This is a genomic window from Streptococcus sp. LMAG:39, assembly GCF_008680485.1.
Lineage (GTDB): Bacteria > Bacillota > Bacilli > Lactobacillales > Streptococcaceae > Streptococcus > Streptococcus pasteurianus.
In genome coordinates this window covers 1-57,671 of sequence record NZ_NALE01000001.1, presented here as the reverse complement: position 1 = coordinate 57,671, position 57,671 = coordinate 1, and the positions used below count along the sequence as shown (strand labels likewise).

The following is a 57,671-nucleotide window of genomic DNA, read 5'->3' as shown; positions in this document are numbered from 1 at the left end:
ATAATTTGGCAGAGCGACCAATCAAATCAGACCGTACATTGTTAAAACAACTGATGACTATCTTATTTGATAATGCCATAAAATACACCGACGATGATGGTGTCATTGAATTTACTGTTAAAACAACAGATAAACAAACAATTCTGACAGTTGCTGATAACGGCCCAGGGATTAGCGACGCTGATAAAGTTAAGATTTTTGACCGTTTTTATCGTGTGGATAAAGCACGGACACGTCAAAAAGGCGGTTTTGGTCTAGGATTGTCACTTGCTAAGCAAATTGTTGATGTTTTAAAAGGCGATATTCAAGTCAAAGATAACCAACCAAAAGGAACTATTTTTGAAGTTCGTTTTAATCGTCATTAATAAAAAATATAAAGGAAGCTGATAAATTCTCAGCTTCCTTTTTGTTATCTCTAATTTACCAGAAAAAACTATTTTCGAAAAAGAAAAAAACTCCATTTGGAGTTTTCATTGGATATTAGTTAGCCAATTTAGCAGCAAGACGTGCTTTATCGCGGCTAGCTTTGTTTTTGTGAATCAACCCTTTTGATTCAGCTTTATCGATGCTAGAAGAAGCAGCGCGGAAAAGCTCTTCAGATGGGTTAGCTTCGAATGCTTTGATAGCAGAACGCATAGCTGATTTTTGTGCTGAGTTCTTTTCGTTTTGTTTAACGTTAAGTTCAGCGCGTTTGATAGCTGATTTAATATTTGCCAATGTTTTCACCTCCAAATTAATCTAACTACATTATTATATAGAAATTATTGACTTTTGGCAAGTATTAATCACTCTTTCAAAAAAATTACTTATTTTTTCAAATAAATACTATCGATTTTATGATCCACAGTCTTGTGTAAAATTAATTCAGCACGGTTTCGCGTTGGTTCAATGTATTTTTCAAGATTGACTAAATTGATTGTTTTCCAAGTGTTCTTAGCTAAAGCTAAGGCTTCGCTTTTCGACATGTCAACAAAACGGTGATAATAGTTGTTTTTGTCTGCTTTTGCCAATTCTAATAAACTTTCAAAACGTTCCAAATACCATTTTTCGATATTATCATTTTCTGCGTCAATATAAATTGAAAAATCAAAATACCCTGTCATGTACAATCGTTTATTCTTCTGGTTTTGAAAAACGTTGATTCCTTCGACAATCAGAAAATCAGGGGTATCAATCGTTTGTTTTTGGTCAGGAATGATGTCATAAATTTCATGCGAATAAATAGGAATCTCAGCCATCATGCCGTTTTTGACGGTATCAAGGAAATTTAGCAGAAGTTCCATGTTATAACTTTCGGGAAAACCTTTGCGGTCAAGTATATTTCGCTCAATTAAAACATCATTTGGATAAATGAATCCGTCAGTTGTTACCATTTCAACTTTGCTGTCTTTGAAAGTCCGTGATAGGAGAAGCTGCAAAAGGCGGCTAGTCGTTGATTTTCCAACAGCAACTGACCCGGAAATACCAATGATAAACGGGCGTTTACTTACTTCTTTTTTCAGAAAAATACTTTTTGAAAACGAAAGATTCTCTTGAGCATTTTTGTAAATCTGAATCAAGCTAATCAAAGGAAGATAAACCTCAACCACATCTTGAATGCTGATATTGTCGTTCAAACTTTTAATTGATTCCAATTCTTCGGCAGTTAGAAGCGGTTGTATCTTACGATGCAATTCTTGCCAAGTTTTTCGAGAAATATTATCAAAATTAATAAATTCGTTCGTCATACGAAGCTCCTTACAGAGAGGGATATGTGGTCTATTATAGCATTTTAATCCTTAATTGAAAACCGTTACAATTTATGTTAAAATGGAAAAGCATTCTAGGAGGAAATGGTAGAAATGACAAAGATGTATTATGCAGAAAATCCTGATAGCGCTCATGATATTCGTGAGTTGAAGGTTACTCTTTTGGGGCAGCCGTTCACATTTTTAACTGATTCAGGTGTTTTCTCTAAAAAAATGATTGATTATGGCAGCCAAGTGCTTTTGAATACGTTAGATTTTGAAAAAAGCAAAACACTTTTGGATTTAGGCTGCGGTTATGGTCCACTAGGTATTTCTTTAGCAAAAGTTCAAGGTGTTCAAGCGACTATGGTTGATATTAACAACCGAGCTATTGATTTGGCGCAAAAAAACGCTGAAAAAAACGGTGTTACAGCAAATATTTTTCAATCTAATATCTATGAAAAAGTAACTGGTACTTTTGATTATATTATTAGCAATCCTCCGATTCGTGCAGGAAAACAAGTTGTTCATACGATTATTGCTGATAGTATTAATTATCTTAAGGATGGCGGTCACCTAACAATTGTTATTCAAAAGAAACAAGGAGCACCGAGTGCTAAAGCGAAGATGGAAGAAATTTTCGGCAATGTTGATATCCTAAAACGTGATAAAGGGTATTATATTTTACGAAGCACAAAAACTGAATAAGTGAATAAAAAATCTTTATTAAATTGAGATGATAAATCTTGTTTAATAAGGATTTTTTATAGATTCCCATAATATCAATACTTGTGACAGATGTCAGTTTCGGCGGTATAATTATGCTTTGAAAAACCGCGATATGAAGCGTTTACAAAATGTAAAAATATTATTTCAAATGTTGTAAATTCCTTCCGTTAGGAGCAATTTCATCTCAAAAAGTTCAGAAATGCCGAATGTGACACATGACACAAATGTCATATATAAATCAAAAAACTTGCTGTAATAAGGCTTTCTTTGAAGATAGTGAATTATAAAATCATTTTAATATTTTTTCGGTTTTTGCCATTTTTACTATTTATTAAAAAATCGGCAAAAAGTACTTACATATTTTAAAAAAAATGGTAGAATAAAGAAAGTGTGATTATTAATCAATTGAAAAATTTTTTCGGAAGGAAGTAAAAATGGCTATTAATAGGTATATTGATCATACTTTATTAAAACCTGAAAGCACTCAAACTCAAATTGATAAGCTGATTGCAGAAGCAGTAGAGTATCAGTTTGCTAGCGTTTGTGTTAATCCAACTTGGGTATCGTATGCTGCTAAGGCTTTAAAAGGTACTGAAGTTAATGTTTGTACGGTTATTGGTTTTCCTCTTGGGGCAAACACTAGTAGTGTGAAAGCTTTTGAGACGAAAGATGCTGTTGCTAATGGTGCCGATGAGATCGATATGGTTATCAATATCGGTCAATTAAAATCAGGACAATATGATGCTGTTGAAGCTGATATTCGCGCTGTTGTAGAAGCAAGCGGTGATAAGTTAGTAAAAGTTATCATTGAAACTTGTCTTTTGACAGACGGCGAAAAAGTAAAAGCTTGCCAATTAGCGGTTGCAGCAGGTGCAGATTACGTTAAAACTTCAACTGGTTTTTCAACTGCAGGTGCAAATATCGCCGACGTGACATTGATGCGTAAGACTGTTGGACCAAATATCGGAGTGAAAGCCGCAGGCGGTACACGCTCATATGCAGATGCTGAAGCTTTTATTAAAGCAGGTGCAACACGAATTGGAACTTCTGCAGGTGTAGCGATTGTCAACGGTGAAACTGCTAATAGTAGTTACTAACATTAATAATATTTTTTACGTTATGAGATGGAAGAGAAAAGGGTGGACGGTCGTGATGACGGTCAAGTGGCTTATTACCACAGTCTATAAGGCTTGAAAAAGTCTTATTAAAAGTGTCATTGAGCCACTTGGCTTGATATATATTTAGCAACTGTGTTGCTTAGCTTATAAGTTTTTTAGGAGGTTTCATTTTCATGAACAAGAAAATTGTTGGTCTTGGACTTGCTGCAGTAGCAACATTAGCACTTGGTGCTTGTAGCCGTTCAAATTCATCTAGCTCTAGCTCCGATTCTAGCGTAAAAGCTGCTATTATAACGGATACGGGTGGTGTTGATGATAAATCATTTAACCAATCAGCTTGGGAAGGTTTACAAGCTTGGGGTAAAGAAAATGATTTAACAAAAGATACTGACTACACTTACTTCCAATCAGATAGTGAGTCAGACTATGCAACTAACCTTGATTCAGCTGTTTCAAACGGTTATAACTTGATTTTTGCTATTGGTTACAACCTTCATGATGCAGTTGAAGAAGCTGCCCCAGAAAACAAAGATGTGAACTATGTTATCGTTGACGATACTGTTTCTGATCAAGATAACGTTGAAAGTGTCTTGTTTGCTGATAACGAAGGTGCTTATCTTGCAGGTATCGCAGCTGCTATGCAAACAAAAACAAAACACGTTGGTTTTGTAGGTGGTGTTGAATCAGATACAATCACACGTTTTGAAACTGGTTTCAAAGCTGGTGTAGCATCAGTTGATAGCTCAATCAAAGTTGATGTTCAATACGTTGGTTCTTATTCAGACTCTGCCAAAGGTAAAACAGTCGCCGCTACTATGTATGCAGGCGGTGCAGATGTTATCTACCATGCCGCAGGTGGTTCTGGTACAGGTGTCTTCTCACAAGCCAAAGAAATTAATGAAAAATTAACAGCTGATAGCGACCAAAAAGTTTGGGTAATTGGTGTCGATCGTGACCAATCAGAAGAAGGTGACTACACATCATCTGATAATGTTGATTCTAACTTTGTTTTGACTTCTACAATTAAAGAAGTAGGACAAGTCGTTCAAGATATTTCTAACAAACAACTTAAAGGTGAAAAATTCAACGGAAACACAACAAAAACATACGGTCTTGCAGACGGTGGTGTTGATGTTGTCACAGATAACCTTTCTGATAGCATTAAAGAAGCGCTTGAAACTGCCAAACAAAAAATTATCGATGGTGAAATCACTGTTGATGATGGTTTGAGTGATTAAAAATTATCATTCTTGAAGGAAGCGACCAAATAGGTCGCCTTTTTTCAGGGCTGAGGGAAATAGCAATTTTACCTCAGTTAAGTTCATTAAAAAACTCTTTTTAGAGAATTTAGTGGGCTTAGTTGACCTAAAATTATTAATTATTAGACTGAAAGGATCACATATGACACAAGAAAAAGTCATTGAAATGCGTAAAATTACTAAAAAATTTGGTGATTTTGTAGCTAATGACCATATCAATTTAGAAGTCAAAAAAGGTGAAATCCATGCCCTTCTTGGGGAAAACGGTGCCGGGAAATCGACTTTGATGAATATGCTTGCCGGTCTTTTACAACCAACAAGCGGTGAAATTTTAGTGAAGGGAGAAGTTGCTCGTTTAGATTCACCTTCAAAATCAGCTAAAATGGGAATCGGAATGGTTCACCAGCACTTTATGTTGGTTGAAGCTTTTACAGTGGCTGAAAATATTATTTTAGGTAACGAGGTAACCAAAAAAGGTGGGATTCTTAATCTAAAAAAAGCAACTGAAGAAATCAAAGAGCTATCTGAAAGATACGGTCTAGCAGTTGATCCGTCAGCTAAAATTTCAGATATTACTGTTGGAGCACAACAACGTGTTGAAATTTTAAAAACACTTTATCGTGGTGCCGATATCATTATCTTTGACGAACCAACAGCTGTTTTAACACCTTCTGAAATCGCTGAATTACTTGATATTATGCGTAACTTGGTTAAAGAAGGAAAATCTATCATCTTAATCACGCATAAATTGGATGAAATTCGTGCCGTTGCTGACAGGGTCACAGTTATTCGTCACGGAAAATCTATTCAAACAGTACCAGTTGCTGATTCAACAAGTGAAGAATTAGCAGAGATGATGGTTGGACGTGCTGTCTCGTTTAAAACCGAAAAAATTCCTGCTAATCCAAAAGATGTTGTTCTTTCCGTTAAGGATTTAGTTGTTAACGAAAATCGTGGTGTTCCTGCGGTCAAAGAACTTTCTCTGGATGTCCGTGCAGGTGAGATTGTTGGTATTGCTGGTATCGATGGTAATGGGCAAAGTGAACTTGTTGAAGCAATCACTGGTCTTCGTAAGGTCGAATCAGGTAACGTCATCATTAAAGGCGTGGACATGACAAATGAACGCCCTCGTAAGATTACGGAGTTAGGCGTTGGTCATGTTCCTGAAGATCGTCATCGTGATGGTATGGTTCTAGATATGACAATTGCTGAGAATATCGCTCTTCAAACATACTATAAAGAACCATTTAGTAAACACGGTTTCATGAACTATAATAAATTAAACGAACACGCCCGTGAGTTGATGGCAGAATTTGATGTCCGCGCTGCTAGTGAATTGGTAGCAGGCGGTGCGCTTTCTGGTGGTAACCAACAAAAAGCAGTTATCGCTCGTGAAATTGATCGTAACCCAGATTTATTGATTGTTAGCCAACCAACACGTGGACTAGATGTTGGTGCGATTGAATACATTCGCAAACGTCTTGTCGCTGAGCGTGATAAAGGAAAAGCTGTACTCGTTATTAGTTTTGAATTAGATGAAATCCTTGATGTTTCCGACCGTATTGCCGTTATTCATGATGGTAAAATTCAAGGTATCTTAGACGCTGCCCAAACCAATAAACAAGAACTTGGTATTTTAATGGCTGGCGGAAAAGTGAAAAAGGAGGATGCTAATGTCTAAGAAAACACAAAAATGGGCTGTTCCTTTAATTGCCGTTGTTCTCGGTATGTTATTAGGGGCAATCCTCATGCTTTGCTTTGGTTATAATCCTCTTTGGGGGTATAACGACCTACTTTATACTGCATTTGGTTCTATTAAAAATATTGGTGAAATCTTCCGTGCTATGGGTCCGCTTATCTTAATCGCTCTTGGTTTCTCGGTTGCTTCAAAAGCTGGTTTCTTCAACGTTGGACTTCCGGGTCAAGCTTTAATCGGTTGGGTAATGTCAGTGTGGTTCGCACTTTCTTTCCCTGATTTACCAAAACCAATTTCAGTGATTTGTACTATTGTTGTTGGACTTGTTGCTGGTGGTATTGCTGGTGCAATTCCTGGTATTTTACGTGCATTCCTTGGAACAAGTGAAGTTATTGTCACAATTATGATGAACTATATCATCTTGTATTCAACACAGTACCTTATCCAAAATGTTTTTCCTGACAATATCATGCGTACAACAGAAGCAACTATCAAAGTTTCTGAAAATGCCTCTTATCAGACAGAATGGCTCTCAGCACTAACAAACAATTCACGTATGAATATTGGTATTTTCATCGCTTTTATCGCTGTTATTATCATCTGGTTTATGATGAAGAAAACAACACTTGGCTACGAAATCATATCTGTTGGTATTAACCCACATGCAGCAGAATACGCTGGTATGTCTGCTAAACGCCTAATTATCATTTCAATGATTATCTCAGGAGCACTTGCTGGTCTTGGTGGAACAGTAGAAGGTCTAGGAACATTTGAAAATGTTTATTCTCAAACAAGTTCATTAAGCATTGGTTGGGATGGTATGGCGGTTTCGCTTCTTGCGGTTAATAATGCTATTGGTATTCCATTTGCTGCGTTCTTGTATGCTGTTCTTTCAATTGGTAAAACAGGTATGATTGGTATTCCGTCAGAAGTTATTGATGTTGTTTCTGCTTTCATTATTTTCTTCGTTGGAGCAGATTATATGATCCGTCATTTTCTTAAAACTAAAAAAATAGAAGGAGGAAAGTAAAATGAGTTTTACAACAATGTTAGCCCTATTAGTTTCTTCCATGTTAATCTATTCTGCACCTTTAATTTTTACTAGTATCGGCGGAACTTTCTCTGAACGTGCCGGTGTTGTAAATGTGGGACTTGAAGGTATTATGGTCATGGGGGCATTTTCTGGTGTTCTCTTTAACCTTAGCTTTTCAGAGGTTTTCGGCAATGCTACACCATGGGTTGCCTCAATCGTTGCTGGATTCGTCGGTTTGCTTTACTCACTAATCCACGCTGTCGCAACAATTAATTTTCGAGCAGACCACGTTGTTTCTGGGACTGTATTGAATTTGATTGCCCCTTCATTTGCAGTCTTTCTATGTCGTTACCTTTTTGGTAAAGGACAGACGGATACCATCTCAGAGACATTCGGACGTTTTTCATTCCCAATTTTGAAAGATATCCCAGTTATTGGACAAATTTTCTTTAACAATACATCATTAGTTGCCTACGTTGCAATTTTAGTATCGTTTATTTCATGGTTTATCATTTTCAAAACACGTTTTGGACTTCGCTTGCGTTCTGTTGGTGAACATCCACAAGCTGCTGATACGCTTGGAATCAATGTCTATCTTATGCGTTATGCTGGAGTTATGATTTCAGGTTTCTTTGGTGGTATCGGAGGTGCTGTTTACGCGCAAACAATCTCTAATAACTTTGCGGTCACAACAATTGCTGGTCCAGGTTTCATTGCTTTGGCTGCTATGATTTTTGGTCGTTGGAATCCAATCGGTGCAATGCTTTCGAGTTTGTTCTTTGGTTTGTCACAGTCACTTGCGATTATCGGTGCACAATTGCCACTCTTCTCAAGTATTCCATCTGTTTACCTAAAGGTAGCACCATACGTTTTGACAATTGTTGTTTTGGCTGCCTTCTTTGGTAAAGCAGTAGCACCTAAGGCTGATGGTGTTAACTATATTAAATCTAAATAAAGTAAAAATAAGCTGGTAAAACCAGCTTATTTCGGCTTCTTATCAATCGTAATGAGTGTCATAAGCTCTAGCGAGAACAGATATTGTTCTCGCTTTTTTGATGTTTAAAGCGAGGTAAATGCGTTTTTTAAAGTTATTAAAGTGCCTATAACCAAAAGCATTGCGTTTAATATCTTTGATGAGCTTGTGGGTTGCTTCAAGTTTGGCGTTAGTAATGTATTTCTTATGGTGAATGAAAGTTGTTAGTGCTGTTTTAAAAGAGTAGTTGTGTTGAGGTAAGGTTTCCTCAATTAATCCAAAGAATTGTTCGGTATTCTTTTCTTGTAAGTGGAAAAGAAGTAATTGATAAAGGATGTAGTAATTTTTTAGTTGTGGAACGTGTTGAATCAACACTCTACACTAGACAGAAATTATAAAGTGCTCTACATTAAAGAAAATAGGCAAATACCATGTCTAGAAAAATTCGCCGTCATTTCACAGATAACTTGAATTGCTTACACAATTCTTCACTGCGAGCAAGGGTGGTAATATCAGCACTAGTCTTTAGCATCCAAAGGGATTCGTCCAACTATGTCACGCAAGGGAAATAGCCCGGACAACGGCATGATGGAGTCCTTCTTTGACAGCTTAAAGTACAGTTATGAAAAGTCTTTTAAGTCGCTGGATAATCTGGAGGAACAAGCAACTCCAGATTATATTTTTATAACAACAATAAACGTATTAAGGCCAAACTCAACTTTGTACAATATAGAACTAAATCCTTATCAAAATTAATAGTCCGACTTTTGGGATGTAGTTCATTCAAAAGCCATCTTATTTTTTATAATCAAATTATTTGTAAGCGTTTTATAAATATGGTATATTAATCATGTTAAATTTAATTAGTTAGAGGTTATTTTCTATGAGTAAAATTGTTGTTATTGGAGCAAATCATGCTGGTACAGCTTGCATAAAGACAATGTTAACCAATTATGGTACTGAAAATGAAGTAGTTGTTTTTGACCAAAATTCAAATATTTCATTTCTCGGTTGTGGTATGGCATTATGGATTGGTGAACAAATCGCTGGACCTGAAGGATTATTCTATTCAGACAAGGATGAATTAGAACAACTTGGCGCTAAGGTTTATATGAATTCTCCTGTGGAATCGATTGATTATGATAAAAAAGAAATCACAGCACTTGTTGATGGGCAAAAACATTTTGAAACATATGATAAATTGATTTTTGCAACAGGCTCACAGCCAATCATCCCACCAATTAAGGGTGTTAGCATGAAAGAAGACTCGCTTGAATTTGAATCAAAACTCGAAAATGTTCAATTTGTTAAACTTTACCAAAATGCTGAAGATGTCATCGAGAAATTGAAAGAGAAAGATATTTCTCGTGTAGCTGTTGTAGGAGCAGGTTATATCGGTGTTGAGTTGGCAGAGGCTTTCCAACGCAAAGGAAAAGAAGTAACGCTTATTGACGTTGCAGAGACTTGTTTAGCTGGGTATTATGACCGCGATTTGAGTGATGCAATGGCAAATAATTTGCAAGAACATGGCATTCATTTAGCATTTGGAGAAGCTGTGCAGGAAATTGTTGGTAAAACAAAAGTGGAAAAAATCATTACTGATAAATCAGAATACGATGTCGATATGGTTATTCTAGCAGTTGGTTTCCGTCCTAATACAGCATTGGCTCAAGATAAAATTAAATTGTTCCCAAATGGAGCCTTTTTAGTTGATAAATACCAAGAAACAAGTATGTCTGGTGTCTATGCTATCGGGGATTGTGCTACGATTTATAACAATGCGACACAATCAACAGACTATATCGCCCTTGCTTCAAACGCTGTCCGTACAGGGATTGTTGCCGCACACAACGCTTGCGGTCATAAGTTAGAAGGAGCAGGTGTTCAAGGTTCAAATGGTATTTCAATTTATGGATTGAATATGGTTTCGACAGGATTGACTTTAGAAAAGGCAAAAGCCAAAGGTTTCGATGCTCTTGAAGTCGAGTATGTAGATAATCAAAAGCCGGAATTTATTCAAAAAGATAATTTTCAAGTTACTCTAAAAATTGTTTATGATAAAACATCACGTGTCATTCTTGGTGCACAAATAATGGCGAAAAAAGACATTTCAATGGGGATTCACTTGTTCTCACTTGCTATCCAAGAACAAGTGACGATTGATAAACTTGCTTTAACAGACTTATTCTTCCTACCGCATTTCAACAAACCATACAATTATATTACAATGGCAGCGTTAAATGCGAAATAAGTGGAGTACAAAAAAGCTATCCTGATTCAGGATAGCTTTTAGTGTGCTAAAAACTAAAATTAGTTTTTAGCTGCAGAAGCAAATTCTTCTTTAGAGAAAGCTTCGTCGATGATAGCTTTCAATTCTTTAGCAGAAGCTTCCATTTTTTGTTGTTCAGCGTCATTCAAAGGAATATTAACTGGACGAACGATACCATGAGCACCAACGATAGCTGGTTGACCGATGTAGCAGTCAGTTACGCCAGGGTATTGACCTTCTTGGAATACAGAAAGTGGAAGAACTGCATTTTCGTCATTAAGGATTGCTTTAGTGATACGAGCAAGCGCAACAGCGATACCATAGAATGTAGCACCTTTTTTGTTGATGATTGAGTAAGCAGCATCACGAACACCTTCGAAAAGTTCAACCAATTCAGCTTCGTTAACGTTTTGAACATCTTTTAGGTAGTTTTCAAGGTTTACACCTGCAACGTTAGCGTGTGACCAAACTGCAAACTCTGAGTCACCGTGTTCACCCATGATGTATGCGTGAACTGAACGTGCATCAACATCAAGTTTTTCAGCCAATGCTTGACGGAAACGAGCTGAGTCAAGTGAAGTACCTGAACCAATAACGCGTTCTTTAGGGAAGCCAGAGAATTTCCATGTAGAGTAAGTCAAAACGTCAACTGGGTTAGCAGCGACTAAGAAAATTCCGTTGAAACCAGATTTAACAACTTCAGTTACGATTGATTTGTTGATAGCAAGGTTTTTACCAACAAGGTCAAGACGAGTTTCACCTGGTTTTTGAGGTGCACCAGCAGTGATAACAACAAGGTCAGCATCTGCACAGTCTTCGTATTTAGCAGCATAGATTTTTTTAGGTGAAGTGAAAGCAAGAGCGTGGCTAAGGTCTTCAGCATCCCCAACAGCTTTGTCGAACAATTGTGGGATTTCGATGATACCAAGTTCTTGTGCGATTCCTTGGTTTACAAGTGCGAATGCGTAAGATGAACCTACGGCACCGTCACCAACAAGGATAACTTTTTTGTGTTGTTTAGTTGCAGTCATTTATCTAAACATCTCCTTAATTTTTTTAGGGACTCTCGCCCATACGATAATATTTTAACACGTTAAGTAAGATATGTCACGAACTAAATTGTAAAAACTTTGAAAAAAACAAGAAAGCAAGTGATTCTGGCGAAAAAGCGCTATTTTTGCCAAAAATGTGGTATAATGAAGTAGAGTTTTACACTAGAAAAGGAGTGTTTTTCCTTAATGCAGGATAAGAATTTAATTGACGTAAATCTGACTTCAGAAATGAAGACAAGCTTTATTGATTACGCCATGTCTGTTATTGTCGCTCGTGCGCTTCCGGATGTACGCGATGGATTAAAACCAGTTCATCGTCGTATTTTATATGGAATGAATGAGCTCGGTGTGACACCAGACAAACCTCATAAGAAATCTGCGCGTATCACTGGGGATGTTATGGGTAAATATCACCCACATGGCGATTCGTCTATTTATGAAGCCATGGTTCGTATGGCACAGTGGTGGAGCTATCGTCATATGCTTGTTGATGGGCACGGGAACTTCGGTTCTATGGATGGTGACGGTGCTGCTGCTCAGCGTTATACAGAAGCACGCATGAGCAAAATTGCTCTTGAAATGCTTCGTGATATTAACAAAAATACCGTTGACTTTCAAGATAACTACGATGGTAGTGAGCGCGAGCCGCTTGTTTTGCCGTCACGTTTTCCAAACTTGCTTGTTAATGGCGCTACAGGGATTGCTGTTGGTATGGCAACGAATATCCCACCGCACAACTTAGGAGAGTCTATTGATGCCGTCAAGCTGGTTATGGATAACCCTGACGTAACAACACGTGAACTAATGGAAGTCTTGCCTGGTCCTGACTTTCCAACAGGTGCACTTGTTATGGGAAAATCTGGTATTCGTAAAGCTTACGAAACAGGTAAAGGATCAATCGTTTTACGTTCTCGCACTGAAATTGAAACAACTAAGAGTGGACGCGAACGTATCGTTGTCACAGAATTCCCATACGGTGTTAACAAGACGAAAGTACATGAACACATTGTTCGCTTAGCGCAAGAAAAACGTATTGAAGGAATTACAGCTGTTCGTGATGAATCAAGCCGTGAAGGTATTCGTTTCGTCATCGAAGTACGCCGCGATGCTTCAGCAAATGTTATCTTAAATAACTTGTTTAAATTAACCAGTTTACAAACAAACTTTAGCTTTAATATGCTCGCTATTGAAAATGGTGTACCAAAGATTCTTTCTTTAAAACAAATCATTGTTGATTATATTGAACATCAAAAAGAAGTTATTGTTCGTCGTACAGAATTTGATAAAGCTAAGGCTGAAAAACGCGCTCACATCTTAGAAGGGTTGCTGGTTGCACTTGATCACCTTGATGAGGTTATCAGCATTATCCGAAACAGTGAAACAGATGTGATTGCCCAAGGTGAATTGATGAGCCGTTTTGATTTGTCTGAACGTCAAAGCCAAGCTATCCTTGATATGCGTCTTCGTCGTTTGACAGGTTTGGAACGTGAAAAAATCCAAGCTGAATATGATGATTTGCTTGCTTTAATTGCTGATTTAGCTGATATTTTAGCAAAACCAGAACGTGTTGTCGCGATCATCAAAGAAGAAATGGATGACATCAAGCGTAAGTATGCTGACCCACGTCGTACAGAATTGATGGTTGGGGAAGTTCTTTCTCTTGAAGACGAAGACTTGATTGAAGAAGAAGACGTTCTTATTACTCTTTCAAATAAAGGGTATATTAAACGTTTGGCGCAAGATGAATTCCGTGCCCAAAAACGTGGTGGACGTGGTGTTCAAGGTACTGGTGTTAATGATGATGATTTTGTTCGTGAATTGGTATCCACAAGTACCCACGACCATGTTTATTTTATGACAAACAAAGGTCGCGTTTATCGCTTGAAAGCTTATGAAATCCCAGAATATGGACGTACAGCCAAAGGATTGCCAATTGTTAACCTTTTGAAATTAGATGAAGGTGAAATCGTTCAGACAATCATTAGTCAGTCTGGGCATGATGACAAAGAAAGTTATCTTTTCTTCGTTACGCGTCAAGGTGTTGTTAAACGTACCCTAGAATCTGAATTTAGCAATATTCGCCAAAATGGACTAAAAGCCCTTAATCTTAAAGATGGTGATGAATTAATCAACGTTATCAGAACAAATGGTAACAACGATATTATTATCGGTACTAAAACTGGTTACAGCGTTCGTTTCAATGAGTCTGCCGTGCGTAGCATGAGCCGTTCTGCTACAGGTGTTCGTGGTGTCAATCTTCGTGAAGGTGATGAAGTGGTCGGAGCTTCACGTATTTCAGATGACCAAGAAGTACTTGTTATTACGGAAAAAGGTTACGGAAAACGTACATTAGCTTCAGAATACCCAACCAAAGGTCGTGGTGGTAAAGGTATTAAGACTGCAAATATTACTGAAAAGAATGGCCAGTTAGCAGGCTTAGCAACCGTGAATGGCGATGAAGATATTATGGTTATTACTGACACAGGGGTTATTATTCGTACAAATGTTGCTAGTATCTCACAAACAGGTCGTGCCACATTAGGTGTAAAAATCATGAAACTTGACCAAGACGCTAAACTTATGACGTTTGCACTTGTTGAGCCAGAAGAAGAGGAAGAAAAAACTGGAGAAGACCTAGAGTAATATGGTAAAAAAAGAGAAAAAAACATATCGGTTCTGGAACACTCTTAGATTGTTTTTATGTTTGCTTTTATTGGTTGTTGGCATAGCTTTGATTTTTCACAAATCTATTTGTAATTTTTTGATTGGTCAAGAGTCAAATCATTATCAAATCACTAAAGTTTCTAAAAAGAAAATCAAGGAAAATGAGAGTGCTGATGTTACTTATGATTTTTCATCAGTAGAACCCGTTTCCACTCAATCTGTTTTAAAAGCTCAGGCAAATAGTGCTAATCTGCCCGTTATTGGTGGCATAGCAGTGCCAGATGTTGGTATTAATTTGCCAATTTTTAAAGGACTAGGAAATACAGAATTATCCTATGGAGCTGGAACAATGAAAGAAAACCAAGTCATGGGTGGTGAAAATAATTACGCTCTAGCTAGTCATCACGTATTTGGCTTGGTTGGTTCTTCCAAAATGCTTTTTTCTCCTCTAGAAAACGCAAAAGTGGGAATGAAAATTTATTTAACAGATAAATCAACCATTTACACTTATGTGATTACAGAGGTTGAATCAGTTACCCCAGATCGTTCAGAGGTTATCAACGACGTTCCTGGACAATCTCAAGTGACACTTGTTACTTGCATGGACCAAGAAGCAACTGAACGTATTGTCGTTAAAGGAAACCTTGAATCTTCCGTGGCTTATAACGAGGCATCAGATGATATTCTTGAAGCATTTGAGTATTCCTATAATCAAATGACATTTTAAGGTAAAAGTTGGGACAACCCCAGCTTTTATTTCTTGTTAAGGAGAAAATAATGAAATTAAATGCAGTTCACCATGTCGCACTCATTGTCTCTGACTATGAAAAATCACGTGATTTTTACGTCAATAAACTAGGTTTTGAGATTATTCGTGAAAATCATAGACCAGAGCGCCACGATTACAAACTTGATTTAAAATGTGGAACGATTGAATTAGAGATTTTTGGAAATAAGCTTAGTGATCCATATTATGTTGCACCGCCAAAACGTGTTGGGCAACCTAAGTATCATATGGAGGCTTGTGGGCTACGTCATTTGGCTTTTTATGTTAATGATGTTGACGCTTACAAAGCTGAGTTGGAAAGCAAGGGAATTTATGTTCAACCTGTTCGCTATGATGATTATACAGGTAAGAAAATGACCTTCTTTTTCGACCCGGATGGTTTGCCACTAGAATTACATGAGTAGTTTAGCGTGAAATAAAACAGTTTTTTCAGACTGAATTCTCAATAAATGGTATAATAAGGTCTCTAAGAGAAAGGAAAATGATTAAGATGAAATTTAAAAAGACATTGATGACTTGTGCTTTAGCAGCTTTATCTATTATCACTGTTAACAGCGTTCAAGCATCAAGTAACTCTGTTCAGGATGTTATTGATGAAACTTATGTTCAACCCGACTATGTTTTAGGATACTCTTTGTCAGATGACCAACGCTCACAAACGCTAGCTTTGTTAGGGTATGACAGTTCAAAGGATACAAGTGTTAAGACCATTACAACAAGTGCCTATGCTAATATTATGAACGTTGCAGACGATTCTAGCTTGCAATTGTATTCATCTGTTAAAATTCAAAAATTAGGTTCTTCAGAAACATTGACGGTTAATATTGTCACACCAGAGAATATTACAAAAGTTACCGAAGATATGTATCGAAATGCAGCTGTTACATTAGGAATTGAGCATGCAGCTATTACAGTAGCTTCGCCAATCGCTGTTACAGGTGAGTCAGCGTTAGCTGGAATTTATTATTCTTTAGAAGAAAATGGTGTTGATGTTTCTGATGAAAGCAAAGAATTAGCTCAAGAAGAGTTAGAAGCTCTATCGACTATCAATTCTGAGAATCAAGGAACAGACGGTTATGATGCTGACAAGTTGAACGTTGCCTTAACCGACATTAAATCAGCCGTTGCAGATGCTGGTGATGGCGTTTCAAAAGAAGATGTTCGTAAAATCGTTGAAGAAACCCTTGATAATTATGAGCTAAAAGATGTTTTGTCAAGTGACCAAATTACCTTGATTGTTAACTTTGCTTTTAACCTTTCAAAATCAAGTATCATTGATAGCAGTAGTTTTAAATCGACACTTGCCTCTTTGAAAGATAGCATTGTTTCAAATGCAAGTTCAACATTTAAAGGAATTAATCTTAATTTTGATGCCACAAACGCTTTGGAATCAAGCAAAGGCTTCCTAGCGAACATTTGGCAAGCAATTGTTAATTTCTTTAAAAATCTATTTAACTAAGCTGTAAATTTATGATTTTCCTCGCTTTGAAAAGCGGGGATTTTTAATACTCATTTTTTTCAAACTTTTTCCTAAAATAAGGTTGACTTTCTGATAGGTAAGTTGTAAAATTGCGTTTACACAAGTCGGAATTATCTGAATATTTAAAAATATTTAGGAAGAGGTCTGTTTTATGACTGAAAATATAGAACAACAATCGAATTGGCGAACTAAGCAAAAAGCGCTTCAGCAGCTTACATTGCTCAATCTATCAATATGTACGATTCTGTTCTTGGCGAATGGTCTCGTTTCTTGATTACGCTTATTGCTTTCCTATGTATTTTCGGAACGGTTATCACAGTTATTGACGGATATTCACTTGCGAATAACGAAGCGCTCCGTTTACTTCTTGACAAAAAGGAAGCTTCTCAAAAAGTACTTTATGGTTGGATGACATTGACAGCAGTTATTGGATTGGTCATTGTTTATCTTTTTGCTGGTAATATTGCAACAATGCTTCGTTTTGCAATGATTGCATCATTCATCACAACGCCATTCTTTGCTTATCTTAATTATTCATTAGTAAATAACAAAGAACATCAAGTTAAACCTCGACTTAAAAGGTTATCAATCATCGGTCTTATTTATCTATTTGGTTTTGCTTTATTCTTTATCATCGCATGGCTAACTGGTAACATCTAACCTTGGTTCTATAGCTATTTATATATTTGACTACCTCATAATAATGGGGGACTTTTTATTTTAAAATCAATATAATTCTTTATTAAATAAGTAAAAAAACAACTCCTTCTATCATGAGGAGTTGTTTTGATATTAATCAATCAATCATTATTTAACGAAATTGTTGATTTCTTTTTCGATATTAGTAATTTTAGCTTCTGCATCAGCTAAGTCTGTACCAACTGTAGCGATATAGAATTTGATTTTTGGTTCAGTACCTGAAGGGCGAACGGCAATCCAAGAATCGTCTGCAAGTGTGTATTTCAATACATTGCTTGGTGGAGTTGTCAATTTTTCAACGCCGTTTGCGCTTGTGGCTGTTTGAGTCAAGAAGTCTTCAGTTTTTACAATATCAGTTGTGTTGAATTGTGCAGGGGCATTGTCACGGAATTTATCCATAATTTTCTTGATTTCAGCAGCTCCATCAACACCGCTAAGCGTAACTGAGATTGTTTTTTCCGCGAAGTACCCGTATTCTTTGTAGATTTCTTCAATACCGTCAGCCAATGTCAAACCACGTGAGCGATAGTAAGCTGCAATTTCAGCAACGGTAAGAACAGCTTGAACAGCATCTTTATCACGTACGAACGGTTTAATAAGGTAACCGAAGCTTTCTTCGAAACCAAACATGTAAGTGTGGTTATGTTTTTCTTCAAATTCTTGAATTTTTTCAGCGATAAATTTGAAACCAGTCAAGACATTAAACATTGTAGCGCCGTAGCTTTCAGCAATTTTTGTTACCAATTCAGTTGAAACGATTGATTTTGCCAAAGCTGCATTTTCTGGAAGAGTTCCAGCTGTTTTGTGAGCTTCAAGAATGTATTTAGCGATAATGGCACCGATTTGGTTACCAGAAAGGTTACGGTATGAACCGTCTGCTTGACGAATTTCAACGCCGAGACGGTCAGCATCTGGGTCAGTTGCGACAAGAACATCAGCGTCAACTTTACGACCAAGTTCTTCAGCAAGAGCAAAAGCTTCTTGGTTTTCTGGATTTGGAGATTTTACAGTAGAGAAATCTGGGTCTGGAACAGCTTGAGCTTCAACAACTTGAACTGAATCAAAACCAGCTTGAGCAAGTGCGCGACGAGCAAGCATTTCACCAGTACCATGAAGTGGTGTGTAAACAATCTTCATGTCTTTACCGTATTCATCAATCAATTTTTGGTTGATGTTAACATCTTTGACTTCTTTAAGGTATTCAGCATCGACAGCTTCACCGATAACTTCGATAAGACCAGAAGCCTTGCTTTCTTCAAGGTCAGCCAATTCGATAGCAAATGGATCTTCGATAGCACGGATAAAGTCAGTCAAAGCGTCAGCGTCAGCTGGTGGCATTTGTCCACCGTCTTCACCATAAACTTTATAACCGTTAAATGGAGCTGGGTTGTGACTAGCAGTTACCATGATACCTGCAAATGTGCCAAGATGACGAACTGCAAATGACAATTCTGGTGTTGGACGAAGTGATTCAAAGACATAAGTTTTAATACCATGTTTTGCTAAAACTTGAGCAGATTCAAATGCGAATTCTGGTGAGAAGTGGCGAGAATCGTAAGCAATCGCAACACCACGTTTTTTAACGTCTTCACCTTTAGTTTCGATGAGTTTTGCCAAACCTTCAGTTGCTTGGCGGACAACGTAGATGTTAATGCGGTTAGTACCAGCACCAATGATACCACGCATGCCTGCAGTACCAAACTCAAGATTTGTATAGAAGGCGTCTTCTTTGGTTTTCTCATCCATGGCTACCAATTCTTCGCGGAGATAGTCGGGTAGTTCCGCAAAGTCAAGCCATTTTTGATAGTTTTCAGTATAAGTCATAATGGAACTCCTTTTTCTGTTCTTCTAAACGCTTTCATTATACCACTTTGTAAAAGATTTTTCTAGTCCTAATTTGAGATAAGTGAATATATTGATATATAAGGGTTTTGAGGAATTTTTTGAAGATTACGCAAACGGTTGTTTAACTCTTGAAAACACTTGAAAATTTTACTAGCTTTAAGTAAAAAATCACGAGCTTTTTAGCCCATGATTTTCAACATTAATTTTTAATTTTTTGTAAACTTGGAACAAGTGCAAGTGTTAAAATGGCAGAAATAATCATTTCAGCGATAGCATTTGTTCCAAAAACAATAGCAAGCAGAGCTTGGATATTTCCGTTATAAACGTTTGAGAAGAGTAGGAAAATGCCTCCCAAAACGAAAATGGTATTTGTCATCGAACCAATCGCACCAGCGATAACAAGTCCAGTTCTATTATGTAGCCATTTATAAACAAAATAAGGTGTTATACCGATTAGAATACGTGGAACAAGAGCAATGATTAGCGAAGCAAAATTCCCGTTTTCAACGAATGGAGAAAAGAGATAACTTGTTGGTAACAATGTCAGAGTGTTTACGGTAACACTCATAATCCCCATTAATCCACCTAGGATAGCGCCAATTCGTGGTCCATAGACAATAGAAGCGATAATAACTGGAACATGCACGAGCGTAGGCTTGATTGGAACAGGCCAAAGGTTAAACACTAAGCTTGTTAGAAAATTTATCACAAGCATAATAGCAAAGAAGATAGCAATAATAGCAACATCGGTTGCTGCTTTATTTTTTTTCATAATTCCTCCTAAATGGACTGAAAAATGTAGCATTTGAAATTTTTAGTTTTCCAAATGCCCAATTCATTATACCAATTTACAGCTGTCTCGACAAGTGTCGATTTTGATTTTTAGTTCTCAATGGTGTCTTGAATTTTTTGAATGATAGCGTCTAATTCAGCAAGAGCACCACGTCCAACATCACCGCAGGCAAGCATGCTTGAACGCGGTTCAATTTCTTGATAACCGACTTCTTGCAAGATTTGTAAATTGCGTTGCGTTAGTGGATTGTCATACATCTTGGTATTCATAGCTGGCGCAATCAATTTGGGAGTATCTGTCGGCAAAGCTAGCGCAGTTGCTGTAACAATATTATCTGCGATACCATGAGCTAATTTAGCGATTGTATTAGCAGAAGCAGGAGCAACTACGAATAAGTCGGCTTGTTTTGCTAGTTCAATATGATTAACAACTTTTGGGTCGTCTTCTTTCATAACATCAAGATGAACAGGATTTTTTGATAAAACTTGCAATGTTAGTGGCGCTATAAATTGCGTTGCAGCCTCAGTCATTAAAATGTGCACTTGATACCCTAATTTGGTTAACTGATTGCTTAAATCAGCTGCTTTGTAGGCAGAAATGCTCCCTGAAACAGCCAGTACGATTGTTTTAGTCATGATTTGTCACCCTTTCAAAAATTAATTTAGCCAACTCAGCTTTTGTTTCGGCTTCGGTTACGTCGTTTTCACTGAGCAAATAAGCGTGGTGCTGTGTCCCATTGATTTCATTTAAATCATTGGCGACGATATAGTGTGCTTTATTTTTCTTCAAACTAGCACGCGCCACCGCAAACAATTCATCCTTGCTGACGTTAACCAACAATTTAAAGCCAATCAGCATGATATCAGGATTCCATGTTTTGACCAAGCTGATGACTTTAGGCGTTTTCTTTAAAAAGAGCACTTGATAGTCTGCTTTAGATGAAATTTTTGATTCGGTATTTTGCTGTGTCAGCAAATCGGAAATATGCTCGGCATTTTCAATCTCATCTAAATCAGTCATATAGAGAGGAGTGTAATCAGACACAGCCATGCTATGAATAAAAACATCATGTGTCTTAACAAGTGGCTCTAAAGTTTCAACCAAACTATCAACATTTGAGACGATATAGGTTGTCAAATATGGTTGTTTTTGAGGTTTGACAGCTTCTTTGGTCGTTACTAAAGTCACCTCGTGTCCATTTTGTAAAAATATTTCTGCAATGTATTTTCCTAAACTTCCTGTTGCGTGATTAGTAATACCACGAACAGAATCGATTTTTTCGGTTGTTCCACCAGATGTGATTAAGATTTTCATAGATTTATTGTACACAAAAACATTTTTTTCGTAAATTGATTAATACAAAAATCAAGAATTTGGTTTTCTTTTAGCTATTTTTCAGAAGATCTTTGGCCCAATTTGATAGGCTTAACTAAGTTTATGTTGGATGAACAGAGAAGGTGATGAGACTTCTAAAAAATATGCTTACACTTTGTTATATTATCTGCAAATGTTTATGTTCTTTTGAAAACATTTGTGATACCATCAGCGGTAACTAAAGTTGCAGTAGCACGACGGCATCGACAGAAATAGGCGAAGTGACGACAACAGATACTTCATATCAAGATGACAATATCTCTATCATCATTACGACAGGAAACACAAGCAATACAACGTATTATGTAGCAGATATTACACTTTCTAGTACAGATTATTTAAAAACAGCGTTAGCGCAGGACACTTTGGGAACGAATATTACAGAAACCACGTCTAGTATAGCTTCAAGTAAAAATGCATTTTTGCCATTAACGGTGACTATTACAGCGCTAATACGTCAGGTTATGTGATTAAAAACGGTGTGATATATCGTAGTACCAATCGACAATCTGATTATGATGATTTAGCTATCTATTCAGATGGTAGTTTTGGAACGTTACGACAGTAGTGTTGTCAATACCTTTACTGTTAGTCCACCCTTTATTTAAATGGTTTAATTGCTGTTTCTGAATCTGAAGAAGTTAGATAAGCTATGGCAGAAAATCCACGAATACTAAACGAACATACGGTGAATCTTCCATTTTCATGCGATTAATGTTTCTAGCGCCTTTAGCAGGAGTGGTGGCATCATTTTTATCAGGTCTTAATTTGACTTCTACCGAAGGTGCTATTCATTCCGATAATAATAACGAAGATACTTCTTTAAGAAATATCTACACTCAATATTGATGGTGGAATAATTAATATCACCAAACAATCAGCCTTATCAGTGCAACAATCCAAGGCTTACTAAATACAAATCTTGTTTTCAACCGAAGTAATCTACTTTTGACCTTGATTGTTCGGTATTTCTTATTAGTAACTGTCCTTTTGACTTGTAATTAGTTTATTAAAAGTTCTGATTAGTACTGGGATTGGTTTAATACTCTCAAAACTCTTTTACCGAGACAATCATATATTAGCCTAAGTTATCGTATTTAACGAAAAGTTGTTTTTAATTAATTTAAAACTATTGTTGTAAATTTCATAAACACAAAAAACGAACATTGATATTTACAAAAGGAAATAATGTGCGTTTTTGAAAAAGTATGTTATAATATTTTTATTAATCATTAACTAACCAGAGGAGAATCCCGTGAAATCTGATATCGAAATTGCACAAAGTGTCGCACTCAAACCAATCACAGAAGTTGTTGAAAAAGTCGGTATTACATTTGATGATATTGAACTTTATGGCAAATACAAAGCTAAATTGTCTTTCGATAAAATCAAATCTATCCAAGAAAACAAACCAGGTAAATTGGTTCTTGTAACAGCGATTAACCCAACACCGGCAGGTGAAGGAAAATCAACAATGTCAATCGGTCTTGCTGATGCTTTAAATAAAATCGGCAGAAAAACTATGCTTGCTTTGCGTGAACCATCTCTTGGTCCTGTCATGGGAATCAAAGGTGGAGCAGCAGGTGGTGGTTACGCCCAAGTTCTTCCAATGGAAGATATTAATCTCCACTTTACAGGTGATATGCATGCGATTACGACGGCAAACAATGCCCTTTCAGCAATTATCGATAATCACCTTCATCAAGGAAACGAGCTTGGCATTGACCAACGTCGTATTATTTGGAAACGTGTTGTTGACCTCAATGACCGCGCCCTTCGTCATGTCACAATTGGTCTTGGCAGCCCTGTTAATGGTATTCCACGTGAAGACGGTTTTGACATCACTGTTGCCTCAGAAATCATGGCAATCTTGTGCTTAGCAACTGATATCAACGATTTGAAAGAACGTTTGGCAAATATCGTGGTTGCTTACCGTTATGACCGTACACCAGTTTACGTTCGTGATCTTAAAGTCGAAGGTGCTTTGACACTTATCCTTAAAGACGCTATCAAACCAAACCTTGTTCAAACGATCTACGGAACACCAGCTTTTGTTCACGGCGGACCATTTGCTAACATTGCTCATGGTTGTAACTCAGTTCTTGCAACAGCAACAGCGCTTCGCTTAGCTGATTACACAATCACAGAAGCAGGGTTTGGTGCTGACCTTGGTGCTGAAAAATTCCTTGATATCAAAACACCAAATCTTCCAACAACACCAGATGCGGTTGTTATTGTTGCTACAATTCGTGCCCTTAAAATGCATGGTGGCGTAGCTAAAACAGACCTTGGTGAAGAAAATGTTGAAGCAGTTCGTGCTGGATTTGCTAACCTTAAACGTCACGTTGAAAATGTTCGTAAATTTGGCGTACCAGCAGTCGTAGCAATCAATGAATTTGTCGCAGATACTGAAGCTGAAATTGCTGTGCTTAAAGAACTTTGCGCTGAAATCGACGTTCCAGTAGAACTTACTAGCGTTTGGGCAAATGGTGCTGACGGTGGTATCGACCTTGCCAATGCTGTTGTTAATGCTGTTGAAAATGGTAATGCCGATTACAAACGTCTTTATTCAGATGAAGATTCTCTTGAAGAAAAAGTTACTAAGATTGTGACTGAAATCTATGGCGGTGACAAAGTTATCTTTGGAAAGAAAGCCAAAACACAATTGAAACAATTTGCCCAATTCGGCTGGGATAAATTGCCAGTTTGTATGGCTAAAACACAATACAGCTTCTCTGATAACCAAGCACTCCTCGGAGCACCAGAAGATTTTGATATCACAATCCGCGAATTTGTACCAAAAACTGGTGCAGGCTTCATCGTCGCTCTCACAGGTGATGTGATGACAATGCCTGGTTTACCTAAAAAACCAGCTGCACTTAACATGGACGTCGCTGAAGACGGCACAGCTATCGGATTGTTCTAAAATTGAAAACAAAAAAGATTGGTAGCGTTAGGCACCAATCTTTTTGTTTTCAGTAAACTATTCTAAAGGTAGTTTTTAACAAGAATACTTACTCCCAAAATAATTAGAACTAAAGGAACAAGAATCTGTTGATAGCATGTTATTTTTTTCTAACATAAGAAATATTTGCTATATGGTGTCCTATATAACACCACAAATAAATCATGCCAGCGAAGATAATTAAAGTAGTGAAAAAATCAACTAAGTCATATTGGCTAAATACAGGAATATATACTCCAATATTATCTGCTCCGTTTGCCTTCGTTTTTTCTTTGTTATGATAATCAAACCAAGCCTTTCTTCCAAGAATTATTGGAAGAAATCCTAACAATCCTACATATTGTGGTGGAAAAAGCTGTGTTCCTAATGCACCTAAAATGTTTATCGCAACCAAACACCCAATTCCAGCATACTGTCCGAGAACGACTTATTTTAATCCATGGCGCGTTGTTACCTCTGCATACAAAATTAATACAAAGATATCATCGATATTTGTACCAACAAAAGACAGAATAGCTGTTAAAATCGTTGTTAACATATTGCTCCTCCTATACCATTTATAAGTTCGGTACATTATATCACGACTCAGAAGCCTCTTCGATAGTTCAAAGTTATAAAAACATCTTTCAAAATATGATATAATGGTTAGCAAGAACAGACGAACATGGAGGTTATGATTATCGAAAATAAAAATAAAAACAAAGATAAAGCTATGCGCTTGTTGGATAAGAGCCGACGTAGTTTTCTTCGAGGGATTTTTAGTCGAACAACCGTTATTTCTGTTCTCTTGATACTGCAACTGTTTTTCTTGATAGCTTCATTTGCTTGGGTTGATCAATACCGCATTTGGATGGAAATTATCGAGCGCGCTTTGGCTATTACAGCTGTTTTGTATTTGGTAAATAGTGAGATGGATGCTCTCTCGCGTGTCACATGGCTGATTTTGGTTATGATCGCGCCATTATTGGGGTCGCTTTTTCTCATTTACACCAAACGTGATTGGGGGTATCGCGGACTCAAGCAACGAATGAACGAATTGGTTGATAGTAGTGCTAAATATTTGCCAGACAATCAAGAGATTTTGAAAGTTTTAAAAGGTAACACATCAACAACCTATCATTTGGTACAATATTTTGACCGCAGTCGTGGAAATTTCCCAGCTTATCAAAATACAGAGGTCACTTATTTTCCGATTGGTGAAGCTTTTTTTGAAGAATTAAAAAAACAGCTACTGAAAGCCGAAAAGTACATTTTTATGGAATTTTTCATCATCGCTGAAGGAATTATGTGGGGTGAAATTCTTAGTATTCTCGAGCAAAAAGTGAAAGAAGGTGTCGAAGTCCGTGTTCTTTATGACGGTATGATTGAATTTTCAACCTTGTCTTTTGACTATACACAACGTCTGAAAAAACTAGGAATTCAAGCTAAAGCATTTTCACCAATTTCACCATTTATCTCGACTTATTATAATTACCGTGACCACCGAAAAATCATTGTTATCGACGGTAAAGTCGGCTTCACAGGTGGTGTGAATTTGGCAGATGAATACATTAATAAATTAGAACGTTTTGGTCATTGGAAAGATACTGCAATCATGCTTGAGGGCGAAGCTGTTAACAGTTTTGTCGTGCTTTTCTTGCAAATGTGGTCTGTAACCGAAAAAGAATTGGTTGTTGAGCCTTATCTGGTTGAACATGAGAAATCAAGGCGTGCCAACGGCTATGTCATTCCTTACGGGGACTCTCCTTTAGATATCGACAAAATAGGAGAAAATGTTTATATTGATATCCTCAACCACGCCAGAGACTACGTTTATATCATGACACCTTATCTTATTTTGGATAGTGAAATGGAGCATGCTATCTGTTTTGCGGCTGAACGTGGTGTAGATGTCCGAATTATTATGCCAGGAATCCCTGACAAACCAATTCCATATGCTCTAGCCAAGACTTATTTCAGTAAACTCATGCGCTCTGGTGTTAAAATTTATCTTTATAAACCAGGTTTTGTTCATGCTAAAGTCTTTATTAGCGATGATAGCAAAGCTGTCGTTGGGACAATTAACCTTGATTACCGCAGTTTGTATCACCATTTTGAATGTGCTACCTATATGTACAAAGTCGATGCCATTCAGGATATTTATAAGGACTGTTTGCAAACCTTAAAAGACTGCAAACGCGTTACCCCTGAAATGGTTAATAATCGCCCAGCATACGAAAAAATCATTGGACTCCTTGTCAAAACCATCGCACCGTTGATGTGAGAGTAGCTCTTTGCAAATCTTACTATCTGTGATATACTAGTTGCATGCGATGAGCCGAATTAACTCAACTTGAGAGTTTATTTGCGCAGAGGAGGTCATTCTAGTTCGACTAGAAACGCAGGAGCGGACTTTGACAATTTGTGTGAACCTTTTTGTCACACTCATTTGAGTGCCTCGTTTCCCTACTTTTTGGTAGGGATTTTTTTGTTGTCAAAATATTTTTAAAATTAAGTAAAATTCAGTCTTTTCTTTTACCTCAAAAAATTGTATAATGTATCTACTATAATTTTTTAGAAAATTGAGAATAGTACACTATTTTCCAGGAAGAGGTATTGAAATGGGCTATACAGTCGCTGTCGTTGGTGCCACAGGCGCCGTTGGAACTCGCATGATTCAACAATTAGAACAATCAACACTCCCTATTGACAAAGTACGTCTTTTGTCATCTTCACGTTCTGCTGGAAAAGTATTGAAGTATAAGGGACAAGATGTTACTGTTGAATTGACAACCGAGGATTCATTTGAAGGCGTTGATATTGCTCTTTTCTCTGCAGGTGGTTCTGTGTCAGCAAAATTCGCTCCATATGCTGTTAAAGCAGGAGCAGTTGTTGTCGATAACACATCATATTTCCGTCAAAATCCAGATGTGCCACTTGTCGTACCTGAAGTCAATGCTCACGCCTTGGATGCTCACAACGGTATCATTGCTTGTCCAAACTGCTCAACTATCCAAATGATGGTTGCTTTGGAACCTGTCCGCCAAAAATGGGGCTTGAGCCGTATTATCGTCTCAACATACCAAGCCGTATCTGGTGCAGGTCAATCAGCTATTAACGAAACTATTCGTGAAATCAAAGAAGTAGTCAATGACGGTGCTGAACCAAAAGATGTTCACGCTGATATTTTGCCATGCGGTGGTGATAAGAAACACTTCCCAATCGCATTTAACGCTCTTGCGCAAATTGATGTCTTTACTGACAATGACTACACTTACGAAGAAATGAAAATGACAAACGAAACGAAGAAAATCATGGAAGAACCAGACCTTCCAGTTTCTGCAACTTGTGTTCGTGTGCCAGTTCTTTTCTCTCATTCCGAATCTGTTTATATCGAAACAAAAGAAGTAGCACCAATTGAAGAAGTTAAAGCGGCAATCGCTGCCTTCCCAGGAGCTGTCCTTGAAGATGATGTTGCTAACCAACTTTACCCACAAGCTGCTAATGCTGTTGGCAAACGCGAAACATTCGTTGGTCGTATCCGTAAAGACTTAGATGTTGAAAATGGTATCCATATGTGGGTTGTTTCAGATAACCTCCTTAAAGGTGCAGCATGGAATTCTGTTCAAATTGCTGAAACTCTCCATGAACGTGGTCTTGTACACCCAACTAAAGAACTTAAATTTGAACTCAAATAATCATAAATAACTCAAGCCAGTTTCCTAGGAGACTGGTCTTTGAGCATATTTACTGTAAACCAATTCCTAAATCTCACACAATTAACAGAATAGGAGATTACTATGACTATTGAAGATTTAAGAAATGTAAAAATCATCACTGCGATGATTACCCCATTTAATGCCGACGGCTCAATTAATTTTGATGCTCTGCCAAAACTTGTTGAACATTTGCTTGCTCACCACACTGATGGAATCTTGTTAGCAGGAACAACTGCTGAAAGTCCAACACTAACCCACGATGAAGAATTAGAGCTCTTTGCTGCTGTTCAAAAAATCGTTAATGGTCGCGTACCGTTAATTGCTGGTGTTGGTACAAATGACACACGCGATTCTATCGAATTTGCGCGCGAAGTAGCTGCATTTGGTGGCTTTGCTGCTGGTCTTGCTATTGTTCCCTATTATAACAAACCGTCTCAAGAAGGTATGTATCAACATTTTAAAGCAATTGCCGATGCGAGCGAGCTTCCAATTATCATTTATAATATTCCTGGTCGTGTTGTTGTTGAAATGACACCAGAAACCATGTTGCGTTTGGCTGAACACCCAAATATTATTGGTGTGAAAGAATGTACAAGCCTTGCTAATATGGCTTACCTTATCGAGCACAAGCCTGATGATTTCTTGATTTATACAGGTGAGGATGGCGACGCTTTCCATGCGATGAATCTTGGGGCTGACGGTGTTATTTCTGTTGCCTCTCACGTTAACGGTGACGAAATGCACGAAATGCTTACAGCGATTGAAAACAGCGATATTAAAAAAGCAGCAGCTATCCAACGTCAATTCATTCCGAAAGTCAATGCATTGTTCTCTTATCCTAGTCCTGCACCAGTCAAAGCGGTGTTGAATTACCTTGGATTTGAAACTGGTCCATTGCGTTTACCATTGGTATCATGCCCACCAGAAGATGCAAAACGCATTATTGACGTTGTCATTGACGGTGATGTTGAAGCTACCAAAGAAACAGTCACAGGTGTTTTACGTCCAGATTATTAATGTAAACATAAAAATCCTCAGAAAGCTAAATTTCTGGGGATTCTTTGCATTATCAGAACTCATAATATTAGATTATTTTGCAATAATATTTAGCGTTTCTGATAAATGAATATCATTTGGAATTTGGATAAAACGCTTTTGAGGAGTTGTCAGATAACTATTTTCTAAATAATTGATTTTATTGGTAAATTTGAGTTCTCCTAAATGTCTATCTTGTGGCAATTCAATCAGAAGGTGCTGGAGAGATGCGCTGTAATGCTGAATATTTGGAAATTGTGAGAGAAGCACGGTCGTTTTAGCAACTTGTTCATGAAATACCTGACTCAGATAATTCAGATTTTTTTCAAACATGCCACTATCCAAATAGAGAGACAAGGCTTTTTGCATAATGAGATTGGTGTCATAGTCAATCATTTTTTTGTATTCCAGAAAAGTCTGCATTAGTGGCTGAGGAAGCACAATTGTCCCAAGACGCAAAGCTGGAAAAATGGTCATTGAAAATGATTTTAGGTAGATAACATGACCTGACGTATCATAATAATGCAGGGGCAAATCCGTTGATTTCGTGAAATCTCCCATGTAATCATCTTCGATGATGTAAACGTCATATTTTTGAGCTAATTCTACAATTTTTTGCTTTTCAATTGCGGTATAAGATAGCCCGAGTGGGTTTGAAAAACGTGAAATCGTGTAGAAAAACTTGATGTCTTGCGTTTTAAACAATCGTTCTAATGTCGTCAAATCAATGCCGTTAAAGTCACGCTCAATCGTCTGGTAAGGAAGATTTTGTGAAGTCACTAAATCAATCATACGGTGATAAGTCGGCTGTTCTAAGAGAATCGTTGTCTTTTTATTTGGAAATGAAACTTGTGAAAGAATATAAAGCGCTTGTTGGGTTCCTGAAGTGACTAAAATATCGTTTTCCTTAGCGTAAATAGCCCCTTTTTCCAAGTAGTTTTTTAAGGATAGAATTAATTCTTGCAACCCTTGTTGTTGATAGTAATAGTTAAAAAGGTAATTTTCACGATTAACTAACGTTTCTGTCAAACACGTCGTGAAATCCTCGTACGCCATGTTATTATATTCTGTCAAACTCAAATTAAGTGGCTCTTCTTTTTGGCTTTTGCCTTCAAGAACATAATAACCACTTTTGTTAACAGCATAGATATAATTTTTAAATTTGAGTTCCAAAAGTGCCCGTTGTACCGTGTCTTTGCTGCAATGATAAGTTTGACTAAGGACACGAATTGAAGGGATTTTATCCCCTTTTTTTAAGATTCCAGATTCGATTTGTTCTACAATAGCCGTCATGATTTCTTGATATTTACTTGTCATAGACTGTCCCCGTACAGTTTTTAATTGTTTCTATTGTATTATAAATTGAATTTTCTTACAATATTTTTAATCTCTTAATCTAAAGATATCGCTATTTTAGAGAAAAGATTAGAAAGTTGCTTTTTATGAAGAATCCTACAAAGTCAGTTATCGTTGCCAATGATATTGTCGGTTTGGGCAAGGTCGCCTTGTCAACGGCCTTACCTGTTTTGTCAGCTTGTCAGATTGAGGTCATTCCGTTGCCAACAGTGCTTTTATCGTCGCATACAGGTGGTTTTGAAAATATTAGTATTACAAAATTGAATCAAGCGACAACAGGCTTCTTAACCCAGTGGAATACCATAAATTTTTTTGTTGATGGCTTGGTGACTGGTTATTTCAACTCTCAAGAACAATTGCATCAAATAGCAGAATTTGCTAAGCAAAGAAAACTGGCACGTTTTGTTGACCCTATCATGGCTGACAATGGGCGTTTGTATACAGGCTATCAGCAAGATTTTGTGACCGCCATGCAGCAATTTTGCCAAAATGCTGATGTCATTACGCCAAACATTACTGAAGCTTGTTTATTAGCAGATGTTCCTTATCTCGGTGAAGATTATACAAGAAAAGATATTGAAGAATTGCTTTTAAGGCTTAAAAAATTTCATAATAAGCACGTGATTTTAACGGGTGTTTCTTTCAAAGCAGGGCAAATCGGATTAGCACATTTCAATCAACAGAGCGGCAGCGTCACTTATCATATGTCTAAGGCCTATCCGCATCATTTTTTTGGAACAGGTGATTTATTATGTGCTGTTTTGGGAGCTGGTTATTTTCATGGCTTATCGTTGGATAAAACAGCAGAAGTAGCGCTTGATTTTATTGATAAAACCTTGCAATTGACTTTAGAGTTGAAACGAGATTTGAAATTAGGACTTTGTTATGAACCTTATTTGTTGGATTTAGCTATTCAAATGAAGCACTTGAAGGAGGAAAAAGAATGAAACATCTCACTACACGTCAACTTGTCGAATTAAGCTTATATGCAGCTTTAATTTTCATTAGTGTCCAATTTTTGCGTATTCCTCTTGGAGCTCAATTTGTCCATTTCGGAAATGCTTTAGTGGTTGTTGCAGTTTTACTTTACGGTTCACGATTAGGTGCGCTAGTAGCAGCTATCGGACTAGGTTTATTCGATGTGTTAAATGGATACGCTGCAGAAGTTTGGATTACCATATTAGAGTCTTTGATAGTTTGTCTGGTTCTTCATTTTGTGTTTGAAAAATTAATGCACTCTGATGATAAAAGGCGCAACGTTATTATTGTTGGGATTATTGCAGCGATAACAAAAATTATTAGTAATCTTGTCAAATACACGATTATCAATAGCGTTGTTGGTGGTCTCCAGTTTCAAGTTGCTTTCCTAGCAGCCTTGGTTAAAATCGGTGGTACATTTGGTTCAGCTCTGGTAACGATTATCTCTGTTCCAATTCTCTACCCAATTCTCAAACAAATCTTTTCACATCACGCACAACCCAAAACCATTTCTGAATGATTTTTCAAGCTCTTGAACAAGAGCTTTTTTACTTACTGAAAATCAACGTTTTCATAAAAGAAAACATTGATTTAGGCTTTAAACTCATGCTATAATTGAAAAGATTATTTGAAAATTAGGCTGCTAGCGCAGCTATTTTCAATAAAAAACGAATGAAAGTAATATAAATAATGAGTATTTTAGAAGTTAAACATTTAAGTCATGGTTTTGGTGAGCGCACGATTTTTGAGGATGTCTCATTTCGTCTGTTAAAAGGGGAGCATATCGGTCTTGTCGGAGCCAATGGTGAGGGAAAATCAACCTTTATGAGCATTGTTACTGGTCATTTGCAGCCAGATGAGGGAAAAGTAGAGTGGTCAAAATACGTAACGGCTGGTTATTTGGATCAACACACGGTTCTTGAGGCAGGAATGAGCGTGCGTGACGTTTTGCGAACAGCTTTTGATGAGCTTTTCAAGACAGAAGCACGTATCAACGAGATTTATATGTCTATGGCGGATGATGGCGCTGATATGGACGCTTTGATGGAAGAAGTAGGGGAACTACAAGACCGTCTGGAATCACGTGATTTTTACACCTTAGACGCTAAAATTGATGAAGTCGCGCGTGCCCTTGGTGTGATGGATTTTGGTATGGATTCTGATGTTACCGAACTTTCTGGTGGGCAACGTACCAAGGTGTTATTGGCAAAACTGTTGCTTGAAAAACCAGATATCTTACTTTTGGACGAACCGACTAACTACCTTGATGCCGAACACATCGAATGGTTGAAACGTTATTTACAGAATTACGAGAATGCCTTTGTCTTAATTTCACATGACATTCCATTCTTAAATGATGTTATCAATATCGTTTATCATGTGGAAAATCATGATTTGGTGCGTTATACTGGTGATTATGATAATTTCCAAGCTGTTTATGCCATGAAAAAAGCACAATTAGAAGCAGCTTATGAACGTCAACAGAAAGAAATCGCAGACTTACAAGATTTTGTTAATCGTAACAAGGCGCGTGTTGCCACACGTAATATGGCAATGTCACGTCAGAAAAAATTGGATAAGATGGAACGCATCGAGTTACAATCTGAAAAGCCGAAACCTTCTTTTGAATTTAAAGAGTCGCGTACACCAAGTCGTTTCATCTTCCAGACACAGAATTTAGAAATCGGTTATGACCACCCATTGACAAAACCACTCAATCTCACTTTTGAGCGCAATCAGAAAGTCGCTATCATTGGTGCCAATGGTATCGGTAAAACGACTTTGCTGAAAAGCTTGCTTGGTATTATTCCGCCAATTTCAGGTAGTGTTGAACGTGGCGATTACATTGAACTTGGTTATTTTGAACAAGAAGTCGTAGCAGGAAATCGTCAAACGCCGCTCGAAGCTGTTTGGGATGCCTTCCCAGCGCTCAATCAAGCAGAAGTCCGTGCAGCACTTGCACGTTGTGGATTGACTTCAAAACACATTGAAAGCCAAATTCAGGTGCTTTCAGGTGGTGAACAAGCCAAAGTTCGCTTCTGTTTATTAATGAATCGTGAAAATAACGTTCTTGTCCTTGACGAACCAACCAACCACTTGGACGTTGATGCCAAAGAAGAACTCAAACGTGCCCTAAAATCCTACAGAGGAAGCATTCTCATGGTTTGCCACGAGCCTGATTTCTACGAAGGCTGGACAGAAGTCTGGGACTTTAACAACATGATGTAAAATAAAAAAGAAATGTTGTGTCTTGAACTCTAAGAGTTAAGATAATAAATGACAATATTAAGTAAAAGATTTAGTTCTATACCACGTAGGACTAAATCTTTTTTATTAAGCTTGATAAAATATTCTACTGCTATTTTTGTTGATTCACCCCATGACTCTCTAAAAATATGGATGTTTTTAATTTCTAATAAGTTGCCCTTCTTAATTATCAGATGATTTATGCGCGTTTTTAATAAAAAAACATTATTTTTAAAGTTTTTCAAATTTTATATTGACAATTCATCTGATGAATAATAAAATATAACTAAATAAAAACGCTTTCATAAAAAGCGACAAGGAGGACTTCAGATGAGTCACAAAATGGAGAGAAGCGATACAGTCGCTTACAATCGAGCAAAATTATGGCAAATTGTATGTTTTGCGATGAACAATTCATCTAGTAACATGTACATTTTTACTTTTAGCTATATCACTTATTTTGCGACAGGAATACTTGGATTGGCAGCAATTGCTATCAGTCAAATTATGGGGTATATTCGTATCTTCGATGGTGTGATTGACCCTGCTATCGGAATCATTATAGATAAGACAGATACAAAATTTGGAAAGTATCGTCCAATTATTATTCTGGGAAATTTAATAACAGCGGCATCTTTTTGGTTCCTATTCAACATTGATATGTTTGGACAATCTTTACGATTCCCGATGTTTTTACTTGCTTTAATTGTGCACAAAATCGGTTATTCATTCCAACAGACTGTCACAAAGGCTGGTCAAACAGCTTTAACTAACGATCCAAAGCAACGTCCTATTTTTAACATGGTAGATGGCATTGTTACTACTGCATTATCAACAGCTGTTGCTTATGTGATTACAAATATCTTGGTTAAACAATACGGTGGTTTTACAGGTGAGATGTTTGATGTTCTTGTCTTTTGGGTAATTAGCATTTCAGCGGTTTTAGGTGTGATTGCTATTATTGGAATTTGGCAAAAAGATCGCAAAGAATACTTTGGCTTAGGTGAAAAAACTCAAAAAACAGATTTAAAAGATTATTGGAAGGTTCTTAAAGGGAATAAACCACTTCAAGTATTATCGTTATCTGCTGCTTTAGTAAAATTTGTGACACAATTATTTAGTGATGCTGTTATGACAGTAATGCTCTTTGCTATTTTATTTGGCAATTATGATTTAGCAGGAAACTTTAGTTTACTTGTGATTATTCCTGGAATGATTATTAATTTTGCTTTTTCTGCCTTTGCTCGTCGTCAAGGACTTAGAACAGCCTATGTTTTAGCCCTAAAAATCGGCATTATTGGTTTGTTATCTTTTGCAGCCGTTCTATTCTTTGGTGAACCTGGAAAATTAAGTTTAACACATGTGAATTTGTATACGATTCTATTCTGTATTACTTATATCGTTGGGCGTTATGTATCAAGTGTCCCTTCAGGACTAGTTTTAACAATGGGGGCTGATATCTCAGATTACGAAACTTCTGTTTCTGGGCGTTACGTTTCTGGTATGATTGGGACTATTTTTTCACTAACAGATTCTATTGCCTCTTCTTTTGCACCTATGGTTATTGGTTGGGGTGTAGCTGCAATCGGCTTTACAAAAGAATACCCTACTGTTGGAACACCACTGACACCTGAATTAAAGTGGGTTACTATCTTATTGATTGCTGTTATTCCAGCGGCTTTCCTTTGCATTTCTCTTTTCCTAATGCATTACTACAAGTTAGATGTTAAAGAAATGACTCGTATTCAAGAAAAAATACATGTTATGAAAGCCGCAAAAGATGAAGAACGTGTTAGAGACATTGCTAAGAATGTTCCACTTTCTGATATGGAATATGTGGATTTATCTAAATATCCGTTAGATTAAGGAAAAATAATTTTTTACAAATACTCGTTTATTATAAGGAGGGGTTGAAATGAAGGTTGTTGCTTTTGGAGAAATTATGTTAAGGTTATCACCTCCACAGCATCAAACGCTCACTCAGGCTACACAGTTAGACTGCCAATTTGGAGGTTCAGAACTTAATGTTCTTTCAACCTTAGGACAGTTGGGGCACAAAGTTTCTATAGTATCTGCTATACCAGATAATGACTTAGGTCACATGGCAGAGTCTTTCTTGTTTGCACATCAAATAGATCAAGAACATTTAGTTAAAACAGGAAATAGGCTTGGAATTTATTACTATCAAAAAGGTTTTTCTTTAAGAAGTAGTCGTGTTTTGTATGATCGTAAGTATTCATCATTTTATGAATCTCAATTATCAGATTACGATTTAGATGCTATTATAGAAGATATGGATTGGCTTCATATTAGCGGTATAACAGTAGCATTAAATCCTAGAATTTACGATATTGCACTTGCTTTAATGGCTAAAGCGAAAGACCAAAACATTCCTATTTCATTTGACTTGAATTACCGTGAGAGTCTTTGGAAATCATTTCAAGATGCACGGGAGCAGTTATCAAAACTAGTTTCTTTAGCAGACGTATGTATTGGAATTGAGCCTGTTTCGATAGTAAGTGAACGTGGAACTGACTTAAAAGATGATTTAGGCTTATCAAGACCTTATAAAGATCGCGATGCATTGTTAATGGTTTTAAAAGCAATGGTTGATCAGTATGATTTGAAGTATATTGCTTTTACAGAACGCGAAATCGGTGCGACTAATGAGTATCTTTTAAAAGCCTATTTATATGATGGACAAGATGAGAAATTATATGAAACAGACCGTGAGTCAATACAGGTGTTGGATCGTGTAGGAACTGGTGATGCATTTACAGCAGGTATTATTTATGGTCTTATTGAAAACGCTTCAGTTAAAGAAACTTTAGAACTTGGAATGGCTAGTTTTAAATTCAAGCACACTATCGAGGGTGATATTAATATAGTGACTAAAAAAGATATTACACAGTTTATGACAAAAGGTGATTTAGATATTAAACGATAGGAGAAATGATATGTTATATCCAATATTGACAAAAACACGGAGTATTTATGATTTAAACGGATTATGGAACTTTAAACTTGGTAGTCATGATCCAAAAAAACTTTTGAGCTCAAGTGAAGTTATGATGGTACCAACATCATTTAATGATGTTGTTGTAGATGAAGAAAAAAGGAATTATATTGGAGATTTCTGGTACGAGCGCTTTATAGAATTACCTCCAATTGGAGAAAATCAAGAGGCAGTCTTGCGTTTTGGATCAGTCACACACCACGCTAAAATTTATGTGAACGGAGAATTTTTAGGAGAACATAGTGGGGGATTTACTCCATTTGAAGTTATCATTCCAGAAAAACTTCTGTCAGAAGACAGAATAAAAGTTTCTATTTGTGCCAATAACGAACTTAATTATAAGACGCTTCCGGTCGGTAACTATAGCGAGGAAGTGAGAGAAGATGGAAGCGTTAAGAAGAAGGTTCAAGAGAATTTTGATTTCTTCAATTATGCAGGAATTCATCGACCAATCAAACTCATTGTTCGACCTAAGATTCACATTTCAGATCTAGTGATTACAAGTCAGTTATCTGATGATTTAAAGTCAGCGATTGTTAATGTTGATGTAACTTCTAGTCAAGAAGTAGATGATATCAATATTACGATATTTGATGAGGAGCATAAAGAAGTAGCTATTTTAGAAAATGGCTCAACTACACTTCATAATGTTAGGCTATGGGAAGTTTTGGATGCTTACTTATATACAGTCCATGTTGAATTAATAAAAGACGAGGAAGTTGTCGATACTTATGATGAGCCATTCGGTGTCCGAAGTATCCGTGTTGCAGATGGACAGTTTTTAATTAATGAAAAACCGTTTTATTTCAAGGGCTTTGGAAAACACGAAGACACCTTTATCAATGGAAGAGGCTTGAACGAAGCGGCTAACTTATTAGATTTGAATTTATTAAAAGAAATTGGAGCTAATTCATTCAGAACCTCTCATTATCCTTATTCAGAAGAAATGATGCGTTTAGCTGATAGATTAGGTGTTGTTGTTATCGATGAAGTTCCAGCAGTTGGTTTATTCCAGAACTTCAATGCCTCTTTAGATTTATCTCCTAAAGATAATGGGACTTGGAATGTCATGAAAACGAAAGAAGCACATGAGCAAGTTATTGCAGAATTAGTTAAGAGAGACAAAAATCATCCTTCGGTGGTTATGTGGGTTGTTGCTAATGAACCAGCAAGTCACGAAGAAGGAGCACATGAGTATTTTGAACCTTTGGTCAAGTTATATAAAGATTTAGACCCTGAAAAACGTCCAGTTACTCTCGTCAATATTATGATGGCAAATCCAAAAAACGATAAAGCTATGGATCTTGTTGATGTTATCTGTCTCAACCGCTATTATGGTTGGTATGTTGAACACGGAAATTTGGTGAAAGCAGAAGAGGAATTAGGGAAAGAGTTAGAAGAGTGGCAAGCACTATACCCTGATAAACCTATTGTGATGACAGAATATGGTGCTGATACTCTTCCTGGCCTTCATTCTATGTGGCATACTCCTTATACTGAAGAGTTCCAAATTGATTTTTATGATATGAGTCACAAAGTATTTGATAGTATTCCTAATCTGGTTGGTGAGCAAGTCTGGAATTTTGCTGATTTTGAAACCAACTTAATGATTCTTCGCGTACAAGGGAATCATAAAGGTCTATTTTCTCGAAATCGACAACCTAAAAGCGTAGTAAGACACTTCAAAAAACGTTGGGAATCTATTCCTAATTATGGTTATAAGTCTAAAAAAATAGTATAATAGTCCTAAACTGATTTAGGAGGAAAGATTATGGCAGATCGGCCACTGGTTGACAAAACTGCTGAGCGTTTGATGGCATTTATTTTAGATAATGGTTACGAAGTTGGGCAAAAATTGCCTAACGAATATGATCTATCTGAAGCACTTGGAGCAGGACGCAGCACTGTTCGTGAAGCAGTCAGGAGTCTTGTGGCTCGCAATATCCTTGAAGTGAGACAAGGCTCAGGAACTTATATTAGTTCTAAGCGAGGAGTAGTAGAAGATCCTTTTGGCTTTGCTTTTGTGAAAGATCGCATTAAGTTAACGACTGATTTATTTGAATTAAGGTATTTATTAGAGCCTAGAATCGCTGAACGCGCAGCCCAATTCGGAAAGGAAGAGGATATCCAGCGACTGGAACAAATTGCGATTGAGATCGAAGAAGCACTAGCAGCGGACGATCCGAAACATCTAGAACTGGATGTGCAATTCCACAGCTTATTAGCAGAAATGAGTGGTAATGTTGCTGTTAAAAGTTTAATCCCTGTTATTAACGAATCCATCCAAATCATTAATGAAGATTATACAAATCGTCGGATGAAACAATCAAGTATTGAAGCACATAGGAATATCTTAAAAGCGATTCAATCCAGACATCCTATAGCTGCTTACGATAGTATGTTGTCACATATTTTAACAGTTAGGCAAACAGTGTTAAACGATTGGTACGAAAAGGATATAGACATTCAAGGGTTACCAAAATCAAAATAAATTTGTTTATAGAATTAAAATAAAAAAAGGTTGAGTACCTCTCAATCTTTTTTTATTTTTTCAGTAAAAAGCTTGACAAATCATCTGATGACTTCTATAATGTAATTATGATAGCGATTACAAATACAGGAGGAATATATGTTAACTATTTTAAAAAAAAATTATTTCTTTGCTGTTATACGTGGCAAGGATGAAAAGGATGCAAAAGAAATTTCACGCCGTGCTATCGCAGGTGGGATTCGTAATATTGAAATTACATTTTCGACGCCAAATGCGGTACAAGTCATCAGTGATTTATCTGAGGAATTTGCAGATTGTGAAGATGTAGTTATAGGAGCTGGAACAGTAATGACACCAGAACTTGCTCATAAAGCAATTGCAGCAGGAGCGCAGTTTTTAGTGAGTCCATATTTTTCTCAAGATATTGCAACTATCGCTAACCAAGAAGGAAATCTTTATTTTCCTGGTTGTGCTACAGCAACAGAGATTGTGACAGCAATGAAGGCTGGATGTCCAATTATTAAAGTATTTCCAGGAGGTGTCGTAGGACCGAGTTTTATCAAAGACATTCATGGCCCTATTCCTCAAGTAGATTTAATGCCTTCTGGAGGCGTTTCAGCAGTCAATGTTGCTGAATGGAAAAAAGCTGGAGCCTGTGCAGTTGGTATAGGATCGGCTCTAGCTGCTCGAGTGGATAGTGAAGGGTATAATTCGGTGACAGAAATAGCTAAAGAATTTGTAGCAGCAATAGGAGGTCAAAATGGGATTCAATGATAAAAATTTTATGTTAACTAATGAAGCAGCTTGTAAATTGTATGAGCAGATTAAAGATCAACCTATTTTTGATTATCACTGTCACCTTGATCCAAAAGAAATCTTTGAAGATAAGGTTTATGATAATATTGTTGATTTATGGCTTGGTGGGGATCACTATAAATGGCGTCTTATGCGAGCTCAAGGCATCTCCGAGGAAGAAATCACGGGGTCAGCTAGTCGACTAGATAAATTTAAAGCTTTTGCACGCAGCCTATCTAGAGCGTACGGTAACCCTGTTTATCACTGGTCAGCTATGGAATTGAGAAATGTCTTTGGCGTAGAGGAAGTCTTAACGGAAGAAAATGCTGAATCTATCTATAATCGTGTCAATCAATATCTTATAGATAAAAAAATCAGTCCTCGTAAATTGATTAGAGATAGTAAAGTTACTTTTATCGGAACAACGGATCATCCGTTAGACACATTAGAATGGCATAAAAAGTTAGCTGCGGACAAAACTTTTGAAACAGAAGTTGCTCCAACTTTTCGTCCAGACGAAGCCTTCATCGAACATAAAAACTTTAGTAGTTTTACACAACGGTTAAGTCAGGTAACAGAAATTTCAATAGAGACATTTAAAGATCTTATCTCTGCCTTAGAACAACGAATTGCTTATTTTGCTGAAAATGGTTGCAAAGCCAGTGATATTAGTTTTACTGAGATTGTCTACGAAGAAACAACTCCTAAAATGTTAGATCATCTTTTGAAAAAAGTACAAGTAGGATATCGGCCAAATCAGTTAGAAATTAACCAATGGCAAACAGCTGTTTTTGCAGAGTTGTGCCGTTTATATAAGCAATATGGTTTTGTAACTCAGGTGCATTTTGGAGCACTTCGCAATAATCACACAGGTATTTATGAAAAATTAGGAGCGGATGTAGGAGTAGATTCCCTTGGTGATCAAGTTTCACTTGCAGTCAACATGAATCATCTTCTAGATAACCTTGCTCAAAAAAATCAGTTACCTAAAATGATTTGGTATAATTTGAATCCAAGTTATAACATCACTGTAGCCAATACTATAGCTAATTTCCAAAGTAATGAGGAGAACGTCAAATCTTATCTTCAGTTTGGAGCAGGTTGGTGGTTTGCAGACACCAAGTCAGGTATGCTGAGTCAAATGACTGCTTTATCTGAACAAGGTGTATTAGCTAATTTCGTTGGTATGTTGACAGACTCTCGTAGTTTCCTATCGTATCAACGACACGATTACTTCCGACGTATCTTAGCTTCCTTCTTGGGGCAATGGATAATAGATGGAGAAGTTCCTGAAGACTATGAAGCAATTGGTCAACTAGCAAAAGATATTGCTTACAACAATGCAGTAGAATATTTTAACTAAGAAAGGAAAAAATCAGTTTTATTTTCATTTTAGAAATGATAAAAACTGAGGTTTGAGGAATTATTATGAAAATGTCGTTTCGCTGGTATGGGAAAAATGATCCCGTATCACTTGAAGAAATAAAAGCTATTCCAGGAATGCAAGGGATAGTGACAGCTGTTTACGATGTTCCGGTTGGACAAGCTTGGCCATTAGAAAATATTTTAGAGTTGAAAAAAACAGTTGAAGATGCTGGTCTTGAAATTACTGTTATCGAATCAATTCCGGTTCATGAAGATATCAAACAAGGTAAACCTAATCGAGATAAATTGATTGAAAATTATAAGACATCTATTGAAAACGTTGGAAAAGCAGGGATTCCAGTTGTTTGTTATAATTTTATGCCAGTCTTTGACTGGACGCGTTCAGATCTTAATCACCCACTACCAGACGGTTCAACGTCATTAGCCTTTTTGAAATCGGATTTAGAAGGTGTTGATCCTATAGCAGATGATTTAAATCTACCGGGCTGGGATTCATCTTATTCAAAAGAAGAGATGAAAGCTATTATTGAAAACTATCGTCATAATATTTCAGAAGAAGATTTATGGATGAATCTAGAATACTTCATCAAAGCAATTATGCCAACTGCTGAGGCTGCTGGAGTAAAAATGGCAATTCACCCTGATGATCCTCCGTATAGGATTTTTGGTCTCCCTCGAATTATCACTGGACAAGATGCTGTTGAACGGTTTTTGGATATTTATGATTCAGAAAACAACGGTATTACCATGTGTGTAGGTTCTTATGCTTCAAATCCCAAAAATGATGTTATCGCCATGACTGAATATGCCCTAAAGCGTAATCGCATTAACTTTATGCACACACGCAATGTAACTGCTGGAGACTGGGGCTTCCAAGAGACAGCTCATTTATCACAAGCAGGTGATATTGATATGAATGCCATTGTGAAGTTATTGGTTGCATATGATTGGAAGGGAGCACTTCGTCCTGATCATGGTCGACGTATTTGGGGAGATCAGACGAAAACTCCTGGGTATGGCTTGTATGATCGTGCATTAGGTGCTACCTACTTTAATGGCTTGTATGAAGCTAACATGCGTGCAGCAGGAAAAACACCTGATTTTGGAATTGTTAAAAAAACAGTTGAAGATATGTAATCGTCCCTATCTATTTGATAACGTTCAATGGTTACGTCAGAGCGTAGCTTATGAGCCATTAAAAGGGCATCTTTCCTACCTGTCTTAGTTTTTCTAAGAGATTGTGATTTGGCAAGCTTAAAGTTAGTCATCACCATTTCTCCAGTCTCACTGATACAGGCTAAATCGTGTTTATTTTTAGCAATATTAACACCAACATAGAGCATAAGGTTTTGGTTCATTTCAAAACGATTAGCGACTGTTGTTCGTTCCACGGACATTTTATCTTGTGTAAAAATACAAGATAAAATGTCAAAGCGTTATCATTCTCATTACCAATTAAACAAAGAGCTGTGGTTAGAGCTTCTTTTAAATCACCAAATCGATTGGTAAACGATACTAATCCACAGTTAAGTATAAAGCAACTCTAAAGATAATTAAAGAAAGGGTTTATATTGGTGGGAGTTCCCCACTAACATAAATATAAGGTAAACTTATGTCTAAAGTTATTGAATTTAAAGATAAAGTAGTAGTGGTTACCGGAGCTGGGGGTGTACTCTGCGGTTACATGGCAAAGGAATTCGCCAAAGCAGGTGCCAAAGTTGCATTATTAGATTTGAATCAAGAAGCGGCACAAAAATTTGTTGATGAGATTGAAGTCAATGGAGGTGTCGCTAAAGCATACAAAGTTAATGTTCTAGATAAAGATAATTTAGAAGAAGTCCGTCAATCGGTACTGGCAGACTTTGGACCAACAGATATTCTCATTAATGGTGCAGGTGGAAACAATCCTAAAGCTACTACCGATAATGAATTCCATCAAACAAATTTACCTGAAGATACAAAAACATTTTTTGATCTTGAACAATCAGGTATTGAATTTGTGTTCAACCTTAATTACTTGGGCACATTGCTTCCAACTCAAGTCTTTGCACAAGATATGGTTGGGCGTAAAGGAGCAAACATTGTCAATATTTCTTCTATGAACGCTTTTACTCCTTTGACTAAAATCCCTGCTTATTCTGGTGCTAAAGCCGCTATTTCAAACTTTACCCAGTGGTTAGCAGTACATTTTTCAAAAGTTGGTATTCGTTGCAATGCTATCGCTCCAGGTTTTCTTGTAACTAACCAGAATAGAGGTCTTCTTTTTAACAAAGACGGTTCACCTTCAGAGCGTGCGGAAAAAATTCTTAATCAAACCCCAATGAATCGCTTTGGGGAAGCAGAAGAATTGATTGGTGGTCTCTTCTTTTTGGTAGATGAAAAATCAGCAAGTTTTGTAAATGGAGTTGTCCTTCCTATTGACGGTGGTTTTTCAGCTTATTCTGGTGTTTAAATAACGCTCTAACAATTTAATAAGGAGAGTATTATGACTAAAACTATTACACTTGATTTAGATAATTTACATAAAATTCGTGATATCAATCCATTTTTAGCTTCATACAATGTGGAGTTTGCTGAAGTAACAGGTGGAACTTTTTGGAAGGCTTACTCAGACGATCAGATTTCTGGTAAAGAAGCGTTTTATGTTGAACCTTCAAATGATGGGATTGAGGCTATGTATAAGGATTTGATGCAAGAATATGATCCTATTGACTTGTCAAATGAAAAACTTCGTTATTTAACCAAAGCTCTAGGGGAAGCATGGATTAGAGTTTCAGGAACTTGGTCAACAAAAACTTACTATGATTTTGTTGATGAAACAGGAGGTAAACCTCCTCAAGGATATCTTAATGTTCTTACTAAAGAACAGTGGATTGGGGTTCTTGATTTTGTTAAAGCCGTTGGAGGCCATTTAAAAATTTCAATGGCCAATTGCCCAGGTTTACATTCAGCTGAAGAGCCTTGGCATCCGACTGAAGCTGAAAAAATCTTTGAACTAAGTCAGGCATATGGTGTTCCGATTGAAGCTGTTGAATTCGCCAATGAACCAAATATGTTAGAAGATACTGGATTTCCAAAAGGTTACACTGCTGCACATTACCGTCGTGACCAAGATTTATTTTTCCAATGGTTGGAAGAACATTATCCAAATTGTTTAAAAGTTGGTCCAAGTTCAACTGGTGGAGATGATATCACTTTCGGAAATCCAAATAATCAAAGTGGTGCTGGTGGTGTTGAGCAGGTAGCTCGTGAAACTGTTAATTGCGAAGATTTATTAGAAGGTACGAGGGTTCCATTAGACATCTTTTCTTACCATTACTATAACGGTATTTCAGAACGTCTTGCTTCGGTTATGCCAGAAGGCCATTGGTCGTCAGAAGATGCATTATCAGAAGCCTACTTGTCTGTAGCCTCAGATTTTTGTAAAACTTACCTGCCATTACGTGATCGATTTGTTCCGGGTGCAGAAATGTGGGTAACTGAGTCAGGTGATGCTGGTGGGGGAGGAAATACTTGGGCCTCTACTTACTTAGATGTTCCGCGGACCTTAAATGAAATGGGAACATTTGCAAAACTTACCGACGGTATTATTTTCCATAATACCTTAGCTTCATCAGATTATGGTTATTTAGCACGTCAAGTATTTGATCCAAGACCAAACTATTTTGCGGTATTATTATGGAACCGTTTGATGGGAACAGAAGTTTTTGATAGTCAAATTCCAATCCAAGAGGGAGCCCATGTTTTTGTTCATTCTCGCAAAGACCAAAAGGATGGAAAAGCAATTTTAATTATTAATAATTCCGAGCTGGAAGCGACTAGTTTGAAGTTAGAATCAGAAGCACATATTTACCGTTTATCTGGTAAGGATGGTCAAAAACGCGCTGATAAAATCACTCTAAATGGTGAAACACTATCCTTAAGAGAGGATGGAACCTTGCCTGAACTAGTAGGAGAAGTATTTTCAGGTAGTGAACTAATTATTAATCCAACAGAATGCGTATTTATCATAATTTAAGAAGATAAAAAAGACAAACCTCGTTTTAATATACTCCCCTAATAGTTAGTGGACAGTGAAAAACAAAAATTCACTAGACATTACTAAGAGGGGTTTTTATATGTCTAAAATCAGTATAGGGGAAACTAGAGATTGTTCAATTAGTAGTTCTTAATCATGAAAACAATCAAGTCAATAGGATCAAGTGAGTCAATCGACCATCAGTAGATAGCTAACTCGTTATTAAAAATTTTGTTCTACTGAAAGTTGTGGTTTCTTCATAATTGCATTCGCAACAAGCCCTTGACAAAACGCAAACTAATAAGTTTTAGAACAATCAAGCAGAAATGAAATAGTCTACCCTTTTACGGCATAGAAAAAGACAGTCAATTTCAAGTGTTGTTCTTCTATATATTTTTTTCTTTTAAATCTCTTTAAATACTGTATTTATGCGGATAATTTACATTTTAGCACTGTTTTTTTAGTTAAAAAATCGATTATCAATTGACAGCGCTTTCCTGAGGTGATATACTTAATTCATCAGATGATTTTAGAGTAAAAAGGAGTTATAATCATGTCTAAAAATAAAGAATATGCTTTTTGCATTGACTCAGATGGTTGTGCAATGGATACAATGACCTATAAACATCAGCTCTTTTTTGGACCATTAGCTGCTAAAGTTTTTAAAGTTCCAAATCAAGAAGATTTTTTGAAAAAATGGGATTATATCAACCTTTTTAGTAGAACAAGAGGAGTCAATCGTTTTGTTGGATTAGTCATGGGATTAGAGTATGCTGATATTGGTGGTATTGATAAATTGAAACAATGGGTTGATTCAACACCATCTCTATCTAATGCCTCTTTAGAGAAGGAGTTAAAGCAAAATCCATCAGATGATTTAGAGAAAGCATTGAAGTGGTCAAAGGAGGTAAATCAACATATTAAAGAATATCAAGGTGATGCTCTTGCGTTTGTAGGCGTTCAAGAAGGTTTAGCTATGCTTCATGAGTTAGGAAAAGTCTATGTAGTATCATCTGCCAACCGTGAGGCTGTTGAAGAAGAGTGGAGTGACCAAGCACTAATTGGTTACGTGGATAACTTATATTGTCAAGATTTTGGAAAAAAAGAGGATGTTATTGCTGCTCTAGTAGCTGAAGGATACAAGCGAGACCATCTTTTAATGGTTGGAGATTCTCCAGGTGATTTGGCTGCTGCTGAACAAAATCAGGTTGCGTTTTATCCCATATTAGTTGGTAAGGAAACAGAATCGTGGAAAAATCTTAAAGATTCTTTTTCACAAAAGTTTATAAGCGGACATGTCTCTACAGAAGAATTAGAACAGTTAAAACAATCATTTTGGGAAAATTTAGAATAGGAGAGTCTTTATGGCACATTTAGTAGATTTAACACAAAAACCCTATTGCTTAGATGCTCAAGCCATTACATGGGTCGAATCAACCATAGCTTCTATGAACTTAGATGAAAAAATTGGTCAACTTTTTGTCAATATGGGATCTAGTCGCACAGAAGAGTATTTGACGCAGGTATTGAAAGATTATAAGATTGCTGCCGTTCGTTACAATAAAGGGAAGGCTGATGAAATTTGGGAACAAAACCATATTTTACAAACTAAGTCAAAAATCCCTTTGTTAATAGCTGCTAATACAGAGGCTGGTGGAGATGGTGCTGTTACTGATGGTACCAAAATTGGAGATGAAATTAAGATTGCTGCCACCAACGATCCAAAATATGCTTATGAAATGGGACGTATAGCAGGGATTGAAGCGGCAGCAGTTGGTTGTAATGTATCATTTGCACCTATAGTTGATTTAACACGCAACTGGCGTAACCCAATTATCGCTAATCGTAACTGGGGATCCAATGTAGACCAAGTTATTACCTTGTCAAAAGAATATATGAAAGGAATCATGGAGCAGGGGATTATGCCATTTGCCAAACATTTCCCAGGAGACGGAATTGACGAACGTGATCATCATTTGTCTTTTGCTTCAAATCCAATGACTAAGGAGGAGTGGATAACTACTTTTGGTCGTATTTATGGCGAACTGGTTGAAGCAGGACTTCCTGGTATTATGGCAGGACATATTCATTTGCCAAAAGTGGAAAAAGAAATGCACCCTGAACGAGATTGGGATGATATGTTGCCTGCCTCACTCAATAAGACTCTGCTAGATGAATTATTACGTGGCGAACTTGGTTACAACGGAGTTATTGTGACAGACGCCTCACACATGGTTGCTATGACAGCTTCTATGCCACGTCGTCTCATGTTACCAACAGCTGTAGAAGCAGGTTGTGATCTCTTTTTATTCTTTAACGACCCAGAAGAAGATTTACAATGGATGAAAGAAGGATATGAAGCGGGTATTCTTACTGAAGAAAGGTTACATGATGCCCTTCGACGCACCCTTGGTTTGAAAGCACGTTTGGGACTACATTTATTTGAAGGGCGCCGTGAGGAAATTATGTTACCAAAAGAAGAAGCGCTATCCCTTATTAACACTAAGGAATCACAAGCTATTGCAGATGAAGTTGCTGATAAAGCCATTACCCTTGTTAAAGATAAACAAAAAGATATTTTGCCTGTTACCCCTGATCGCTACAAACGCATTTTGATTGTTAATGTGGAAGGGCATAAAGGAGGTTTTGGGGCCATGATTGCCGGTCAGAAAAAACGAGCTTCAAATGTAGTTAAAGACCTACTACAAGCACGGGGACATGACGTAACAGTTTGGGAATCAACTGAAGAACGAATTATGCAGTTACCTGAAAATGAGCGCGCAGCGGCTATCGCTAATGTTTATGCTCAAAAGCAACCAATTTCAAATTTAACAGATTATTATGATTTAATCCTTAACTTAGTGGATGTCAATTCTGGCGGAACTGTTCAAAGAATTGTATGGCCAGCAGCTAAAGGCACACCAGATCAGCCGTTTTATGTGCATGAGATTCCAACTATTGTAGTTTCTGTACAACATGCTTTTGCCCTTGCGGACATGCCACAAGTAGGAACTTATATTAATGCTTATGACGGCAAAGATAATACGATGAAATATCTGGTTGAAAAATTAGCTGGCGAATCAACTTTCACAGGTGTTTCTCCTGTGGATGCCTTCTGTGGTCTAATTGATACTCACTTATGGCGAGAGTATTAAAGTAATAAACGCTTAATCTGATAAAAAAAGAAAGGAATAGTATATGCCAAAAACAGTCAATTTAAAACAAAAACCTTATCAACTTAATGATCAACAACTAGCTTGGGTAGAAAAGACTCTAAGCCAATTAAGTGATGAAGAAAAAATCGGACAACTCTTTGTTAACCTCTTTTTCTTTGGTGAAGATGCTTTTAGCGGCAATCAATTAACCAATAAAGAAATTTTAGAAAAATACCATATCGGTGGTGCGCGTTACATGAATGGTACTCCTGAACAGGTGCAGACTCTCTTGAATGACCTACAAAGCCACAGTAAAGTTCCTTTATTAGTAGCAGCTAACTGTGATTCTGGTGGAGATGGTGCAGTGACGGGAGGAACTTATATTTCTTCTGGAGCACAATCAGAAGCCAGTCGCGATCCATGGGTTGCGTACCATGCTGGTCTTGTTTCAGCTAGAGAAGAAAAAGCCCTAGGGGTCAATGTTAATTTTGATCCATGTGTAGACATTCTAGAAAATTGGCGCAACACCATCGTCAACACGCGAGCATATGGTACAACAGCCCAAGATGTGATAACCTACACTTCAGCCTATCTAGACGGATTGACAGCAGAGGGAGATATCATTCAGTGTATTAAGCATTTTCCCGGTGATGGAACTGAAGAGCGCGATCAACATCTAGTCTTGGGGGTCAATGAATTAAGTCCAGAACGTTGGGAAGAAAGTTTTGGGCAAGTTTATCGTCATCATATAAATCGTGGGGTTGAAATGATTATGGCTGGCCATATCGCATTACCTCATTATCAAAAAGAACTAAACCCAGAGCTGACTGATGAGGATATTTTACCTGCTACTTTAGCACCAGAATTGATTACAGATCTCTTAAAAACTCGCCTTGATTTTAACGGATTAGTGATTACTGATGCCTCACATATGCTTGGAATGACCTCGGCTATGCGGAGAGAGGACTATGTACCAAGAGCCATCGCAGCAGGCTGTGACATGTTCTTATTCTTTAATGATATGGAAGAAGATTTTAACTTCATGCTCAAAGGTTACCAAGAAGGAGTGATTTCTAAAGAACGTTTAGATGACGCAGTACGTCGTATTTTAGGTCTAAAAGCAAAATTAAATCTCCATATCAAACAAGCTGATGGTAGTCTTCTTAAATCTCCTGAAGAACTTGCCGTTATCGGGTGTGAAGAGCACCTGGCTTGGCAAAAAGAAGCTTCGCAAAAGGCTATTACTCTTTTAAAAGATACCCAAGGAAATCTCCCAATTAGCCCAGAAACTCACAGACGCATTCGTCTATACTATTTGGAGGGGGAAAAAGGAGGTATTATGGCTACAAATGATGAAGTACTTGAAAATCTGAAACAAGCCCTAGAAGCAAGAGGCTATGAAGTAACGATTAATGATGGTAACACTCGTGTCAAAGGTGAAACTTTAACTTATCGTCACAACGTAGATTTGGCATTGACTGTTGCTAATGTCATTGGCTATGGGGCTCAAAATAACTATCGTATCCAATGGAAGACAGCCATGTCTAATGAAGTACCATGGTATGTTCACGAAGTACCAACAGTCTTTGTTTCCCTCAACTATACAACCCATCTGCATGATGTTACTATGGTTAAAACGGCTGTTAACGCTTATCATCATAATGCTAATACTATTGAATCCCTCTTAGACTGTCTAGAAGGAAAAGCAGCCTTTAAAGGTCAAGCCAATGACTTAGTTTGGGCTAATAAGTGGCAAGCAAAATTATAATTGACAAAAAACTTTCATAAATCTAACCTCCTTATTAGAAATCAATGTTAAAATTAACTTAAAAACAACAGTAGATACACCTCTGAGTCTAACAATAAACTCAGAGGTGTTTTCATATGCCATTCAAAAACTATTATCAATTGGTCGTTTGGAAGTCACTCTTCAAGCAAACCATATCAAAAGAAATCCTCACAAAATGAGGACAGGTCATTGCTATATGGAAATAGAACGACATGCATTAAAAAGCTAATTGAACCGCACTGCTTTACCAACTACACCCGTTCGTTTATGCTGAAAGCAAACAATGCTGGACGAAGAATGCAGAGCATGTCGATATCATTGAAAAAGAGATAAATGACGGTTATATTGGTACTACAACAATGAAAGTTGGGGCGAAACTACCTATTATATTGACATCAATACAAATTTTAAGAATGGCTACAAGATCATAGCTCATGCATGAGTGCCAACCAGATTTCAGATGATGAGATTCCAAAGGCAATGCAGGTATGGTAGTAGGCGTTTGTGCTATATAAGGATAGTAACTGGAAGATTGTGTAGGATAAATTATATAGCGTGCATTTCTTATCAGATTTGCACGCCTCACTCTTTTTTGTGAAAACACTATATAACACTTGACAACAGTATCATTCTGTTATACACTGTTTATACAGAAAGGGGCTGTGAGATGAGAATTATTATAAACCATTCTTCAATGATACCTATTTACGAGCAAATAGTAGAACAAGTTAAAACTTTAATTCGGAATGGAAAATTAAAAGAAAATGATAATCTTCCGTCTGTTCGTTCTCTTGCAAAAGAATTAAAAATAAGTGCTTTAACTGTAAAAAAAGCATACGATAACTTGGAAAATGAGGGATTTACAGTGACAATTCATGGAAAAGGAACGTATGTTACTGCTACAAATACGGAGCTTTTATTAGAGGAGCAGAAAAAGGAATTAGAAACTGATTTAGAACGAGTTATTCAAAAAGGCAGATGTTACGGTATCAGTGATGAAGATATAAAAAAACTATTTGAGTTAATTTTGGAGGGTTAGATATGTTAAAGATTGAACATTTGAAAAAAAGTTATGAAAACTTTTCGCTTGATTGCTCACTTGAAGTAAAGAAAGGTCATGTAACTGGTTTGATTGGTCAAAATGGTGCAGGAAAAAGCACTACATTTAAAGCTATTTTAGGGTTAATTTCCTTTGATAGTGGAACTATAAATATTCTTGGAAAGTCATTACAAGATTTTACTGCAAAAGATAAACAAGATTTGGGAGTAGTTCTTTCAGACTCTGGCTTTAGTGGATATTTAACAATCAATGATATTATTCCTATTATTGATAGTCTATATCAAAATTTTGATAAATCATTTTTTATAGAACAAGTTAAAAAGTTTCAGCTTCCACGAAATAAAAGAATAAAAGATTTTTCAACTGGTATGAAAGCGAAAGTAAAAGTCTTAGTTGCTGTTTCACACAATGCAAAGTTGTTAATTCTTGATGAACCAACGGCGGGATTAGATGTAATAGCTAGAGATGAATTACTAGAAATGCTAAGAGATTTTATAGAAAAGGACGAAGAACGCTCTATTTTAATTAGTTCTCATATTTCTAGTGATTTAGAAACTTTATGTGATGACCTTTATATGATACATCAAGGAAAGGTAATCATGCACGAAGATACTGATGTATTATTAAGCGATTATGCCCTGCTTAAAGTTGATGAAGAAGAATATTCTAAATTAGATAGACAATATATTTTACGTACAAAAAACGAAAGCTATGGATATAGTTGTTTAACTAATCAAAAACAGTATTATATCGAAAATTATCCTCAGATAGCGATTGAAAAAGGAAATATAGACGAAGTAATAACAATGATGATTAGAGGTGTTGAATAATGAAAGGTTTATTGATTAAAGATTTTAAGTTACTGAAAGGACAAAAAAACTTCTTTATGGCGATTGTTGCCATTTCACTGATAATGATAATAACATCTCCAGGGACTTCGTTTCCTATTGGTTTCTTAGGCTTTGTTGGTTCATTGTTCTCGTTGAGTTCAATTAGCTATGATGAATTTGATAATGGAAATGCTTTTTTATTTTCTTTACCGATAACACGAAAAGATTATGTACTTGAAAAATATATCTTCGGATTGATTTCGGGAATAACTTCTTTGCTGTTGGGAACTGTTATTAGTTTAATTGCTATTGGTATTGCAAAAACAGGCAGTTTTAATGAAATTTTTATAACAGCAGGTTCTTTATTTCCTACTATTTTATTGATTTTATCAATCATGCTTCCTTTTATCTTGAAATTTGGTGGCGAAAAAGGAAGAATTGCTATTATAGGTGTAATGGGATTTATATTTGTCATAGGACTGCTTATTATAAAGGCTACTGAATTTATGGGAATAGATTTATATGCACTTTTAAAAAAGCTTCCTCAATTTGAGCCACTAGTATATATAATATTATTTTTATTGCTTTCAGTTGTTATTTTAGGTATCTCCTATCTTATTAGCTTAACAATACTAAAGAAAAAAGAGTTTTAGAAAAGAGAGGTGTGCTTATGGACTTGACTATTTTGGTAGTAGGATTGATATTGGGTGTCGGTATTCCTTTAAGAAACAAAGTAATCAAAGAATATCGCAAAAATAAGGGAAATAAAGAAAAATGAAGAATATATTTTAATTGGAGTGATGTAAATGGAAAAAGAAACAATGGGTACTGTAATTTCGGTCACTAAACAATGGTGGTTAAAAATAAACAATAAATCAACACGAGTTCATGCAATGGACGGTGCAACTTTTCCATTTTTGATAAAAGTTAAATATGAGGTAAATGGAAAAAGCTATACTCGTAGGAAATGGATTAGTGCAGGTAATAATGTTCCGAATAAAGAAAGTATGGTACATGTTTTTTACTGTCAAGATAATCCATCAAAATCAAGAATAGTTCTTTAAATATCAAAAAGTTACTTAAAAATAAAGATTTTATGAAGCAATCTGTATAAGAGTTTTATATGAAAAGAGGTCTTGTAAATGAAAAAATATGAATATGTAGAAATCAATTATACTGCGAAAGATGTTGTATTCCTTTGCACCGATAAACATAAGGAAGTTATAAATAGCTATGCAGAAAATGGGTATCGCTATGTTGGTTTTATACCTACAGAAATTGACGCAAAAGGTTGTATGCGAAAGATTGATTTAATTTTTGAAAAAGAAGATTAACTCATTTTAAGGAGTTGGTTCGAATGATAGGGTTAAAAAAACGAGATATTAAAAAAGCCTTAAAAGCAGGAGCAAAGGCTGGCGGTATGTCACTAGCTGATGTTCGGGAAAATATTGAAGCAACGATGGATGAAGCTATGAATAGCACCGACCCAGAGGTGCAGGCAAATTTCAAAAAGTATTTTGGAAAAAAACGCCCTACGCCAGAGGAATACATTTATACCATTACGAAAAAGACAACGGTAAAATTATAATAAAAGGGTCGTGGAAATGCTTCACAGAATTGTGATCTGCATTGTCACGGTTCTTTTACTCTCCGTTTACTTTCAAAACTGTAAGTGTAATTGAATATTGCCCTTGCTATAATTTAATTGTATTCCAAAACAAATAAATGTGGCAGGAAGAAAGGAGCGATTTTTAATGGAACACATTTTGAATTTAGAACAAGTAAAAAAATACTACGGGGGTAACTCTGGAAATATCACAAAGGCAGTAGACGGTATTTCTATGTATGTAGATAAGGGCGAATTTGTCGCAATCATGGGAGCTAGTGGTTCTGGAAAGACTACCCTATTAAACTGTATCTCTACGATTGATACCGTAACCAGCGGACATATTACAGTCAACAATCAAGATATTACCAAAATCAAAGATAAAGATTTTGCTGATTTTAGACGTGAAAATCTAGGGTTCATTTTTCAAGATTTTAACCTTTTAGATACCTTAACGATTGAAGAAAACATTTCTTTGTCATTGGTAATCAACAAACAGAACCCTGCTGATATTGACAAACGAATTCATGCTATCGCCGATAAATTGGGTATTCGTGATATTTTATCGAAATTTCCTTATGAAGTTTCTGGCGGACAAAAACAGCGTTGTGCTTGTGCAAGAGCTTTAATTAACGAACCAAAACTGATATTAGCTGATGAACCGACAGGAGCTTTGGACTCAAAATCTTCCAGATTGTTACTGGAAACAATGTCTGACATCAACAAGAAAATGCAGGCTACTATTTTAATGGTAACACATGACCCGTTTAGTGCGTCTTTCTGTGAACGTATTCTGTTCTTAAAAGACGGTAAGATATTCAATGAAATTTTCAGAGGGGAAAAAAGCAGAAAAGATTTCTTCAATGAAATACTGGATATATTAACCTTGCTCGGAGGTGAAGTGGGAAATGTTAGGTAAATTAGCGGTTAGAAATACAAAAAGAAGTATTAAAGATTATTTGATTTATCTGATAACGATTACGATTTCATTTTCATTGATACTTACGTTTAATTTAATTGCAAGTTCTGATAAGGTTGTCGAGTTATCTACTGGTATGGGGTCATTCAAAACAGTATTAACTTTTATCAATGCTGTAATTGTATTTGTTGTATGTTTTCTGATTAACTATACGACAAGGTTCATGTTTGAAAAAAGAAGTAAAGAATTAGGGACATATATGCTTCTTGGAATAAAGAAAAAGAAAGTTGCACATTTACTTGTAACAGAGAATATATTACTGGGATTTTTAGCATTTGTACTATCTATTCCACTTGGCTTTCTGTTCAGTCAGTTTGTATCATTAGTTATTGTAAAAATGCTGGGTATTCCAGAGGTTATATTTATTTCTTTAAATCTTATTTCTATTGAATTGCTGGCAATTTATTTTACGGCGATATACGTATTGGTTTTGCTTAACCTTTTACGAAGAATTAGAAAAATGACGGTACACGACTTCCTTTATTTTGACAAACAAAATGAAAAGAAAATGTTCCGTAGTAGTAAAAGAAGAAATATTATTTTTGTTATAAGTCTTTTATTAGGTATAGCTTCTTTAGTTTTTTGGCACACACGATTTAATTTTGAAAACTATAGTACAAGTGAAAACATCAGTTATTTAACAATTTGTATTGGTGTATTGATTATCAGTATATATGGTATTTCTGCAACCTGTGCAGATATGTTCTTGTCTGTTTTGTTAAAAAGCAAAAAACTAAAATATAAAAGTGATAATTTGTTTGTTGCCAGAACCTTTGCGTCTAAGGCTCGAACAATGGGTTTCACATTCGGGACACTCTCCATGTTGATATTACTATCTTTATTGTGTTTGAATTTTTCCAGTATCAACAAAGGTGTATATCAATCCACGATAGAAAGAAGTTCTCCCTATGATATTAGTATTTATGAAGTTAAAAAACCATTTAGTGATTTTAGCGAATACTTGGATTATATTGATGATGAATATACGATTTCAAATTCTTTAGAATATGACATCTATAAAGAACCAAATCATCAGATACAAAATTTCTTTCAAGTAGAGTTTTACGATTTTGACGCTATTTTGAAATTAAGTGATTACAATAAAATGTTGGAACTAAGAGGTTTGGATACAGTTCAGCTAAAAGAAAATGAATATCTTATTATTACAGACAAACAGTATTTGCATAAAGTTGAAAACAATAATGAGATAAAAGTCTTACAATTATCAAATGGGGAAAAATTAAATTTGAAAGAAATAGATACGCAAACATATTGGTATGCAATGTGTGTTTCTGGTCGATTTACTGTAGTTGTTCCAGATGTTTATACACAAGATTTAGAAGTAGTTGAAAGACATCTTATTATAGATACAAAAGAAGATACAACAGCCGATTATGAACAACAATTTCTAAAAGATATGGAAGATAAATTTATTGAAGTAAATGAAAACGGAGAAGATGTTCTTCAGTCTTATAGAATAAATCTGCGAGGAACAACAGTAGAAGAACAAAACTCTATGACTGCTATGATTGCAAGTATCTGTTTATATATTGCTTTTGTGCTTATTTCTGCTGTGGGAACAATCCTTGCTGTTCAATCATTAAGTGATTCAACTAAATATAAATATCGTTATTCTACATTACGAAGAATAGGTGTGAATGACAAATCACTTTTTAGAACAATCAAAAAGCAATTATTGATACTGTTTGGTGTTCCTACCGTTTATTCTATTATATGTGGTTTCTTCATGGTAGTATCTATGAATAATATTTTTCAAATTTTATTGCAGAGTAAATATTCCTATTTGTCTTATTTTATAGGAAGTTTATTGATTTTCTTCTTTATCTATGGTATTTATTGGATTGCAACGTATATCGGTTTCAAACGAAATATCAATGAGGAGAGTTAAATTTTTCTAGCTATCCTGCCGTGAAATTATTATAATGGTAAATCAAGGGGGTGTTGAAATGAGAATAGCAATTATTGAAGATGATGGAATCACTCGTCTGGAGCTTTCTAAATTATTGAACACACAAGGATATGAAACAGTCTTATTGACTGATTTTGAAAATTTGACAGAGGAATTAAAGCAATATTGCGTAGAGCTGGTTTTGCTTGATATTAACCTCCCGTATGAAAATGGCTATGAGGTATGCAGGAAAATCAAACAAGTTATGCCAGTACCTATTATCTTTGTAACAAGCAGAGATACAAATGCTGACGAATTGAAAAGTATTCAAGTGGGCGGAATTGACTTCATCACAAAGCCGTATGACACGCTTATTCTTCTTGAGAAGATAAAGCGTGCATTGCAGTTATCAAACCCGAATAATTTCCGTGAGCTTGTTAAAAAAGATTGTACCCTTGATTTACATTTATCTATTTTGAAGTATCAAGAGAAAAGCATTGAACTGACAAGAAATGAATTTCGTATTTTATACTACTTCTTTATGAACGAAGATAAAGTTATTAGCAAAGAAGAACTATTGGAAAAGCTGTGGAACGACAAATATTATTTAGACGAGAATGTATTACTGGTTAATATGACTCGCCTAAAAAAGAAAATGAAAGAAATCGGTATTGTTCATTTATTGGAAAATATACGAGGAAAGGGTTGGAAACTGTGAGTTTTTTTACATTCTTAGAAGAAAAAATAACAGAGATATTGTTTCAGCTTTTCTTTCTTGCCTTAGTAGCATTTCTCTTGATTTTCTATGGTGTAGATACGCTATTTGTTGTATTGCTGGTAATTTTGTTCATCAGCATACA

General features: G+C 36.3%; 49 protein-coding genes and 5 pseudogenes (1 of these 54 running past the window's edge). 43 read left to right on the top strand and 11 right to left on the bottom strand.

Annotation, left to right across the window (positions count from 1 at the left end):
* Positions 1-365, top strand: the 3' end of a protein-coding gene (locus tag CCC20_RS00275) for a sensor histidine kinase (RefSeq protein WP_003064880.1). Its footprint begins 976 nt before the window's first position; the window shows 365 of its 1,341 coding nt (coding positions 977-1,341); its start codon lies off the left edge, out of view; it ends in the stop codon at positions 363-365.
* A 115-nt stretch (positions 366-480) separates the two neighbouring features.
* On the opposite strand, the gene rpsT is transcribed toward CCC20_RS00275, so the two are convergent.
* Positions 481-732: a 30S ribosomal protein S20 gene (gene rpsT / locus CCC20_RS00270; RefSeq protein WP_003064878.1), complete on the bottom strand. Its 252-nt coding sequence runs from the start codon at positions 730-732 to the stop codon at positions 481-483.
* A 74-nt stretch (positions 733-806) separates the two neighbouring features.
* A complete protein-coding gene (gene coaA / locus CCC20_RS00265; protein WP_048791039.1) occupies positions 807-1,727 on the bottom strand; it encodes a type I pantothenate kinase in 921 nt (306 codons plus the stop codon).
* A 114-nt stretch (positions 1,728-1,841) separates the two neighbouring features.
* Between coaA and CCC20_RS00260 the strand changes: the two genes are divergently transcribed.
* The 6 genes from CCC20_RS00260 to CCC20_RS00235 all read left to right on the top strand — a co-directional run bounded on the left by CCC20_RS00260 (position 1,842) and on the right by CCC20_RS00235 (position 8,517).
* Entirely contained in the window at positions 1,842-2,435 is a 594-nt protein-coding gene (locus CCC20_RS00260) for a class I SAM-dependent methyltransferase (protein WP_058692317.1), read from the top strand.
* A 455-nt stretch (positions 2,436-2,890) separates the two neighbouring features.
* A complete protein-coding gene (gene deoC, locus CCC20_RS00255) occupies positions 2,891-3,553 on the top strand; it encodes a deoxyribose-phosphate aldolase (RefSeq protein ID WP_013851852.1) in 663 nt (220 codons plus the stop codon).
* 194 nt (positions 3,554-3,747) lie between these two features.
* Positions 3,748-4,812 (top strand): BMP family lipoprotein, encoded by a 1,065-nt coding sequence (locus tag CCC20_RS00250; RefSeq protein ID WP_003064867.1) that lies wholly within the window; start codon positions 3,748-3,750, stop codon positions 4,810-4,812.
* Positions 4,813-4,975: 163 nt separating this feature from the next.
* Positions 4,976-6,514: an ABC transporter ATP-binding protein gene (locus CCC20_RS00245; protein WP_041973424.1), complete on the top strand. Its 1,539-nt coding sequence runs from the start codon at positions 4,976-4,978 to the stop codon at positions 6,512-6,514.
* Positions 6,507-7,559, top strand: coding sequence for an ABC transporter permease (locus CCC20_RS00240; protein WP_058692293.1), 1,053 nt, complete (start codon positions 6,507-6,509; stop codon positions 7,557-7,559). Before CCC20_RS00245 ends, CCC20_RS00240 begins: the two co-directional genes overlap by 8 nt.
* A 1-nt stretch (position 7,560) precedes the next feature.
* Complete coding sequence (locus CCC20_RS00235; protein WP_003064861.1) at positions 7,561-8,517, top strand: ABC transporter permease; 957 nt, start codon at positions 7,561-7,563, stop codon at positions 8,515-8,517.
* A 42-nt stretch (positions 8,518-8,559) separates the two neighbouring features.
* Here the strand turns inward: CCC20_RS00235 and CCC20_RS00230 are convergent.
* Positions 8,560-8,895 (bottom strand): annotated as a pseudogene (locus tag CCC20_RS00230) (transposase); the annotation flags it as partial.
* Between the two features lie 120 nt (positions 8,896-9,015).
* Between CCC20_RS00230 and CCC20_RS00225 the strand changes: the two are divergent.
* Positions 9,016-9,278, top strand: a pseudogene (locus CCC20_RS00225) (IS3 family transposase); the annotation flags it as partial.
* Positions 9,279-9,418: 140 nt separating this feature from the next.
* Positions 9,419-10,786, top strand: coding sequence for a H2O-forming NADH oxidase (nox, locus tag CCC20_RS00220; RefSeq protein ID WP_048791194.1), 1,368 nt, complete (start codon positions 9,419-9,421; stop codon positions 10,784-10,786).
* A 59-nt stretch (positions 10,787-10,845) separates the two neighbouring features.
* Here nox and CCC20_RS00215 read toward each other — a convergent pair whose 3' ends face one another.
* A complete protein-coding gene (locus CCC20_RS00215; protein ID WP_003064856.1) occupies positions 10,846-11,835 on the bottom strand; it encodes an L-lactate dehydrogenase in 990 nt (329 codons plus the stop codon).
* A gap of 207 nt (positions 11,836-12,042) precedes the next feature.
* Between CCC20_RS00215 and gyrA the strand changes: the two genes are divergently transcribed.
* The 5 genes and pseudogenes from gyrA to CCC20_RS00190 all read left to right on the top strand — a co-directional run.
* On the top strand, positions 12,043-14,499 hold the full coding sequence (gyrA, locus tag CCC20_RS00210) for a DNA gyrase subunit A (RefSeq protein WP_003064854.1): 2,457 nt from the start codon (positions 12,043-12,045) through the stop codon (positions 14,497-14,499).
* A 1-nt stretch (position 14,500) separates the two neighbouring features.
* Complete coding sequence (locus CCC20_RS00205) at positions 14,501-15,247, top strand: class A sortase (protein ID WP_003064852.1); 747 nt, start codon at positions 14,501-14,503, stop codon at positions 15,245-15,247.
* A 50-nt stretch (positions 15,248-15,297) separates the two neighbouring features.
* The gene (gloA2, locus tag CCC20_RS00200) at positions 15,298-15,711 is read left to right on the top strand and encodes an SMU1112c/YaeR family gloxylase I-like metalloprotein (protein WP_013851848.1); all 414 of its coding nucleotides are present in this window, start codon (positions 15,298-15,300) and stop codon (positions 15,709-15,711) included.
* 107 nt (positions 15,712-15,818) lie between these two features.
* The gene (locus CCC20_RS00195; protein ID WP_370695859.1) at positions 15,819-16,766 is read left to right on the top strand and encodes a DUF1002 domain-containing protein; all 948 of its coding nucleotides are present in this window, start codon (positions 15,819-15,821) and stop codon (positions 16,764-16,766) included.
* Between the two features lie 216 nt (positions 16,767-16,982).
* A pseudogene (locus CCC20_RS00190) lies at positions 16,983-17,447 on the top strand (divalent metal cation transporter); the annotation flags it as partial.
* Positions 17,448-17,594: 147 nt separating this feature from the next.
* Here the strand turns inward: CCC20_RS00190 and CCC20_RS00185 are convergent.
* From CCC20_RS00185 to CCC20_RS00170, 4 genes are all read right to left on the bottom strand, one after another.
* Complete coding sequence (locus tag CCC20_RS00185) at positions 17,595-19,310, bottom strand: phospho-sugar mutase (RefSeq protein ID WP_117479556.1); 1,716 nt, start codon at positions 19,308-19,310, stop codon at positions 17,595-17,597.
* Between the two features lie 220 nt (positions 19,311-19,530).
* Complete coding sequence (locus CCC20_RS00180; RefSeq protein ID WP_013851845.1) at positions 19,531-20,103, bottom strand: ECF transporter S component; 573 nt, start codon at positions 20,101-20,103, stop codon at positions 19,531-19,533.
* Positions 20,104-20,213: 110 nt separating this feature from the next.
* Positions 20,214-20,759, bottom strand: a complete 546-nt coding sequence (coaC, locus tag CCC20_RS00175) for a phosphopantothenoylcysteine decarboxylase (protein ID WP_117479554.1) — start codon at positions 20,757-20,759, stop codon at positions 20,214-20,216.
* Positions 20,752-21,438 (bottom strand): phosphopantothenate--cysteine ligase, encoded by a 687-nt coding sequence (locus CCC20_RS00170; RefSeq protein ID WP_117567106.1) that lies wholly within the window; start codon positions 21,436-21,438, stop codon positions 20,752-20,754. Before CCC20_RS00170 ends, coaC begins: the two co-directional genes overlap by 8 nt.
* A gap of 162 nt (positions 21,439-21,600) precedes the next feature.
* Between CCC20_RS00170 and CCC20_RS11460 the strand changes: the two are divergent.
* Together CCC20_RS11460 and CCC20_RS00155 are read left to right on the top strand one after the other, a co-directional pair.
* Positions 21,601-22,144, top strand: a pseudogene (locus CCC20_RS11460) (phosphodiester glycosidase family protein); the annotation flags it as partial.
* A 609-nt stretch (positions 22,145-22,753) separates the two neighbouring features.
* A complete protein-coding gene (locus tag CCC20_RS00155) occupies positions 22,754-24,424 on the top strand; it encodes a formate--tetrahydrofolate ligase (RefSeq protein WP_013851841.1) in 1,671 nt (556 codons plus the stop codon).
* 139 nt (positions 24,425-24,563) lie between these two features.
* Here the strand turns inward: CCC20_RS00155 and CCC20_RS00150 are convergent, their stop codons facing one another.
* Positions 24,564-24,857: a cadmium resistance transporter gene (locus CCC20_RS00150; protein WP_048791174.1), complete on the bottom strand. Its 294-nt coding sequence runs from the start codon at positions 24,855-24,857 to the stop codon at positions 24,564-24,566.
* 279 nt (positions 24,858-25,136) lie between these two features.
* Here CCC20_RS00150 and cls point away from each other — a divergent pair, with 279 nt between their 5' ends.
* The 3 genes from cls to dapA all read left to right on the top strand — a co-directional run bounded on the left by cls (position 25,137) and on the right by dapA (position 29,178).
* A complete protein-coding gene (gene cls / locus CCC20_RS00145) occupies positions 25,137-26,726 on the top strand; it encodes a cardiolipin synthase (protein ID WP_043910179.1) in 1,590 nt (529 codons plus the stop codon).
* 337 nt (positions 26,727-27,063) lie between these two features.
* Positions 27,064-28,140, top strand: a complete 1,077-nt coding sequence (locus CCC20_RS00140) for an aspartate-semialdehyde dehydrogenase (protein WP_003064818.1) — start codon at positions 27,064-27,066, stop codon at positions 28,138-28,140.
* Between the two features lie 102 nt (positions 28,141-28,242).
* On the top strand, positions 28,243-29,178 hold the full coding sequence (dapA, locus tag CCC20_RS00135) for a 4-hydroxy-tetrahydrodipicolinate synthase (RefSeq protein WP_003064817.1): 936 nt from the start codon (positions 28,243-28,245) through the stop codon (positions 29,176-29,178).
* A 72-nt stretch (positions 29,179-29,250) separates the two neighbouring features.
* Here dapA and CCC20_RS00130 read toward each other — a convergent pair whose 3' ends face one another.
* A complete protein-coding gene (locus CCC20_RS00130; protein ID WP_013851837.1) occupies positions 29,251-30,513 on the bottom strand; it encodes an aminotransferase-like domain-containing protein in 1,263 nt (420 codons plus the stop codon).
* A gap of 125 nt (positions 30,514-30,638) precedes the next feature.
* Between CCC20_RS00130 and CCC20_RS00125 the strand changes: the two genes are divergently transcribed.
* The 10 genes from CCC20_RS00125 to CCC20_RS00080 all read left to right on the top strand — a co-directional run bounded on the left by CCC20_RS00125 (position 30,639) and on the right by CCC20_RS00080 (position 42,602).
* Complete coding sequence (locus CCC20_RS00125; RefSeq protein WP_013851836.1) at positions 30,639-31,499, top strand: pyridoxamine kinase; 861 nt, start codon at positions 30,639-30,641, stop codon at positions 31,497-31,499.
* Positions 31,496-32,050 carry an ECF transporter S component gene (locus CCC20_RS00120; RefSeq protein WP_013851835.1) on the top strand — a complete coding sequence of 185 codons (555 nt, stop codon included), beginning with the start codon at positions 31,496-31,498 and terminating at the stop codon, positions 32,048-32,050. Before CCC20_RS00125 ends, CCC20_RS00120 begins: the two co-directional genes overlap by 4 nt.
* 170 nt (positions 32,051-32,220) lie before the next feature.
* Complete coding sequence (locus CCC20_RS00115; RefSeq protein ID WP_048791171.1) at positions 32,221-33,759, top strand: ABC-F family ATP-binding cassette domain-containing protein; 1,539 nt, start codon at positions 32,221-32,223, stop codon at positions 33,757-33,759.
* A gap of 348 nt (positions 33,760-34,107) precedes the next feature.
* Positions 34,108-35,643 carry an MFS transporter gene (locus CCC20_RS00110; RefSeq protein WP_285394373.1) on the top strand — a complete coding sequence of 512 codons (1,536 nt, stop codon included), beginning with the start codon at positions 34,108-34,110 and terminating at the stop codon, positions 35,641-35,643.
* A 49-nt stretch (positions 35,644-35,692) separates the two neighbouring features.
* Positions 35,693-36,724 carry a sugar kinase gene (locus CCC20_RS00105; RefSeq protein WP_003064810.1) on the top strand — a complete coding sequence of 344 codons (1,032 nt, stop codon included), beginning with the start codon at positions 35,693-35,695 and terminating at the stop codon, positions 36,722-36,724.
* 10 nt (positions 36,725-36,734) lie between these two features.
* The gene (gene uidA / locus CCC20_RS00100; RefSeq protein WP_048791169.1) at positions 36,735-38,534 is read left to right on the top strand and encodes a beta-glucuronidase; all 1,800 of its coding nucleotides are present in this window, start codon (positions 36,735-36,737) and stop codon (positions 38,532-38,534) included.
* 30 nt (positions 38,535-38,564) lie between these two features.
* Positions 38,565-39,284 (top strand): FadR/GntR family transcriptional regulator, encoded by a 720-nt coding sequence (locus CCC20_RS00095; protein ID WP_003064808.1) that lies wholly within the window; start codon positions 38,565-38,567, stop codon positions 39,282-39,284.
* Positions 39,285-39,422: 138 nt separating this feature from the next.
* Complete coding sequence (locus tag CCC20_RS00090) at positions 39,423-40,058, top strand: bifunctional 4-hydroxy-2-oxoglutarate aldolase/2-dehydro-3-deoxy-phosphogluconate aldolase (RefSeq protein WP_048791168.1); 636 nt, start codon at positions 39,423-39,425, stop codon at positions 40,056-40,058.
* Positions 40,045-41,442 (top strand): glucuronate isomerase, encoded by a 1,398-nt coding sequence (uxaC, locus tag CCC20_RS00085; protein ID WP_048791167.1) that lies wholly within the window; start codon positions 40,045-40,047, stop codon positions 41,440-41,442. The genes CCC20_RS00090 and uxaC overlap by 14 nt, the downstream gene beginning before the upstream one ends.
* Positions 41,443-41,507: 65 nt before the next feature.
* The gene (locus CCC20_RS00080) at positions 41,508-42,602 is read left to right on the top strand and encodes a mannonate dehydratase (protein WP_003064800.1); all 1,095 of its coding nucleotides are present in this window, start codon (positions 41,508-41,510) and stop codon (positions 42,600-42,602) included.
* Between the two features lie 5 nt (positions 42,603-42,607).
* Here CCC20_RS00080 and CCC20_RS11455 read toward each other — a convergent pair.
* Positions 42,608-42,808 (bottom strand): annotated as a pseudogene (locus CCC20_RS11455) (hypothetical protein); the annotation flags it as partial.
* 269 nt (positions 42,809-43,077) lie between these two features.
* Here CCC20_RS11455 and CCC20_RS00070 point away from each other — a divergent pair.
* The 14 genes from CCC20_RS00070 to CCC20_RS00005 all read left to right on the top strand — a co-directional run bounded on the left by CCC20_RS00070 (position 43,078) and on the right by CCC20_RS00005 (position 57,529).
* The gene (locus CCC20_RS00070) at positions 43,078-43,917 is read left to right on the top strand and encodes an SDR family oxidoreductase (RefSeq protein WP_013851832.1); all 840 of its coding nucleotides are present in this window, start codon (positions 43,078-43,080) and stop codon (positions 43,915-43,917) included.
* 33 nt (positions 43,918-43,950) lie between these two features.
* Positions 43,951-45,483 (top strand): hypothetical protein, encoded by a 1,533-nt coding sequence (locus tag CCC20_RS00065; protein ID WP_003064796.1) that lies wholly within the window; start codon positions 43,951-43,953, stop codon positions 45,481-45,483.
* Between the two features lie 553 nt (positions 45,484-46,036).
* On the top strand, positions 46,037-46,837 hold the full coding sequence (locus tag CCC20_RS00060; protein ID WP_003064793.1) for an HAD family hydrolase: 801 nt from the start codon (positions 46,037-46,039) through the stop codon (positions 46,835-46,837).
* A 10-nt stretch (positions 46,838-46,847) separates the two neighbouring features.
* A complete protein-coding gene (locus tag CCC20_RS00055; protein WP_003064790.1) occupies positions 46,848-48,638 on the top strand; it encodes a glycoside hydrolase family 3 protein in 1,791 nt (596 codons plus the stop codon).
* Positions 48,639-48,681: 43 nt separating this feature from the next.
* Positions 48,682-50,406 (top strand): glycoside hydrolase family 3 protein, encoded by a 1,725-nt coding sequence (locus CCC20_RS00050; RefSeq protein ID WP_013851828.1) that lies wholly within the window; start codon positions 48,682-48,684, stop codon positions 50,404-50,406.
* A gap of 688 nt (positions 50,407-51,094) precedes the next feature.
* Positions 51,095-51,466, top strand: coding sequence for a GntR family transcriptional regulator (locus CCC20_RS00045; RefSeq protein WP_041973410.1), 372 nt, complete (start codon positions 51,095-51,097; stop codon positions 51,464-51,466).
* 2 nt (positions 51,467-51,468) lie between these two features.
* Positions 51,469-52,317 carry an ATP-binding cassette domain-containing protein gene (locus CCC20_RS00040; RefSeq protein WP_003064785.1) on the top strand — a complete coding sequence of 283 codons (849 nt, stop codon included), beginning with the start codon at positions 51,469-51,471 and terminating at the stop codon, positions 52,315-52,317.
* Complete coding sequence (locus tag CCC20_RS00035) at positions 52,317-52,970, top strand: ABC-2 transporter permease (RefSeq protein WP_003064783.1); 654 nt, start codon at positions 52,317-52,319, stop codon at positions 52,968-52,970. The genes CCC20_RS00040 and CCC20_RS00035 overlap by 1 nt, the downstream gene beginning before the upstream one ends.
* Before the next feature lie 153 nt (positions 52,971-53,123).
* Entirely contained in the window at positions 53,124-53,381 is a 258-nt protein-coding gene (locus CCC20_RS00030; RefSeq protein ID WP_048791159.1) for a DUF3592 domain-containing protein, read from the top strand.
* A gap of 78 nt (positions 53,382-53,459) precedes the next feature.
* A complete protein-coding gene (locus CCC20_RS00025; protein ID WP_003064779.1) occupies positions 53,460-53,651 on the top strand; it encodes a DUF4177 domain-containing protein in 192 nt (63 codons plus the stop codon).
* A gap of 23 nt (positions 53,652-53,674) precedes the next feature.
* Positions 53,675-53,905, top strand: a complete 231-nt coding sequence (locus CCC20_RS00020; RefSeq protein ID WP_003064778.1) for a hypothetical protein — start codon at positions 53,675-53,677, stop codon at positions 53,903-53,905.
* A 166-nt stretch (positions 53,906-54,071) separates the two neighbouring features.
* On the top strand, positions 54,072-54,842 hold the full coding sequence (locus tag CCC20_RS00015; protein WP_013851827.1) for an ABC transporter ATP-binding protein: 771 nt from the start codon (positions 54,072-54,074) through the stop codon (positions 54,840-54,842).
* Positions 54,832-56,811 (top strand): FtsX-like permease family protein, encoded by a 1,980-nt coding sequence (locus CCC20_RS00010; protein ID WP_003064773.1) that lies wholly within the window; start codon positions 54,832-54,834, stop codon positions 56,809-56,811. The genes CCC20_RS00015 and CCC20_RS00010 overlap by 11 nt, the downstream gene beginning before the upstream one ends.
* A gap of 58 nt (positions 56,812-56,869) precedes the next feature.
* Positions 56,870-57,529: a response regulator transcription factor gene (locus CCC20_RS00005; protein ID WP_041973406.1), complete on the top strand. Its 660-nt coding sequence runs from the start codon at positions 56,870-56,872 to the stop codon at positions 57,527-57,529.
* The last annotated feature ends 142 nt before the right edge of the window (positions 57,530-57,671 follow it).

Bases quoted from the DNA above. Each gene is read 5' to 3' on its own strand.
- CCC20_RS00205 (WP_003064852.1), top strand. From the start codon at position 14,501: ATGGTAAAAAAAGAGAAAAAAACATATCGGTTCTGGAACACTCTTAGA.
- gyrA (WP_003064854.1), top strand. From the start codon at position 12,043: ATGCAGGATAAGAATTTAATTGACGTAAATCTGACTTCAGAAATGAAG.
- CCC20_RS00005 (WP_041973406.1), top strand. From the start codon at position 56,870: ATGAGAATAGCAATTATTGAAGATGATGGAATCACTCGTCTGGAGCTT.
- CCC20_RS00125 (WP_013851836.1), top strand. From the start codon at position 30,639: ATGAAGAATCCTACAAAGTCAGTTATCGTTGCCAATGATATTGTCGGT.
- nox (WP_048791194.1), top strand. From the start codon at position 9,419: ATGAGTAAAATTGTTGTTATTGGAGCAAATCATGCTGGTACAGCTTGC.
- CCC20_RS00180 (WP_013851845.1), bottom strand. From the start codon at position 20,103: ATGAAAAAAAATAAAGCAGCAACCGATGTTGCTATTATTGCTATCTTC.
- CCC20_RS00110 (WP_285394373.1), top strand. From the start codon at position 34,108: ATGAGTCACAAAATGGAGAGAAGCGATACAGTCGCTTACAATCGAGCA.
- CCC20_RS00245 (WP_041973424.1), top strand. From the start codon at position 4,976: ATGACACAAGAAAAAGTCATTGAAATGCGTAAAATTACTAAAAAATTT.
- CCC20_RS00020 (WP_003064778.1), top strand. From the start codon at position 53,675: ATGATAGGGTTAAAAAAACGAGATATTAAAAAAGCCTTAAAAGCAGGA.
- CCC20_RS00240 (WP_058692293.1), top strand. From the start codon at position 6,507: ATGTCTAAGAAAACACAAAAATGGGCTGTTCCTTTAATTGCCGTTGTT.
- CCC20_RS00070 (WP_013851832.1), top strand. From the start codon at position 43,078: ATGTCTAAAGTTATTGAATTTAAAGATAAAGTAGTAGTGGTTACCGGA.
- CCC20_RS00025 (WP_003064779.1), top strand. From the start codon at position 53,460: ATGAAAAAATATGAATATGTAGAAATCAATTATACTGCGAAAGATGTT.
- CCC20_RS00035 (WP_003064783.1), top strand. From the start codon at position 52,317: ATGAAAGGTTTATTGATTAAAGATTTTAAGTTACTGAAAGGACAAAAA.
- gloA2 (WP_013851848.1), top strand. From the start codon at position 15,298: ATGAAATTAAATGCAGTTCACCATGTCGCACTCATTGTCTCTGACTAT.
- CCC20_RS00120 (WP_013851835.1), top strand. From the start codon at position 31,496: ATGAAACATCTCACTACACGTCAACTTGTCGAATTAAGCTTATATGCA.
- CCC20_RS00090 (WP_048791168.1), top strand. From the start codon at position 39,423: ATGTTAACTATTTTAAAAAAAAATTATTTCTTTGCTGTTATACGTGGC.
- CCC20_RS00045 (WP_041973410.1), top strand. From the start codon at position 51,095: ATGAGAATTATTATAAACCATTCTTCAATGATACCTATTTACGAGCAA.
- cls (WP_043910179.1), top strand. From the start codon at position 25,137: ATGATTATCGAAAATAAAAATAAAAACAAAGATAAAGCTATGCGCTTG.
- CCC20_RS00015 (WP_013851827.1), top strand. From the start codon at position 54,072: ATGGAACACATTTTGAATTTAGAACAAGTAAAAAAATACTACGGGGGT.
- CCC20_RS00030 (WP_048791159.1), top strand. From the start codon at position 53,124: ATGGAAAAAGAAACAATGGGTACTGTAATTTCGGTCACTAAACAATGG.
- CCC20_RS00065 (WP_003064796.1), top strand. From the start codon at position 43,951: ATGACTAAAACTATTACACTTGATTTAGATAATTTACATAAAATTCGT.
- CCC20_RS00115 (WP_048791171.1), top strand. From the start codon at position 32,221: ATGAGTATTTTAGAAGTTAAACATTTAAGTCATGGTTTTGGTGAGCGC.
- CCC20_RS00130 (WP_013851837.1), bottom strand. From the start codon at position 30,513: ATGACAAGTAAATATCAAGAAATCATGACGGCTATTGTAGAACAAATC.
- CCC20_RS00050 (WP_013851828.1), top strand. From the start codon at position 48,682: ATGCCAAAAACAGTCAATTTAAAACAAAAACCTTATCAACTTAATGAT.
- CCC20_RS00215 (WP_003064856.1), bottom strand. From the start codon at position 11,835: ATGACTGCAACTAAACAACACAAAAAAGTTATCCTTGTTGGTGACGGT.
- uxaC (WP_048791167.1), top strand. From the start codon at position 40,045: ATGGGATTCAATGATAAAAATTTTATGTTAACTAATGAAGCAGCTTGT.
- CCC20_RS00260 (WP_058692317.1), top strand. From the start codon at position 1,842: ATGACAAAGATGTATTATGCAGAAAATCCTGATAGCGCTCATGATATT.
- dapA (WP_003064817.1), top strand. From the start codon at position 28,243: ATGACTATTGAAGATTTAAGAAATGTAAAAATCATCACTGCGATGATT.
- coaC (WP_117479554.1), bottom strand. From the start codon at position 20,759: ATGACTAAAACAATCGTACTGGCTGTTTCAGGGAGCATTTCTGCCTAC.
- CCC20_RS00105 (WP_003064810.1), top strand. From the start codon at position 35,693: ATGAAGGTTGTTGCTTTTGGAGAAATTATGTTAAGGTTATCACCTCCA.
- uidA (WP_048791169.1), top strand. From the start codon at position 36,735: ATGTTATATCCAATATTGACAAAAACACGGAGTATTTATGATTTAAAC.
- CCC20_RS00185 (WP_117479556.1), bottom strand. From the start codon at position 19,310: ATGACTTATACTGAAAACTATCAAAAATGGCTTGACTTTGCGGAACTA.
- CCC20_RS00235 (WP_003064861.1), top strand. From the start codon at position 7,561: ATGAGTTTTACAACAATGTTAGCCCTATTAGTTTCTTCCATGTTAATC.
- coaA (WP_048791039.1), bottom strand. From the start codon at position 1,727: ATGACGAACGAATTTATTAATTTTGATAATATTTCTCGAAAAACTTGG.
- CCC20_RS00095 (WP_003064808.1), top strand. From the start codon at position 38,565: ATGGCAGATCGGCCACTGGTTGACAAAACTGCTGAGCGTTTGATGGCA.
- deoC (WP_013851852.1), top strand. From the start codon at position 2,891: ATGGCTATTAATAGGTATATTGATCATACTTTATTAAAACCTGAAAGC.
- CCC20_RS00250 (WP_003064867.1), top strand. From the start codon at position 3,748: ATGAACAAGAAAATTGTTGGTCTTGGACTTGCTGCAGTAGCAACATTA.
- CCC20_RS00195 (WP_370695859.1), top strand. From the start codon at position 15,819: ATGACTTGTGCTTTAGCAGCTTTATCTATTATCACTGTTAACAGCGTT.
- CCC20_RS00010 (WP_003064773.1), top strand. From the start codon at position 54,832: ATGTTAGGTAAATTAGCGGTTAGAAATACAAAAAGAAGTATTAAAGAT.
- CCC20_RS00170 (WP_117567106.1), bottom strand. From the start codon at position 21,438: ATGAAAATCTTAATCACATCTGGTGGAACAACCGAAAAAATCGATTCT.
- CCC20_RS00080 (WP_003064800.1), top strand. From the start codon at position 41,508: ATGAAAATGTCGTTTCGCTGGTATGGGAAAAATGATCCCGTATCACTT.
- CCC20_RS00055 (WP_003064790.1), top strand. From the start codon at position 46,848: ATGGCACATTTAGTAGATTTAACACAAAAACCCTATTGCTTAGATGCT.
- CCC20_RS00060 (WP_003064793.1), top strand. From the start codon at position 46,037: ATGTCTAAAAATAAAGAATATGCTTTTTGCATTGACTCAGATGGTTGT.
- CCC20_RS00140 (WP_003064818.1), top strand. From the start codon at position 27,064: ATGGGCTATACAGTCGCTGTCGTTGGTGCCACAGGCGCCGTTGGAACT.
- CCC20_RS00040 (WP_003064785.1), top strand. From the start codon at position 51,469: ATGTTAAAGATTGAACATTTGAAAAAAAGTTATGAAAACTTTTCGCTT.